Genomic DNA, 57,671 nt, shown 5'->3' with positions numbered 1-57,671 from the left:
GAGGTGGTGTCCATGCCTGCGACGATCAGCAAGATCATTGCCGGCACCATCTCCTCGTGCGTGAGGCGTCGGCCGCCGACCTCGCCGCGCAGCAGGGCATCTACGACATCGCCGCGGTGCGGCTGTGTCGTCCGCCAGCGCAGGTGCTTCAAGGACCACTCGGTCAGGTCGGCGAAGGCTCGGTTCTGCTCCTCCTGGGTGGCGCCCTGCGACACGACGAGGTGAGCGAGACCTCTGGTGTACGGGACTTCCTCGGGGGCGACGCCGAGGAGCAGCTCGAACAGCGCGGCCGGGACGAACTTCCAGGCAAAATCTTCAGCGAGGTCACAGGCCCCGGCCGCGATGAACTCGTCGATGAGGTCGGAGGCGATTCGGCGCATGGCGGGTTCGTGACCAGCGACGGCTGCTGGGGACATCAGCGGGTTGAGCATCTTGCGCCAGTCGCGGTGACAGGGCGGGTCGACCTCGATGGGGGCGAGCAGCGGGGCGTCGGGGTTGTGCGGCAAGGAGACGCCCTGGGCCGAGGAGAAGGTCTCCCAGTCCTTATTGGCCGCCAGGACCTCGGCATGCCGGGTGATGATCCAGAAGCCGCCGTGCGCAGTGCTGTAGAGGACCGGGCCCCGCTCCCGCAGGCCGTCCATCACCGCCCAGAACTCCTCCGGTGCCCCGGCCAGGCGCGTGCTCCACGGGTCGAAGTCGACCCGTATTCGACTGTCGGATGCCATCGTCGTGTCGTCTTTGGACAACTTGCTCACTTCCCCGCCGCGACGCTGAAGGTTTCCCAGGTCAGTGCCGCGTAGGCCGCCGAGGGTTGACGGTCCACCACCTCGTAGCGAGGCCAGCGGGCGAGGAAGGCGTTGACCGCGTTGCGTACCTCCATGCGGGCGAGCTGGGAACCCAGGCACAGGTGAGGCCCCTGGCCGAACGTCAGGTGCTGGTTCGGGGACCTGCCCACGTCGTACTGGTCGGGCCGTTCGAACCGTGCGGGGTCCCGGTTGGCGGCGATGACCAGGATCCACACGATGTCGCCGTCGGACAGCCGCTGTCCGCCGAGTTCGACCTCGCCGAGGACCTTCCTGAAGTTCACGCGTGCTGTGGGGTCGTAGCGCAGGGTCTCATCGACGCCGCTGCCCGTCAGGCCGGGGTCGGCGATGAGGCGATCGCGCTGGTCCGTGTGGCGTGCGAGGTGGGAGAGCATCGTCGTCGTGGTGGAGGTGGTCGTGTCCGATCCCGCGACGAGCAACGTAACGCAGGTGGCGGCGAGTTCCTTGTCGGAGAGGGACCCGCCGGCGTTTTCCTCGACCAGGCGGCCGATGAGGTCCTCCGTCGCTCCGCTGCGCCGCCTCTGGGCGATCTCGGCCTGCAGGTACTCGAGCATCTCCCGGCCGCTGACGACTGCCGCGTCGATGTGTTCCTGCGGAACGAGGCGAGGGTCGGCCAAGATACAGCGCATCATCGACTCCGCCCACCGGTAGAACAGTTTACGGTCGGAACTGGGGATGCCGAGCAGTTCAGCGATCACCGTTGTGGGCAGTGCGCTGGTGAACTGGCCGAGCACATCGACGGGTTCGCCCGATTCCATGCCGTCCACGAACTCCGGCGCTGAGAGGAGTTCCTCGATGATCTGATGGATGCGCGGCTCCAGTCGCTGGACCGAGCGGTAGGTGAACACCTTCTGCACCATGGAGCGCAGCCGGGTGTGGTCCGGCGGGTCCGTGTGGACCATGGTGTCGGTGCCCTCGAACCAGGGGCCGAAGTCGGTGGAGGCGAAGACGGTGTTGGAGAAGTGCTTGTAGTCCATCAGGACCTCGCGGCAGTGCTCATAGGAGCTGACGAGCCACGCACCGCCCATCGGTTCGCTGCGTACGACGGGGCCGGCCGCCCGTACTTCCTCCAGGAGCGGCCATGGGTCGATGACGGACTCGGGGGTGACGATGTTGATGTCCACGCGTTGCCTTTCGTTGCGGAGCGCGCAGTCGCGGGGTCGCAATAGGGGGATCACAAGGCCGGGCGGCAGTGTTCCGGGCAGGTGCCGGCCCTAGTGGCGGGGCTGCCGGGCCTGTCGGTGACGCGGTGGAGGGCTGGGGCACCTCCTGCTCGAGCCAAGTCGCAGCGTGCGGGGAGCGCGTGCAGGCATGGCAAGGGTGCGCCGTGCGGCGTCCGCCGGGCCAGGGACTTGGTGGGCGGGGCTAGGGAGCGACGAGGTGTTCCAGGTGCCGCTGATTGGCCCGAAGCGCGAAGCGGAAGGTCTCCTCCGCAACTTCGTGTTCCTGGCCCGGCAGGCCGCGCACGGTCTCCCAGTGCGCGGCGACGTCCTCGGCTGTGGGGGCTGTCGATCCCGCCCAGCCATCGCTGTGTGCAGTCCAGTAGCGGTGGAACCAGCCTCCGGCTGCGCCGTAAATCTCCGCCGTGACGGGACAGCTGGGATGAGCGAGTGCCACGGCCATCGGCGCGACGCGGTCAGCGGTGAGCAGTCCCATCTCGGCACCGGGAACCACGTCCGCGTCGGGGCGGCCCGGCAGCGCCGCGCCGGTCGCCTTGAAGGCTTCGGATTGGCGGGTGTCCAGGGCGCCGGGGGCCAGCAAATTGGCCCTGATGCCGTACTTCTGCCCCTCCCAGGCGACCGCCTTGGTGAGCCCGACGAGCCCCGCCTTGGAGGCTGAGTAGTTGGCGCCGCCATAGGACCCGCACAGCCCGGCCGCCGAGGTGACAGCGACGATAGTGCCCTCGCCGCGCTCGGCCATCGCCCGGAAGGCCGGCTGCATGACGCAGAAGGCGCCCTTGAGATTCACGGCGAGAACATCGTCGAAGTCGGTAGGACTCATCCTCGTGAAGAGGGCGTCGCGCAGGATCGCCGCATTCGCCACGAGCGCATCGATGCGCCCCCAGGTGTCCAGGGCGGTGCGGATGATGGCCGCGCCGCCCTCGGGGGTGGCCACGGTGTCGGTGCTCGCGATGGCCTTTCCGCCCAGCTCGCGGATCTCTGCCACCACGGCCCGGGCCAGCTCGGCGCATGGCGTTCTGCCCCCGGTCGGCGGCCCGCCCAAGTCGTTGACGACGACGCGGGCGCCGCGCCGGGCCAATTCCAGCGCGATGGCACGACCGATGCCACCGCCGGCGCCGGTGACCACCGCGACGCGCTCATCGAACCGCAGCTTCTGCGGCATACGCCCTCCTCCTTCGTCGCGGAGACGCCGCTCAGCCGTTCCGGAACGGGCCCCCCAGTTCGGCGTGAAACTATGCAGTCGCAGAGATCCTTCACCACCCCTAACCAACCCCTACTGACGTCCTGAAAACCCACATCCGCGCAGGTGGTCGACGTGCTGGGCGCGGAACTCAATTACCTCCTCTTGACCAGTGCTTGGGATTCCGGTTAGGGGGCGGAGGGGATCGATTCCTGTGTGGTGCCAAAGGTGTCACCGTTGAGCTGTACGCGTCCGATGTTGTGTAGGGGGAGACATGACGCTGATCGAACGTGCGCACCAGCGCGCACTTTTACAGGACTTATTCTCAAAAGCCCTGCATCGCCGCGGGGGCACCGCCGTTCTGCACGGCCCGCTGGGCTGCGGCAGAACGGAGCTCTTACGCGCCATCACCGAACACGCCGTGGAGACAGGAGCGCTGGTATTACGCGCCGACTGCATCCAGGCGGAGCGCCACGTTCCTCTCGGAGTGTTGCGACAGCTGTTCACCGCCTCCCCAGGGACACCGGACGTCCTGCGACAAGCCTTCTTCGACCTGTGGAACGGAGCGGCGCCCCGGTCCGCTCCGGCCGCCCTGAAGTCGGGCCACCCGCCGTTACCGTCCTGGGCCGCCGGGGAACTGCTTTCCCTGGTGCACGCAACTGCTGCAAAGACCCCGCTCGTCATCGCGGTGGACGACGTGCAGCATGCCGACGAGCCGTCGATCCACTTCTTGTCGCGGCTGGTGCAAAGCATTCGGACGGCGCGTGTACTTGTCGTCCTCACGGAGTGCCCTGCACTCCCGGCGCACGCACAATCTCCCGCATCTGATGCGCTGACGTCCCCGTACGTCCGCCGCATCCCGGTGCCCGCGCTGTCCCCCCTCGGTGTGCATCACCTCTTGTCAGCTCACCTCACAGCACGCGAGGCGGACTGCTACGCCGCATCGTGCCACCGCGTCAGCGGGGGAAACCCCCTTGTGGTGCAGGCGCTGCTCGCCGAGCACCTGGACCACGGCACCGTGCGCACCGGCAAGGAACACGCCCCGTTCCAGGCGAGCGAAGCCACGGCACGGACAGTTCTGTCCATGCTGCGGCGGGGCAGCCCCGAACTGCTGACCGTGGCCCGTGCCCTGGCCCTGCTCGGAGAGTGGGGCGGAGCATCCAGCATCAGCCGTGTGCTCGAGCTCGGCAAGGACAGGGTGACTGCAGCCCTGGAAGCGCTGGACGAAATGGGCGTGACCCACGAGGACGGCTTCCGGCACGCCTTGGTCGCAACCGGCCTCCTGGAAGACCCCGACTTCCACGAACACAAGGTATTGTCCCTCGCCACCGCGCGGGTGCTGTACGAATGCGGCGTCCCGGACCTGACCGTGGCCCGCCATCTGATCAACGCCGGAGACGCGGAGCCATGGGCGCGCGCACCGCTGATACAGGCAGCGCAGGAGATGCTCGCCGCAGGCACCCCCGGCTTGGCCGTCTCCGCACTTGAACTGGCTGTTCAGGTTTCGGAAAGCCACCGCGGCAAGGCGGAGATCACGGCCTTCCTCTCGCATGTGGCAAGTCGCGACAATCCAGGTCAACTCCTGAGATTCATCGACCCCTTACTCGGCTACGTGCGTGAGGGAGCGCTGACCGGTCGCTGCGCACTGAGTCTCGTGCGCCACCTGATCCGGTACGGCCGCGAGGGCGACGCCCTGGAGGTGATCCGCACGGCGGGCTCGGCCGCGGAGCATCTGGATGCCGAAACCGCCGCGGCGCTCGACCACACGCGGTGTTTTCTGCGCGTCAATCACCCGTCGGTGACCTGGCCGCTGCCGGTCCACCCGCATGTCGTACGCCACAGGCCGTGGACCGGCGCAGCCGCGGGCGCCGGTACGACCAACGGCACCGAGCTTCTGGAACGAGTGCTCACCAACGGCCCACAGGACGACCTCACCCCGCAGGCCTTGCAGGTACTGGAGACCACGAGGGCGGACGACGCATCCTTGGAGTCCGCCCTGGCGGTTCTGGAGGCCCTGACCTACACGGAACACTACGACCTGGCCAACGAGTGGGGTTCGCGACTGCACGACGTCGCAACGACCCACCGGCTCTCCCGGTGGAGTGCGCTCCTGACTGCCCTGCGGAGCGAGATCGCACTGCACCAGGGCGCGCCCGTGGCGGCGCAGGAACTGGGGGAGGAATCGCTCGGCTCGCTGGCGCCCAGTCTCTGGGGCATGGAGGTGGCGATGCCGCTGTCCGGGCTCGTCCTCGCCTACACCGAGACCGGTCAGCACCAGTCGGCGCAACAACTCCTCGACAAGCCGGTGCCACGTGAGGTGTTCAAGACCCGGTTCGGCCTGTTGCATCGGTATGCTCGCAGCCGCCACCTGCTGGCCACCGGCCGCTACCACGCCGCGTTGGAGGAATTGTCGGCGTGCGGAGCCATGGCCAAAGCGTGGAAATTCGACACCCCGACATTCCTGCCGTGGCGCAGTGACGCCGCCGTGGCCCTGCAGAAGCTCGGAGACGAGGAAGAAGCCCGTCGGCTGGTGCTCGCACAGCTGGAGCGCCCTGGCGGCGACTCACCGACGGCACGCGGCACGGCCCTCAGAGTCCTCGCCGGCATCAGCCGGCCCAGCGAGCGTCTCACTCTGCTCAGGGAATCCGCGATGCTCCTCAGCGGCAAGGGCAGCCGACTGGAGCTGGCACGCACACTCGTCGACCTCACGCACAACTACCGCAACCACGGAGACCATGCCAAGGCGGAGATGGTCGCCCAACAGGCCCGCTTTTGGGCGGACGCGTGCGGTGCCACGGCGCTTGTGAGCACCGTCCGAGGCCACTCGGCCGAACCCATCGGCCCATGTGTGCTTCCCGACTGCCCCACGACCGAGGCCGAGAGCCGGGCCGTGCTGAGCGAGGCCGAGCAGCGCGTCGCGGAACTCGCTGCGCTCGGCAGCTCGAACCGTGAGATCGCCCGTAAACTTCATGTAACCGTGAGTACCGTGGAGCAGCATTTGACGCGCGCCTACCGCAAGCTGCAGATCAAACGGCGCTCCGAACTCCCCTCCAGACTCATCTCCACCCCTGTGGACGGCACCACCGGTTCGCGGCCAGGTTCGCCGATGCAGACGGGAAGACCCATGTAGGGAGGCGGGGTGCCCTGGGTGCCGTCGGCTGAGCGGGGGAACCGCCAGGAAACGGCCCCGACGGCACTCTGTACGCCGCTGAAGCTGTACGGAACACCGTGGCAGAACTCGGCAGCGACCCCAGGGGTTCAGGGCGGATCGCCAGGTCGGAGGGCCTTGTCGGTCCGTCGTGGTTCCTAAGGCCAGACGGACCTATAGCCTGGGGAAATGCTGACCGAAGTCACCGCGACCCGCTACGTCACGCCGTTGCGTGAGGGCGGGTCGCTCCCCGGCATCGTCGAGGCCGACGATCTCGGTACGTACGTCATGAAATTCATCGGCGCGGGGCAGGGCCGGAAGACCCTCGTCGCCGAGGTCATCTCCGGGCAGCTGGGCCGCCGGCTGGGGCTGCGGGTGCCGGAGCTGGTGCGGATCCAGCTCGACCCGGTGATCGGGATGGGCGAGCCGGACGAGGAGGTGCAGGAACTCCTCAAGGCCAGCGGGGGACTCAACCTGGGCATGGACTATCTGCCCGGTTCGCTCGGCTTCGACCCGCTGGCCTTCGAGGTGGGCGCGGCGGAGGCCGGACGGGTGGTGTGGTTCGACGCGCTCGTCGGGAACGTGGACCGGTCCTGGCGCAACCCCAACCTGCTGGTGTGGCACGGGAAGCTGTGGCTCATCGACCACGGCGCCACCATGATCTGGCACCACAGCTGGCGCGGTCTGGACGCGGCCGCCACCAAGCCGTACGACGCCTCCGACCACGTACTCGCCCCCTTCGCGCCCGATGTGGCGGCGGCCGCGGCCGCGCTCGCGCCGCGGATCACCGAGGAGCTGCTGACCGAGGTCGCCGCCGACGTCCCGGACGCCTGGCTGGACGGTGAGCCCGGCTTCGACAGCCCGGACGCGGTGCGCCGCGCCTATGTGGGCGTGCTGCTGGAACGGGCCGGGGCGATCGGTGAAAGGATCACGCTCGGGGAGCGCTCCGGCGACGGGCCGTCGAAGGCCCCCGACTGGCTGCGCGTATGGGTCGACGGAAAGGCAGCGAAGTGAGCGGGCTGCACCATGGCCGGGATGTGTTCGAGTACGCGCTGGTGCGGGTCGTTCCCCGGGTGGAGCGCGGTGAGCTGATCAACGCGGGCGTCGTCGTCTACTGCCGCGCGACGTCCTTCGTGGCGGCCCGCACCCATCTGGACGAGACCCGGCTGCTCGCGCTCGACCCGTCGGCGGACGTGGCGGGCGTACGGGCCGCGCTGCACGCGGTGGAGGGCGTCTGCCGCGGCGGAGAGCAGGCCGGTCAGGCGGCCGGTGACGAGCCGGGGCGGCGGTTTCGCTGGCTGGTCGCGCCGCGTTCCACGGTCGTCCAGCCGGGCCCGGTGCACACCGGGCTGACCACGGACGCGGAGGCGGAGGTCGAGCGGCTGCTCGACCTGCTGGTGCGCTGACGGGCGAGGGTGAGCAAGGGCATCACGGCGGGTCGTTGACAGTGGGCGGCGGGCCTCATAGCGTCTCGTCTGCTGAAGAGACTAAGCGGTTGCTCATCCCCGGGTGCCGGGACGGTGAGCTGCTACCGAGGCGAGGAGAACCCGCATGTCCACCAACGAGCAGCGTGTCGCCATCGTGACGGGCGCGGCCCGCGGTATCGGCGCGGCGACCGCCGTGCGGCTGGCCGAGGAGGGCCGCGCCGTCGCCGTGCTCGACCTCGACGAGGCGTCCTGCGCGGACACCGTGGAGAAGATCACCGCGGCGGGTGGCAAGGCCATCGCCGTGGGCTGCGACGTGTCCGACGCCGGGCAGGTGGAGGCCGCGGTCGGGCGTGTCGCCGAGGAGCTGGGCGCGCCGACGATCCTGGTGAACAACGCCGGTGTGCTCCGCGACAACCTGCTCTTCAAGATGAGCGAGTCCGACTGGGACACCGTGATGAACGTGCATCTGCGGGGCGCGTTCCTGATGTCGCGCGCCTGTCAGAAGCACATGGTGGACGCCGGGTTCGGACGGATCGTCAACCTCTCCAGCAGCTCCGCGCTCGGCAACCGCGGCCAGGTCAACTACTCGGCGGCCAAGGCCGGCATGCAGGGCTTCACCAAGACCCTCGCCATCGAGCTGGGCAAGTTCGGGGTCACCGCCAACGCCGTGGCGCCCGGATTCATCGCCACCGACATGACCGCCGCGACCGCCGAGCGCGTCGGCATGGGCTTCGACGACTTCCAGAAGGCCGCCGCGAGCCAGATCCCGGTGCAGCGGGTCGGGCAGCCGGCCGACATCGCGAACGCCGTCGCCTTCTTCACCGGGGACGCGGCCGGGTTCGTCTCCGGCCAGGTGATGTACGTGGCCGGCGGCCCGCTCAACTGATACAGGAGCTGGACGAACCCCATGACCAAAGAGATCGCAGCGGACAGCGGCAAGGCCGCGCTCGTCACCGGCGCCAGCCGTGGCATCGGCTACGGCATCGCCGAGGCGATGGTGGCGCGCGGCGACCGGGTGTGCATCACCGGCCGCAACGAGGAAGCCCTGAAGGAGGCCGTCGAGCGGCTGGGCGCGGACCGGGTGATCGGCGTCCCCGGCAAGGCCCATGACGAGGCGCACCAGGCGGCCGCCGTCCAGCGCGCGATGGAGGCGTTCGGGCGGGTCGACTACCTCGTCAACAACGCCGGTACGAACCCCGTCTACTCGCCGATCGCCGATCTCGACCTCGCGGTGATACGCAAGGTCTTCGAGACCAACGTCGTCTCGGCGCTCGGCTTCGCGCAGCAGACGTGGAAGGCGTGGCAGAAGGAGAACGGCGGCGCGATCGTCAACATAGCCTCGGTCGCCGGGCTGTCCCCCTCGCCGTTCATCGCCGCGTACGGCGTCTCCAAGGCCGCGATGATCAACCTCACGGCGCAGCTCGCCCACGAGTTCGCGCCGGGCGTGCGGGTCAACGCGATCGCCCCCGCCGTGGTGAAGACCAAGTTCGCCACCCGCCTGTACGAGGGGCGGGAGGCGGAGGCCGCCGCGGCGTACCCGCTCGGGCGGCTGGGGGTGCCGGAGGACATCGGGGGCGCGGCCGCGTTCCTCACCTCCGAGCAGGCCGCGTGGATCACCGGCCAGACGCTCGTCGTCGACGGCGGTGTCTTCCTCAACGCGGGCGTCGGCTGACCGCCCCCGACCCGCTACGACGTGCGGGCGCGGCACCGCTTCCGGTGCCGGGCCCGCACGTCGTTCTCCCCACGCCGCGTGCGGCGTTGTCGGTGGCCGCCGGTAGGTTCGTGACCGTGAACGGAACACGACCGGAGGTTGTTGACGTGCCCTACGTGCTGCCCGAGTCCTGGCGCGGCGTCCTCGGCGAGGAGCTGGAGAAGCCCTATTTCAAGGAGCTCACCGAGTTCGTCGAGGAGGAGCGGGCCAAGGGGCCGGTCTTCCCGCCGCGCGACGAGGTCTTCGCCGCCCTGGAGGCCACGCCGTACGACCAGGTGAAGGTGCTGATCCTCGGCCAGGACCCGTACCACGGCGAGGGCCAGGGGCACGGGCTGTGCTTCTCGGTGCGGCCGGGCGTCAAGACCCCGCCGTCGCTGCGGAACATCTACAAGGAGATGAAGGAGGAGCTGGGCCACCCCGTTCCGGACAACGGCTATCTGATGCCGTGGGCCCGGCAGGGCGTCCTGCTGCTCAACGCGGTGCTGACGGTCCGCGGCGGCGAGGCCAACTCCCACAAGAGCAAGGGGTGGGAGAAGTTCACCGACGCGGTGATCCGCGCGGTGGCCGCCCGCCCCGACCCGGCCGTCTTCGTCCTGTGGGGGAATTACGCCCAGAAGAAGCTGCCGCTGATCGACCAGGAGCGGCACGCGGTGGTGAAGGGCGCGCACCCCTCCCCGCTGTCGGCGAAGAAGTTCTTCGGATCGCGCCCCTTCACCCAGATCGACGAGGCGGTGAAGGCCCAGGGCCACACGCCGATCGACTGGCGGATCCCGGACCTCGGCCCGGTTCAGCCCAGCTCGTAGTCGAAGGCGTAACGGACGGCCTGGATGCCGGGCGGGGCGGTGAAGGAGCCCGCACCGGTGAGCCCGGCCAGCTCGCCGGAGCCCGAGCCGGGCACCACCTCGAAGGCGCACCGCACGGTGCCGTCCTCACCGAAGGTGCCGTGCTGGGCGAGGACGAAGCTGCCCCGGCGGCCGTCCAGCTCCCCGTCCACCAGCTCGTGGCCCGAGAAGCCACCGGTCTTGTCGGGGAGGTAGACGATGGCGTACTGACAGGCGGTGGCGGACGCCGTGATCGCGCCCGAGTAGCCGTTGGTCACGGTGGCGTGGGCGAGCTTCGCCCCGCCCGCGGCCTCCCCGACCGGCTTCTCCTGCCAGTCGGCGAAGGTGAAGGTACCGGTGGCGTGCGTGGTCATGGCGGGTCCTTTCGATCAGGCCGTGCTGGTGGGAAGGACTCTGCCCGCCGTACCTGACACCTTCTGTCAGGTACGGGCGCACAATGGACCGCATGCGTGCCGACCGCCTGCTCTCCCTGCTCCTTCTGCTGCAGAACCGGGGCCGGATGACCGCGCCGGAGATCGCCGCGGAGCTGGAGGTGTCGGTCCGTACCGTCTACCGCGACATCGACGCGCTGAGCGCGTCCGGCGTGCCGGTGTACGCCGACCGGGGCCCGGCCGGCGGCTACCGCCTGCTGGACGGCTACCGCACCCGGCTGACCGGGCTCACCGGCGACGAGGCCGACTCGCTCTTCCTCGCCGGGATGCCGGGTCCGGCCGCCGAACTGGGCCTCGGCGCCGACCTCACCACCGCCCAGCTCAAGCTGCGGGCCGCGCTGCCGCCCGAGCTGGACGAGCGCTCGCGCCGCATCCAGGAGCGCTTCCACCTCGACGCGCCCGGCTGGTTCCGGGACGCCGAGCCGGTGCCGTACCTCGCGGCGGCGGCCGAGGCCGTGTGGCGGCGACGGGTGCTGCGGGTGCACTACCGGCGCTGGCGCGGCGAGGTGCACCGGGACCTGCACGCGCTCGGCCTCGTCCTCAAGGGCGGCATCTGGTACCTGGTGGCGCGGGTGGAGGAGTCGATCCGCAGCTACCGCGTGGCGCGGATCCTGGCCGCCGAGGTGCTCGCGGACGTCTTCGAGCGCCCCGCCGGGTTCGACCTCGCCGCCTACTGGCAGGAGTCGGCCCGCGCCATGGAGGCCGCGCGCTTCCGGGGCGAGGCCGAACTGCTGCTGACCGAGCGGGGCCTGCGGCTGCTGCCGATGAAGTTCGGCGCGATCGGCGCGGCGGCCGCCGCCGGCGCGGGCCCGCCCGACGACCGGGGGAGGGTGCGGGTGGTGCTGCCCGTGGAGTCGCTGCCCGTCGCCGTCGACGACATGCTGCGGCTGGGCACCGACGCCGAGGTGCTGAACCCTCCCGAGCTGCGGACGGCCGTCGCCCGCGCCGTCACCGAACTGGCCGAGCGGTACGGGCCGCCGGACTGACCCGATGGGCCCGCCTGCCGGGCGCCGTACGGCTTCCCGGCTAGCGTCGGCGGCGGGCGGGGGCGACAACCGGCGGTGCGCAGGCGGGAGGACCGGATGGGAGAGGTACGGCGGGAGGCGCCGGAGGACGACGCCGTGCTGACCCGGATCGGGCAGGCGGTCATGCTGCACCGGGGCGGCGACCGCGAGGAGGCGCGCAACCGGTTGGCCGCGCTGTGGCGGGAGATCGCGGGCGACGGCGACGCGTTCCACCGCTGCGCCCTCGCCCACTATCTCGCCGACACCCAGGACGATCCGGCCGATGAGCTGCTGTGGGACCTGCTGGCCCTGGCCGCGGCCGACGGGCCCGGCGCCCGCACCGCCGCGCCCCGGCTGCGTGCCCTCTACCCGGCGCTCCACCTCAACCTGGCCGTGGACTACGCCAAGCTCGGCCAGGAGGCGGCGGCACGCAGCCAGCTGGCGCTGGCCCGGGGATGCGCGGGCACGCTCGGCGACGATCCGTACGGGGACCGGGTGCGGGCCGGGATCGCCCGGCTGGGGCAGCGGCTCGCCCCCTGAGGCCCTGAGGCCCTGAGGCCCGAAGCCCCGGAGCCCCGGAGCCCCGGAGCCCCGGAGCCCCGGAGCTCCCGTCTAGTCGCCCGTGACCCCGTCGATGCGCTCGCGGATGAGGTCCGCGTGGCCGTTGTGGCGGGCGTACTCCTCGATCATGTGGAGGTAGATCCAGCGCAGGTTGTACTCCTCGTGGTTGCGGTCGCGGCGGGTGACGACCTCGTCCAGGGAGTGGCCGACCGCGGCCGCACGGGCCTTCGCGACCTCGTCCCGCCAGATCGCGAAGGCGGCCTCGCCGGTGTCCGCTTCGGTGACCCGGAAATCGCCGTCCCGGTCCTCGTCGCTGTACCAGATGGGCGGCGCGTCCTGACCGTCCAGCACCCGCCGGAACCAGCTGCGCTCGACCTCGGCCATGTGCCGTACGAGCCCCAGCAGGGTGAGCCCGGACGGCGGCGCGGTGGCCTCGCGCAGCTGCTTGTCGTCCAGTCCCCCGCATTTGAGGGCCAGGGTCTCGCGGTGGAATTCCAGCCACCCCTCCAGGCTGGTGCGTTCATCGGCGGTGCGGGGCGCTTCGCGGCGTTCGGCAGTCGTCATGGCGAGCATCATGCGGTCCCGGCGCGCCGCCGCGCCACGGGTTATCGGCCCAGCATCCCGCGCAGCAGCTCCTCGAGCCCGGCGCGCAGCGCCTCGGGTTCGGGGGCCGCGGCGTGGTCGGCCCCGGCCGCGCGGCTGAACATCTGCCCCTCGCACCAGGCGACCAGGGACTGGGCGTGCCGCCGCGGTGCGCCGGATCCCACGGCGGTCATCAGGGCCTCCAGCGGCTCGCGGAAGCCGCGTCCCGTCGTGTCGTAGAACTCCCGCAGTTCGGGGCGGCGGGTCGCCTCCAGGGCCAGTTCGTACCGCGCGATCAGCAGATCGCGCGCTTGCGTGAGCGAGCGGTGCAGCGCCAGGGCGAGCGCGTCGGCCAGCCGGGGGACCGGATCGGCGGCGGGGTCGCCGGGCCCGCCGGGGCCGTCGCCCGGGTAGGGCATCTCGTCCGGCCGCAGCACCCGCGCCTCCCGCTCGGCCAGCCGCCGGACGGCCGCCTTGAGCAGGGCGGCGCGGGTACGGGCGTGGTTCGACGTCGAACCCGGCGGGAGCCCGGCCGCCTCGTCCACCGCGCGGTGCGTCAGCCCCCGCATGCCGCGCTCGGCGAGCAGGGCGAGGGCGGTGTCGGCGATCAGCTCGGCGCGGGAGCCGCCCGGTGCGGGGGCGCGGGAGGGGGTGTGATCAGCGGTCATACGGCCAACCTACCGTCCGCACTACAGCTGTAGTAGCCTCGGCGACACTACACCTGTAGTGACCGGGGAGGAATCATGGAACAGTCCCGTGCCGTCGTCATCGGCGCCGGAGTCGGCGGGCTCACCGCCGCCGCGGCCCTGCACCGCAGCGGCTGGTCCGTCACCGTCTTCGAGCGCGCCGCCGCCCTCGCCCCGTTGGGAGCCGGGATCGCGCTGGCCCCCAACGCGCAGCGCGCCCTGGACACCATCGGCCTCGGCGACGAGGTCCGCGCGCTGGCCGCCTGGCAGGGCGGCGGCGGGCTGCGCACCCCCGGCGGGCGCCGGCTGGCCCGGATGGACGGCGCGGCGGTGGCGAAACGGTTCGGCGGCCCGGTGGTCCTGCTCCACCGCGCCACCCTCGTCGAGCTGCTCCTCTCCCGGCTGCCCGAGGGCTGCGTACGCACCGGCGCCTCCGCCGAGCTGACCGACCCCGGCGACGCCCGCCGCCTCGCCCGGGTCGCCACGGCGGACGGGGAGCGCGAGGCCGACCTCGTCGTCGGCGCCGACGGGGTCCACTCGGCCGTGCGCCGCGCGCTCTTCCCCGGCCACCCCGGGCCCCGCTACGCCGGATTCACCACCTGGCGCGTCGTCGTCCCCGCCCTCGAGCGCCCCTTCGAACCGCATGAGACCTGGGGCCGGGGGCGGCTCTGGGGCAGCCAGCCGATGCGGGACGGCCGGGTCTACGCGTACGCGGCGGCCTTCACCCCGCCCGGCGGCCAGGCCCCCGACGGCGAGAAGGCCGAACTGCTCCGGCTCTTCGGCCACTGGCACCGGCCGGTCCCCGACATCCTCGCGGCCGCCGAACCCGGCGCCGTCCTGCGCCATGACGTGCGGGCCATGACCGCACCGCTGCCCGCCTACCACCGGGGCCGGACCGCCCTCCTCGGCGACGCGGCCCATGCCATGGCCCCCACCCTGGGGCAGGGCGGCAACCAGGCCATCGAGGACGCCGTCGTCCTCGCCCACCACCTGTCCCCGTACGCCGCCGACCCGGCCGCCGACCCGTGCGGTGCGCTCGCCGCGTACACCCGCGACCGGCTGCCGCGCACGATGGACGTCGTACGCCGTGCCGCGCGCGCCGCCCGCGCGATCTCCCTGGCCGGCGCCCCCGCGGTGGCCCTCCGGAACGCCGCCGTCGCCACCGCCACCCGCCTCGCCCCCGGCCTGCTGCTGCGCGGCTTCGACGGCATCGCCGACTGGGCTCCGCCCGGGACCCCGGCCCGGGCATCCCGGCAGCCGTCCTGAGTAGGGTGGACGCGGGCCGCCGGAGACCCGCCGGGACGTGGAACACCAGGAGGCATCGTGAGGGTCGGCTGCATCGGTCTCGGCGACATCGCGCGGAAGGCCTATCTGCCCGTGCTCATGGCGCGGCCCGGCGTGGAGCCGCATCTGCACACCCGCACCCCCGCCACCCTCCAGCGCGTCGCCGACACCTACCGGGTGCCGGAGTCCCAGCGCCACCCCGGCCTGGACTCGCTGCTCGCGGCGGACCTGGACGCCGCGTTCGTGCACGCCCCGACCGCCGAGCACGCCGGGCTCGTCACCCGGCTCCTGGAGGCCGGGGTGCCCACCTACGTCGACAAGCCGCTCGCCTACGAACTCGGGCAGAGCGAGCGGCTGGTGCGGCTGGCCGAGGACCGCGGCGTCAGCCTGATGGTCGGCTTCAACCGGCGCTACGCCCCCGGGTACACCCAGTGCCTGGACCATCCGCGCGATCTGATCCTGATGCAGAAGAACCGCGTCGGCCTCCCCGAGGACCCGCGCACCCTCGTCCTGGACGACTTCATCCACGTCGTCGACACCCTGCGCTTCCTCGCCCCCGGCCCGGTCGACCAGATCGACGTGACCAGCAGGATCCGCGACGGACTGCTGCACCACGTCGTGCTCCGGCTGTCCGGCGACGGGTTCACCGCGCTCGGCGTGATGAACCGGATGAGCGGTTCTACCGAGGAGATCCTGGAGGTCTCCGGCCAGGACACCAAGCGGCAGGTCTCCAACCTCGCCGAGATCGTGGACCACAAGGGCCAGCCGAGCGTGCGCCGCCGCGGCGACTGGGTGCCGGTCGCCCGGCAGCGCGGCATCGAGCAGATCACCGACGCCTTCCTCGACGCCGTGCGCACCGGCCGGCGGCTCGGCGCCGAGGACGCGCTGCGCACCCACGAACTGTGCGAACGGGTGATCAGGGACGCGGAGGGGTTCGGGAACCGGAGCGGCGCCTGAGGGCCCCCGCGGCTTCCACCGCGCCGTACACGGCGAGCGCCGCCAGCGCCCCGTACACCGTCAGCGGCCCGGTCCGCACATACGGGCTGGTGCCCTTCGCCAGCGGCACCTCGTACATCGTCGCCGCGCTCGTGTCCGTACCCATGCGCGTGCCCACCGGCTCGCCGCGCGGGCCGAAGACCGCGCTCTCCCCGGTCAGCGTCGCGTGGACCGTCGGCCGCCAGGTCTCCGCGGCGCGCAGCGCGGCCAGCGTGGCGTGCTGTTCGGGCGCCCAGCTGCGCTGGAACGTCGAGGTCGCCGACTGCACGACCAGCACCTGCGCCCCGCGCCGGGCCAGATTGCGGCTCATGTCCGGGAACGCCGACTCGAAGCAGACCTCCGGCCCGATCCGCAGGCCCCGCGGCAGCCGCATCACCACCTGCTCCGTGCCGCGGTGGCGGTCCTCACCGGCCGCCTTGCCCACCGAGGTGGCCCAGCCCAGCAGCGGCCGGGCCGGGATGTACTCGCCGAACGGCACCAGCCGCATCTTGTCGTAGCGCTGCCCGGTCGGACCGTGCGGCCCGATCAGCACCGAACTCTTGTAGATCCCCGGCAGATCGCTGCGCCGCGCGTCCACGTTGACCAGCAGATCCGCCCCCACCGAACGGGACAGCGCGCCCAGCCGCTTCGCCAGCCGCGGCCGGTCGCCGAGATCCGTGCCGACGCTGCTCTCGCCCCACACCACCAGGTCCGGATGGCGCCCGGCCAGCCGCCGGGTCAGCTCGACGCCGCGCTCCAGCCGCGGCCCAGGCCCCTTGATCACCCCGGGCTGCACCACCGCGATCCGCGCGGTCCCGGTCTCCTGCGGCACCGGCGCCCACGCCCACACCGCGGCCCCCGCCGCACCGCACGCGGTCAGCCCGGCCACCGCGACGATACGGGCCCGGGGCAGGGCGATCAGCGCGGTGACCGCGACGTTCACCAGGACCAGCAGGAAGCCGACCAGCCACACCCCGCCCACCGACGCCATCCGCAGCGCGGCGGGCACCTGCCACTGGCTCGCCCCCAGCAGCGCCCAGGGCCCGCCGAGGTACTGCCAGGACCGCACCAGCTCGGCCAGCAGCCACGCGGACGGCAGCAGCACCAGCGCGGCGCCCACCCGGCCGGGGCCCGGACGGCCGTGCAGCAGCCGCTGCGTCAGCGCGCCGAACGGCACCCACAACAGCCCCAGCAGCAGCGCCAGCAGCACGATGAACACATGCAGGCTCGGCATCAGCCAGTGGTGGGCCGCGAGCAGGAACCCGCTCCCGCCCAGCCAGCCGTCGTACGCCGCCCGCCGCACCGTGGGCGCCGAGCGCGCCAGCAGCAGCCAGGGCACCAGGGCCACGTACGCGAACCACCACGCCGACGGCGCGGGAAACGCCAGCGCGGGCAGCGCGCCCGCCACCACCGCGGCGCCGCCGCGCACCCACCGGGAGGCGAACCGCTGCCTCCAGACCCCTGCACGCACGCCGGATGCCCCCCTCCCGTTGGCAGGACTCCAGTGTGCGGGAGGAAGCCGATCATGGATAGGGCGGGGCCGGGCCGGAGCGTGCCTCATGCCGGATCCGGAAGGTCTTGTTCGGCCCAGATGAGCTTGCCGCCCTCGGTGTACCGGGTGCCCCAGCGGCGGGTCATCTGCGCGACGAGGAACAGTCCGCGGCCGCCCTCGTCGGTGGTACGGGCATGGCGCAGCCGCGGGGAGGTGTTGCTGGCGTCCGCGACCTCGCAGATCAGCACCTCGTGCCGGATCAGCCGCAGCCTGATGGGGCCGGTGCCGTGCCGGATGGCGTTGGTGACCAGCTCACTGACGATCAGCTCAGTGGTCATCGCCAGCTCCGGCAGGCCCCATTCGGCGAGCTGATGGACGGCGAGGGAGCGCGCGTTCGCGACCACGGCCGGATCGGAGGGCAGGTCCCAGGAGACGACATGGCCCGCGCCCAGGGTGTTCGTACGGGCCAGCAGCAGCGCCACGTCGTCCGACTGCGGACGGGTCAGCAGGGTGTCGATGACCGTCGAGCACAGCTCCTCCAGCGGCAGCCCGGGCTGGGCCAGGGCGTTGCTCAGCCGGCCGAGCCCGACGTCGATGTCCTGGTCGCAGGTCTCGATGAGGCCGTCCGTGAACAGCGCGATGAGACTGCCCGCGGGCAGCTCCAGCTCCGCCGACTCGAACGGCAGCGAACCGAGCCCCAGCGGGGGACCGGCGGGCAGCGGCGGGTAGGAGACCACGCCGCCGGGATCCACCACCGCGGGCGTGAGATGGCCGGCCCGGGCCATCGTGCAGCGCCGGGTGACCGGGTCGTACACCGCGTACAGACACGTGGCGCCCAGCACCGCCGTGCCCACCCCCTCCTGCGTGGACTCCTCCTCGGTGAGCCGGATGACCAGGTCGTCCAGGTGGGCCAGCAGTTCCTCGGGCGGCAGGTCCATGTCGGCGAGGGTGTGCACCGCGGTGCGCAGCCGCCCCATGGTGGCCGCCGCGGTGATGCCGTGCCCGACCACGTCGCCGACCACCAGCGCCACCCGGGCCCCGGACAGCGGGATGACGTCGAACCAGTCGCCGCCGACCCCGTTGCGCGCGTCGGTGGGCAGATAGCGCGAGGCCACGTCGAGGGCCTGGCCGCCGGACAGGGCGTGCGGCAGCAGGCTGCGCTGCAGGGCGAGGGCCGCGGTGTGCTCGCGGCTGTAGCGGCGGGCGTTGTCCACGCACAGCGCGGCGCGCGTCACCAGCTCCTCGGCGAGCACCAGGTCGTCGCCCTCGAAGGGCACCGGATGCCGGGTCCGGACGAACGAGGCCACGCCCAGGATGGCTCCGCGCGCGCAGATCGGGACCACCATCAGCGAGCGCATCCCGAACTCGCGGACCTTCCGCGTCCGGGCCGGGTCGTCGCCGGTCCACGCGCCCAGTGAGGCGTCCAGCTCCGGGTCCAGGACGGCCTCCCCCTCCAGGAAGCTGCGGGCGAACGGCGACCCCGGGGAGACGGCGACCGGGTCCCCGGGGGCCGCGATCGACTCCGGGCAGCCCTCGTGGATGGAAGCCTGGCCCGCCCGCCGGAACGGGGGCAGGCTCCGGGTCCGCTGCGCCGGGGGCTCCTCGCCGCGCAGGACGGAGTCCAGCAGGTCGACGGTGACGAAGTCGGCGAGCCGGGGCACCGCGAACTCGGCCAGCTCCTGCGCGGTGCGCATCACGTCCAGGGTGCTGCCGATGTGCTCGCTGGCGCCGCTGAGCAGGGCCAGCCGCTCCCGGGCCCGCCAGCGGTCGGTGACGTCGATGCCCATGTAGCAGACGCCGACCGGGTGGCCGTCCGCGTTGTCGAGGCGGAAGAAGGAGGTGGAGTACGCGTGCTCCTGGTGCGGCTCGGCCAGGGTCCAGCCCCGGTACTCGTAGTCGATCACCGGGACGCCGGTCTCCAGGACCTCGCGCATCTTCCCCTCCAGCGCCGCCGTGTCCAGCCCCGGCAGCGAATCCGCCATCCGGCGGCCCAGCCGCTGGTCGCGCGGGACGCCGCCGTAGCGCTCCAGGGTGTCGTTCATCCACACGTACCGCAGGTCCGGGCTGAGCACCGCCATGCCGATGGGGGAGCGGGTCAGGAACGCCTGGAGCAGCGATCCGCTGACCGCCCAGGTCGGGATCGTCGCCACGTCGATCGCCGAGATCAGCCAGCAGGTGCCGTCGCCGAGCCCGGTGACCGGGGAGACCCGCAGGCCCACCGCGAGCCGGTGACCGGCCTGGTGCCGGACCTCCAGCAGCCCGCCCCAGCCGCCGTGCTCACCACACTGTTCGGCGATGGACACCGCCTTCGCGGCGTCCTCCGGCGCCGCCAGCAGCATCGTGCCGGGCCGCTTCAGCACCTCCGGCGCCGGATAGCCGAGCAGCCGTTCCGCCGCCGTGGTCCAGCCGACGACGGTCCCCGTGGCATCGATCAGGGCCGTCGCCGCATCGGCCATGTCGAAGGGGACATGTGCTTCGGTCGGCGCGATTCCCTCGGGGATGGCCATCGCACCCGTCCCATCTGCGGAGACATTTCCCTTAATACTATGACTCCTGGGCCTCCCCGGTCGTCAGTCGTGCCACGACCAGTGCGAGCAGGATGATCCCGCCGTAGATCGCCTGGATCCAGAAGGACGACACCTGGGCGAGGGTGAGCAGGTTCTCCAGCATGCCCAGCAGCAGGGTGCCCAGCAGCGAGCCCAGCAGGGAGCCACGGCCGCCGCGCAGACTGATGCCGCCGATCACCGCGGCCGCGAACACCGTGAAGATCAGACCGCTGCCCTGGTTGGCGCCCACCGCCCCCACCCGCCCCGCGATGACCAGCCCCGCCACCCCCGCCAGCGCGCCGCCGATCACCAGCACCGCCCAGCCCACCCGCGCGGTGCGGATGCCCGCCGCCCGGGCGGCCGGGGCGCTGCCGCCGATCGCGTACACCGCGCGGCCCAGCCTGTGGTAGCGCAAGCCGAACCCGGCCAGCGCGAAGCACAGCGCGGTCACCCACACCGAGACCGGCACCCCCAGCCACTCCCGCGAGCCGAGCACGAAGAACGCGTCGGGCGCGTTGAACAGCGTCCTGCCGGAGACCAGGCCGATCAGCACGCCGCGCAGCACGATGTTCATCGCCAGCGTCACGATGAACCCGTTGAGCCCGAGCCCCACGATCAGCGCCCCGTTGACCGCGCCTACACCCGCGCCCGCCAGCGGGATGACGAGCAGGCCCACCCAGGTCGGCAGCTCGGTGCCGAAGCCCGCCGAGGCGGCCGGGATGACGACCAGGAAGCCCAGGGCCGGGGCCAGGCCCGCGATCGACTCCAGGGAGAGGTCCATCCTGCCGCTGATGAGGATCATCGCCTCCGCGAGCACCAGCAGCCCGAGCGCCGAGGACGCCCCCAGGATGTTCACCAGGTTGTCCCGGTCGAGGAAGTCGGGGTTGCCGACCGCGCCGATGACCAGCAGCAGGACCACCGCGGGCAGCAGCGCCAGATCGCGGATCCGGACCGGGAGGAGGCGCCGGGCGCGACCCGCCCGCGGGGTGGCGAGGTCATGCATGGCCGGCATCGTTTCGGGGGGTGAGGTCATTCATGGCCGAGGGCGACCCCTTCGATCGAGGCGACGAGTTCCCGGTCGGTCCAGCCCGCCCGGTGCGTGACGGTGACGAAGCCGCCCACCATCACCAGCACCCGGTCGCAGGCCCGCAGGTCCTCCAGCCGGTCGGAGACGATCAGCACCGCGCGGCCCTCGGCCCGGGCCCGCAGCGCGGTCTCCAGCAGATCGCGCTGGGACCGCACGTCCACCCCCGCCGTCGGGTCGATCAGCACCAGCACCCGGGGGTCGGTGGCCAGCGCCCGGGCCATGACGACCTTCTGCTGATTGCCGCCGGACAGCGCGGTCACCGGCTGGGCCGGGCCGCGGGTGGTGATGCCGAGCCGCTCGATGGCCCGGCGGGCCACCGCGTCCCGGGCGGACGGCCGGATCAGCCCCCGGGGCCCGAGCCGGTCCCCGATGGGCAGCGTGATGTTGTCGGCCACCGACAGCTGCGGGATCAGCCCCTGCGTACGCCGGTCGCGCGGCACGCAGCCGACCCCGGCGGCCAGCGCCGCGGTGACGCTGCCCGTACGCAGCGGACGGCCGAAGATCTCGATCCGGCCGGCGGTCGGCCGGTGCAGCCCGGCCAGCGCCTCGCCGAGCTGATGGCTGCCCGAACCCGCGAGCCCGGCCAGCCCCACCACCTCACCGGCCCTGAGGGTGAGGCCGACGTCGTGGAAGTACGCGCCGCTGAGCCCCTCGGCCCGCACCGCCACCTCGCCCCCGGAGCCCGGCGGGGGCGGGGCGCCGGGGCGGGCGGGGGCGGCCGCTTCACCGGTCATCTCCTCGATCAGGGCCCGGGTGGGCAGCTCCCCGACGGGCGCGGTGACGATCCGGCGGGCGTCCCGGAAGACGGTGACGGCCTGGCAGACCTCGTACACCTCGCGCAGATGGTGCGAGATGTGCAGAAACGTGACCCCGGCGGCCTGGAGCCGCCGCATGTGCGCGAACAGCCGCGCCGTCGCCCGGCTGTCCAGCTGCGCCGTGGGCTCGTCCAGGATGACGAAACGGGTGCCCCGCGAGAGCGCCCGCGCGATCTCCACCATCTTGGCGTCCTCGACGCTCAGATCCCCGGCCCGCGCCCCCTCGTGCACCGGGATGCCCCAGGCGTCCAGCAGCGCCCGGGCCCGGCGGCGGGTCTGCCGCCAGCTGATCACCGAGGTGCGGGGGAGGACCGGCTGATGGCCCAGGAACAGGTTCTCCGCCACCGTCAGATCATCGATGATCATGGACTGCTGGTAGACGCAGGCCACCCGGCGGCGCCAGGCCGCCCGGTCCGCGACGGCGGGGGCGGGCTCCCCCTCGAACCACACCGTGCCCGCGTCCGGCCGCTCCAGCCCGGTGACCACGGCCACCAGCGTGGACTTGCCCGCGCCGTTGCGCCCCACCAGGGCGTGGGTCTCACCCGCCCGCACGGCGATCCCGGCCTCCCGCAGGGCCACCGTCGGCCCGTACCGCTTGGTGATCCCGCGCGCTTCGCACAGCGGTGGCCGCCCGCTGGTCATCCGCGATTGCCCCACAGCGCGGGGTCGTTCACATTGGCCCGGGTCACCAGCGGGGCCGGAAGCTGATCCTCCAGGATCCCTTTCCGCACCTCGACGATTCGGCTGCCGTGATCGGTCCGCCCCTTCCGGAACGGCTTCCCGGCCATCGCCCGCTTGATGTACACCATCGCGTACCGGGCGTACAGATCCGTCGGCTGGGACACGGTCGCGTCGATCCACCCCTTGCGGATCGCGTCCAGCTCCTGCGGGATGCCGTCGTTGGAGACGATCGCGATATGGCCCCGGTGGCCTGCCGGGTGCAGCGCCCCGTGGCGCTGCAGCGTACGCAGCGTGGGCGCCAGGTACACGCCCCCGGCCTGCAGATAGATGCCCTTGATGTCCGGGTGCGCGCTGTACAGCGCCTCCAGCCCGGTCGCCGCCTTGTCCGCCTGCCACCCGGCGGCGATGTCGAGGATCCGGACGCGCGGGTAGCGGCGCCGCATGCACGCGTCGAACGCGGCGGTGCGGTCGCGCCCGTTGACCGATGCCAGATCGCCCTCGATCTGCACCACCTTGCCGCTCCGCACGACCCGCCCCAGGCTGCGGCACGCCTTCTCGCCGTACGCCCGGTTGTCGGCCCGCACCACGATCGCCACCTTGCCCCGCTCGGGCGCCACGTCGACCGCCACCACCGGGACGTGCCGGCGCTGTGCCGCGTTCAGTCCGGTGACGATGGCGGCGGAGTCGATGGGGGAGACGACCAGCCCGTCGATGTTCTGGGCGAGCAGATTGCGGATGTCGCTGACCTGCTGGCTCGCGTCGTTGTTGGAGTTCACCGTCGGCAGCACCCGGACGCCTGCCTTGGCCGCCTGCCGCGGGATGTCATGGTCGTACGCCTCCCAGAACGGCGACGTCAGGAACGGCACCACCACCCCGACCCGCCTCCCGCCGCCGGACCCCTCGGAGCAGCCCGCGGCCGCCGGGCCGCAGACCAGCACGAGGATCGCGGCGGCGGTGGCGAGGCGGTGGCGCGTCGTGCGCATCGTGCTCCCGGCTCAAGGTCACGGAACGGCTGTCGCGACCATAAGGCCCCCCGCCCGCCGTCCCCCCGGGCCACGCCGCCGGTGTCCCCGGCAGGGATCACCCCGATACGCCCGGCGGCGGGGAACCGTGGCGCTACCGCCACGCGGCGCCGTCGGGGTAGGCGTAGGTCCGCAGGGCCTCCGGGCGCAGGGTCGCGCTGAAGCCGGGGGTGGTGGGGGCGTGGTAGCGGCCGTCGGTGACGATCGCCGGGTCGAGGAAGTGCTCGTGCAAATGGGCGGAGTATTCGACGGCCCGGTCCCGCCGGGTGCCCGAGACCGCCACGTAGTCGAACATGGCCAGGTGCCGGACCAGTTCGCACAGCCCGGCGCCGCCCGCGTGCGGCCACACCGGAACCCCGAACTCGGCGGCCAGCAGCAGGATCGCGAGGTTTTCGTTGACCCCGCCGACCCGGCAGGCGTCCAGCTGCAGCACATCGAGCGCCCCCGCTTGCAGCAGCTGCTTGAAGACGACCCGGTTCGCCGTGTGCTCGCCCGCCGCGACCTTCACGGGTGCGACGGCGCGACGGATCGCGGCCAGCCCGATGATCTCGTCCGGGCTGGTCGGCTCCTCGATCCAGTACGGGTCGAACCGGGCCAGCGCCCGGGTGCGCTCGACCGCCTCGCCGACCTCCCAGCGCTGGTTGGCGTCGAGCGCCAGCCGGATGTCCGGGCCGATGGTCTCGCGGGCGATCCGGCAGCGCCGGATGTCCGCGGCGGGGTCGGCGCCGACCTTGAGCTTGATCTGGGTGAAGCCGTCGGCGACGGCCGCCCGCGCGGTCCGGGCGAGCCGGTCGTCGTCGTAGCCGAGCCAGCCGCAGGAGGTGATGTACGCCGGGTAGCCCTCGGCCCGCAGGCGGGCCTCGCGCCCGGCCCTGCCGGGGGCGGCGCGGCGCAGGATGTGCAGGGCGGCGTCGGGGGTGAGGGCGTCGGTGAGGTAGCGGAAGTCGGCCAGCGCGACCAGCTCCTCCGGGGCCAGGTCGGCCAGCAGCTTCCACAGGGGTTTCCCGGCGCGCTTGGCGGTGAGGTCCCACAGGGCGTTCATCACCGCCGCGACGGCCATGTGGGTGACGCCCTTCTCGGGGCCCAGCCAGCGCAGCTGGCCGTCGTCGGCGAGGGCACGGTAGAGGCCGGCCAGGCCACCGGGCAGGCCGGGCAGTTCGGCGCCGACCAGCCGGGGGCGCAGCGCGTCGATCGCCGCGACCTCGACCTCGGTGCCGCGGCCGATGGTGGCGCAGAAGCCGTGGCCCTCCAGGCCGTCCCCGGCGTCGGTGCGGACGACGACGTACGCGGCCGAGTAGTCCGGGTCGGGGTGGGTGGCGTCCGAGCCATGGAGCCAGCGCGAGGTGGGGAAGCGGATGTCATGGGTGTCGAGTGCCGTGATCCGGGTCCTCGTCGTCCTCGGCACAGCGCGTCGTACGGTCGTCATCGGCGTCACACCCCGTCCCTTCGCCCTTCAGTCGCAGTCTCCGGCCTGGGCGGCGAAAAGTCCATATCCGCATAAAACGGGCAGCAGCTGGCCGGAATCCTGCGCCAGGCGGCCGGATCATTCGCCGCATCAGAAGTCTTGACAACGCTTTGGCGTACGGCTCAGGATCCTCGAGTGAACTTGTCAGACAGCCAGACAGGCCCTGCTCGTCGGGTGAGTGCCATGGAAGCGGTGCTCAGCCACCTCCGGGATGCCATCGAGCGCGGCGACTACGCGGTGGGGGACAAACTCCCCTCCGAGGCCGAGCTGTGCCGTCGCCTGGAGGTGAGCAGGCCGGTGCTCCGCGAGGCGCTGCGGGCCCTGCAGACCATGGGGCTCACCGCCTCGCGCACCGGCAAGGGCACCTTCGTCATCTCCAGCGGTCCGGTGGAGGACCCCACCTTCGGGGACTACGCCGCGAGCGACCTGCTGGAGGTGCGGCGGCACATCGAGATCCCCGTCGCGGGGTACGCGGCACTGCGCCGTTCCGCCGAGGATCTGGACCACCTCACCCATCTGCTGGACCGGATGGAGCGGGAGACCGACACCACCGCCTGGGTGGCGATGGACACCACGTTCCACCTCGCCGTCGCCCAGGCGGCGCAGAACCCGGTCTTCCGCAGGGTGATCGAGGAGATCCGTGACGCCCTGGCACGGCAGTCGGCATTTCTCAATGAACTCGGCGGCCGCCGGGAGCAGTCCAACCGAGAACACCGGGCGATCGTCGAGGCGCTCGCCGACGGGTCCGAACCCGACGCGGTGGCGGCGATGACCCACCACCTCGAACGGGTCGAGACCACCCTGACCTCCATCGTGCGCCCCGCTTCGGCGGACGGCGTGTGATACGTACCCACGGAAGGCGGACAGCAGGCGTGAGCGAGCAGTCCCTCCGGCAGGAAGAACGCCACGACCAAGGGCCCGATCAGCCCCAGCATGTCGACGCCGGTGACGCCGGCTACAGCAAGTCCCTCAAGGCCCGGCATGTCAACATGATCGCCATCGGCGGTGCCATCGGCACCGGGCTCTTTCTCGGCGCGGGAGGGCGCCTGAAGGACGCCGGGCCCTCGCTGGCCCTGGCGTACGCGATCTGCGGCCTCTTCGCCTTCCTGGTGGTGCGGGCCCTCGGCGAACTGGTGCTGCACCGGCCCTCCTCGGGTTCGTTCGTCTCCTACGCCCGGGAGTTCCTCGGCGAGAAGGGCGCCTACGTCGCCGGCTGGATGTACTTCCTCAACTGGTCCACCACCGGCATCGCCGACATCACCGCCGTCGCGACCTACACCCACTACTGGGGCATGTTCACCGACATCCCGCAGTGGGTGATCGCGCTGATCGCGCTCGCCGTCGTGCTGACGGTGAACCTGATCTCCGTGAAGATCTTCGGTGAACTGGAGTTCTGGTTCGCCATCATCAAGGTCGGCGCGCTCGTCCTGTTCATGGCGATCGGCATCTACCTTCTGGTCAGCCGCCACCCGGTGGACGGTCACACCACCGGCCCCAGCCTGATCACCGACCACGGCGGCGTGTTCCCGCACGGTGCGCTGCCCATGCTGCTGATCATCCAGGGCGTCGTCTTCGCCTACGCCTCCGTCGAACTCGTCGGCGTCACCGCGGGCGAGACCCTGGAGCCCGAGAAGGTCATGCCGAAGGCGATCAACTCCATCATGTGGCGCGTCGCCGTCTTCTACGTCGGCTCCGTGGTGCTGCTGTCCATGCTGATGCCCTCCGGCGCCTACTCCGGCGACCAGAGCCCGTTCGTCACCGTGCTCTCCAAGCTCGGCGTGCCCGCGGCCGGCGGCGTGATGAACCTCGTCGTCCTCACCGCCGCGATGTCCAGCCTCAACTCCGGGCTCTACTCCACCGGCCGGATCCTGCGCTCGATGGCCATGGCCGGCTCCGCGCCCAAGTTCACCGGGGCGATGAGCCGCACCCAGGTGCCCTACGGAGGCATCCTCCTCACCTGCGGCATGTGTGTCCTGGGCGTCGGCCTCAACTACGTCGTGCCCAGCAAGGCGTTCGAGATCGTGCTCAACTTCGCGGCGCTCGGCATCCTCTCCACCTGGGCGATCATCATGATCTGTCATCTGCTCTTCTGGCGCCGCGCCCAGGCCGGCCACCTCACCCGGCCCGGCTACCGCCTTCCCGGCTCGCCGTACACCGAAATCGTCACCCTCGGCTTCCTCGCCTCCGTCCTGGTCCTGATGTGGGCCGACGGTGGTCCCAGCCGGCTCACCGTCATGGCGCTTCCGCTGATCGTGCTGGCGCTGGTCATCGGCTGGTTCGGTGTCAGGCGCCGGGTGGACGCCACTCGTGCCGAGGCGGCGCCGGCCGAGCGGTAGACCGGCCCGGCCGGCCCGGACCCCATCCGAACCAGGCGGATGAACCACCCTGTGAACCACCCCGACGACCGGAGCACCACCACCATGAACACCACCACCGGGCAGCACACCGACGACGCTCGCCACACCCCGGCCGAGCCCCCCGTCATCCGCGAACCCCGCCATGTGCCGCTCGCCCATGTCGTACGCGCCGGTGTGATCGAGGGCGTGCACCATGGGTCGGCGGTCGTCCTGGCCCCGGACGACCGGGTCGAGTTCCAGGCCGGCGACATCGACGCCGCGTTCTACCCGCGGTCCGCCCTCAAGCCCGTGCAGGCCGTCGCGCTGCTGCGTGCCGGGCTGCCGCTGGACGGCGAGCTGCTCTCGCTCACCGCCGCAAGCCACTCCGGCCAGGACGACCACCTGGCCGGGGCCCGGCGCATCCTTGAGATGGCGGACCTCACCGAGGACGACCTGCGCAACACCCCCGACCTGCCGTACGGTTCCGCGATGCGCGAGCGGTGGCTGCGGGCCGACCGCCGGCCCTCCCGGCTGGCGCAGAACTGCTCCGGCAAGCACGCCGCGATGCTGTACACCGCGAAGCTGCGCGGCTGGTCCCTGGAGGACTACCTCGATCCGGCCCATCCGCTCCAGCGGGTGATCGCCGAGACCGTGGAGGACCTGACCGGACAGCGCGTCGCGCGGGTCACCGTCGACGGCTGCGGCGCGCCGCTGTTCTCCGTCTCCCCGCTCGGCCTCGCCCGCGCCGCCGCCGCGATCGCCTCCGCCGCCCCGGACACCCCCGAGGGCCGGGTCGCGGACGCCATGCGCACCCACCCCGAGATGGCGTCCGGCGACGACCGGGACGTCGCCCGGCTGATGCGCACGGTGCCCGGGCTGCTCGCCAAGGACGGCTTCGAAGGCGTGCAGATGGCCGGGCTGTCCGACGGCCGGGCCCTCGTCGTCAAGATCGCCGACGGCGCCGACCGCGCCCGGATGCCGGTCACCGCGGCCGCCCTCGCCCACTGCGGCATCGACCCCGGCGTCCTCACCGAATTCGCCACCACCCCGGTCCACGGCGGCGGCACCACGGTCGGCTGCCTGCACGCCACCGACGCCCTCGCCCTGCCCGCCGCCTGATCCGCCCGCCCACCGTGACCCAAGGAACCTCGCACAGCCATGACCGCTGACTCCGGCACCCGCCGCGAACACGACCTGCTCGGCGACCGCGACGTACCCGCCGACGCGTACTGGGGCATCCACACCCTGCGCGCGTCCGAGAACTTTCCCATCACCGGCACCTCCATCGCCGCCTACCCGCACCTCATCAACGCCCTGGCCGCCGTCAAGGAGGCGGCGGCCCGCGCGAACGAGGACCTGGGCCTGCTCTCCTCGCTCAAGGCCGACGCCATCGCCGCGGCGTGTCAGGAGATACGCCGCGGCCAGCTGCACGACCAGTTCACCGTGGACGTGATCCAGGGCGGCGCCGGCACCTCGACGAACATGAACGCCAACGAGGTCATCGCCAACCGCGCGCTGGAGATCCTCGGCCACGCCAAGGGCGACTACGGCATCCTCCACCCCAACGAGGACGTCAACCTCAGCCAGTCCACCAACGACGTCTACCCGACCGCCGTCAACGTCTCCACGATCATCGCCGTCCGTGAGCTGCACGCGGCCATGGAGACGCTGCGCCTGGCGTTCGCCGCCAAGGCCGAGGAGTTCGGCGACATCCTGAAGATGGGCCGCACCCAGCTCCAGGACGCGGTGCCGATGACGCTGGGCCAGGAGTTCTCCGCGTACGCGGTGATGCTGGAGGAGGACCAGAGCCGGCTGCTGGAGGCCTCCGGCCTGGTGCACGAGATCAATCTCGGCGCGACCGCGATCGGCACCGGCCTCAACGCCCCCAAGGGCTACGCCGAGGCCGCCCGCGGCCACCTGGAGAAGATCACCGGACTGCCCCTGGTCACCGCCGCCAACCTGGTCGAGGCCACCCAGGACTGCGGCGCGTTCGTCCACCTGTCGGGCGTCCTCAAGCGCATCGCCGTCAAGCTCTCCAAGAGCTGCAACGACCTGCGGCTGCTCTCCTCCGGCCCGCGCGCCGGGCTCAACGAGATCAACCTGCCGCCGGTGCAGGCCGGTTCGAGCATCATGCCCGGCAAGGTCAACCCGGTCATCCCCGAGGTCGTCAACCAGGTGGCCTTCGAGGTGATCGGCAACGACGTGGCCATCACCATGGCCGCCGAGGCCGGACAGCTCCAGCTGAACGCCTTCGAACCGATCATCCTGCACTCCCTCTCGGAGAGCGTGACCCATCTGCGCGCCGCCTGCCTGGTGCTGGCCGACCGGTGCGTCGCGGGCATCACCGCCAACGCGGAGAACCTGCGCGCCACCGTGGAGAACTCCATCGGCCTGGTCACCGCCCTCAATCCGTACATCGGCTACAGCGCGGCCACCAGCATCGCCAAGGAGGCCCTGGCCACCGGCCGCGGCGTCGCCGAACTCGTCCTGGAGAAGGGGCTGCTGCCCGCCGAACGCCTCGCCGAGGTGCTGAGCCCGGAGGAGGTCGCGGGCCGCGGCTGACGGGGGCTCACCCGCGCAGGCGGGCGACCGCGGGGGCCACGCTGAACGGCAGGAGACCCTGACCGCTCTCCGGCCTCCGCACCTCGACGCGGATCCGGTCCGCGAACCGGTAGGGGCGGTGCGCGAGCACCGCCCCGAGCCGTCCGCGCAGCCGGGACATCGCCGCCCGCACGGTGACCGTCCGCGTCGGGTCGCCGAACAGGTCGTGGGCGAGCTGCGCCGCCGTGCGCCCCTCGGGGTGCGCGGCGAGCACCAGCAGCAGTTCGGCGTGGCGGGCGCTGAGCCCGTGCGTCCAGGTGCCGGAGGGGCCCGAGAAGGTCAGCGACCAGTGGTGCGGATGCGTGACGTCCAGCACCAGGTGGCCGGATCCGGCGGGCGCCGCCGGGGCGCCGTCCTCGCCGTCGAGCACCCGCAGCAGATGGCCGCCGGGCAGCGGCTCCACCGCGCAGGTGCCGAGCGACGGCAGCCAGACCGGCCCGTACGGTGCCTCCCGCACCGCCTTCGGCAGCGGCAGCCGGTGGTCCCGCGGGCTGATCCCGGTCACGGCGGCGACCCAGCCGTGCCGGTCCACCACGGCGGCCTTGCCCGGGATGCGGGCGAGGACGGGCGCGGCGAGGGCGCGCAGCGCGTCCAGTTCGCGGCTGTGGGCCAGCCGCAGTTCGCCCTCGGCCCACCGGGCGGTGGCCGTGACCAGGGAGAGCACGGTGGGATGGGCGGTGGGGGCGGGCCCGCTGATGTCGATGACGCCGAGCAGCTGCCCGTCCCGGGGGTCGTGCAGCGGCGCGGCGGCGCAGCTCCAGGTGTGGAAGGCGCTGACGAAGTGTTCCGCGGAGTGCACCCGCACGGGCGCCCGGACGGCGAGCGCGGTGCCGATGCCGCTGGTCCCGGCGGTTTCCTCGGCCCAGTGCGCGCCTTCGGTGAGGGCGATGCCCTCCGCGTGCCGCCGGACGCCGCGGTGGCCGTCGATCCAGAGCACCCGGCCGTCGGCATCCGCGATGATCATGATGTGGCAGGCCGCCTCCGCCGCCTCCAGCAGCCCGCTGTGCAGGGTGGGCAGCACATCGGCCAGCCGGGTTGCCCGCCGGCGCCGCTCCAGTTCGTCCAGGCTGAGCAGCCCCCGCTCGTGGCCGCGGTCCGGGTCCAGACCGAGCCGCAGCATCCGGTCCCAGGACTGGCCGATGACCGGGCGCGCGGGCAGCGGGAGCCTGCCGCGGCTCAGCGCGGCCTCCCGCATCACCGCCATCAGCCGGGCCGACTCGGCGGGGCTCAGCGAGGCCAGTGAGTCGCCGGAACGCGTGGCTTCGGTTCGCATGCAGTGCGGCCTTTCGTCCCGCCACGGGGCCCGCCACGCCGACAGGCGGCGGCGTCCGCCTGACGCCGCATGCCATGGTGCGGCCTCACGTCCGTGCCGAACAGGGCTTCCGGCCGCCGATTGTAGTGAAGCCGGACGTCCCCCACGCCACCCGAGGCGTGGGGGACCGGATCAGCCGTCGGCCGGGGACAGGGACTGCTCCGCCCAGATCGTCTTGCCGGTGCCGGTCTGCCGGGTGCCCCAGCTCTGCGTCAGCTGAGCCACCAGCAGCAGCCCGCGGCCGCCCTCGTCGAAGGTGCGGGCCCGGCGCAGATGCGGGGCGGTGCCACTGCCGTCGGACACCTCGCAGATCAGCGTGCGGTCGTGGATCAGCCGCAGCTGGATGGGGGCCTTGGCGTGCCGGATGGCGTTCGTGATCAGCTCGCTGACCACCAGCTCGGTGGTGAACACGGCCTCGTCCAGACCCCACGCCTCCAGCTGCGCGGAGGCGTCCCGGCGGGCCCGCGCCACCACGGAGGGGTCGGCCGGCAGGTCCCAGGTGGCCACGTGGCCGGCGTCCAGGGCGCGGGTGCGGGCGAGCAGCAGCGCCGCGTCGTCCGCCGGGCGGCCGGGCAGCATCTTGCTGAGCACGATGTCGCAGGTGGCTTCCAGCGACTCGGTGGGCTGGGCCAGCGCGGAGCGCAGTGTGTCCAGCGCCCGGTCGACGTCCTGGTCGCGGGACTCGATCAGACCGTCGGTGTACAGCGCGAGCAGACTGCCCTCCGCCAGCTCCACCTCCACCGTCTCGAACGGCAGACTGCCCAGCCCCAGGGGCGGGCCGCCGGGCAGGTCGAGCAGGTCCACCGAGCCGTCGGGGGCCACCACCGCGGGCGGCGGATGCCCCGCCCGGGCGATCGAACAGACCCGGGAGACCGGGTCGTACACCGCGTACAGGCAGGTGGCGCCGATGTCCCCGCTGGTGGCCCCCGCGCCCGCCGGGCCCTGGGCGCTCTCCGCCTCCGCCGACAGATGGTTGACCATGTCGTCCAGGTGGGTCAGCAGCTCATCGGGGGCCAGGTCGACATCGGCGAGGGTACGGACCGCCGTGCGCAGCCGTCCCATCGTCGCCGACGCCTGCACCCCGTGGCCGACCACATCGCCCACCACCAGCGCGACCCGAGCCCCGGACAGCGGGATCACATCGAACCAGTCGCCGCCCACCCCGGCCTGCGGGCCCGCGGGCAGATAGCGGGAGGCGACCTCCACGGCCGCGCTCCGCGGCAGGATCCGCGGCAGCAGGCTGCGCTGCAGGGCCAGCGCGGTGTTCCGCTCCCGGGTGTAGCGGCGGGCGTTGTCGATGCAGACCGCCGCCCGGGCCGTCATCTCCTCGGCGAGCAGCAGGTCGTCCTCCTCGAACGGCTCGGGCCGCTGGTGCCGGGAAAACGTCGCCACGCCGAGGGTCGTGCCGCGGGCGCGCAGCGGGATGGCCATCGTGGAGTGGAAGCCGAACTGATGGATCGACGCGGCCCGGTCCGGGGCCTCCGCCGCCCACCGGGACACCGCCGGGTCCGTCACCCGGTTCAGCAGCCCCCGCTCCAGCTTCAGGCATTCGGCGGCGGGGGAGAAGTCGGGGTACGCGGCCACCTTGCCCACCTCCACCACCGCCTCCGGGGTGCCGGCGAAGACCGACCGGGCGGCGACCCGCCGCAGCATGACATGGCCGCTGAGGGGGCCGGGGCGCGGTTCGCTGCCGCCGTGCACCGAGGGCAGCAGATCGAGGGTGACGAAGTCGGCCAGCTCCGGGACCGCCACATCGGCCAGCTCCTGCGCGGTCCGGTCGATGTCCAGGGTGGAACCGATCCGGATGCTCGCCTCGTTGAGCAGCAGCAGCCGCTTGCGGGTGGTGTGCTGCGGGGTCCGGTCGTGCGCGGACAGCATCACGGCCGCCACCCGGCCCTCGCTGTCCCGCAGCGGGGCCAGCGAGGTCGACCAGGCGACCGGACGGTCGTGCCCGGGCATCCGCAGGAACAGCTCGATGTGCTGCTCCTCGCCGGTCTCCAGCACCCGGAGCATCCGCTCCTCGGTCTCCTCCGCCTCGGGCCCGGGGGTGATCTCCGGCACCCGCAGCCCGCGGATCTCCTCCTGGGCGAGGCCCAGCACCCGCTCCATGTCCTGGTTCGCCCACCGCAGCCGCAGCCCGGTGTCGTACACCGCCATCGTGCACGGCCCCTGGGCGAAGCAGTGCTTCAGCAACTCCTCGTCCGCCAGCGGCCGTTCCGGCCGGGGCAGCGGGGAGACGACGAGCCATTCGGCGGCCCCGCCGGGCGCGGTGACGCGGTGTGCCAGCAGCCCGGCCGTCACCCGGGAGCCGTCGCGGCTCAGCAGCGCCACCCGGCCCCGGAACCGGTCGGGCGGGTTCAATGTGCGCAGGGTTTCGGCCACCGACCGTGGATGGGCCTCGTCGGCGAGCAGAGCGGCCGCCGGCCTGCCCACGATCTCCTCGGACCGGTATCCGAGCAGCCCTTCGGCCCCCTCGTTCCACTGGGTGACGATGCCGTGCTCGTCGACAGTGGCCCTGGCTGTGGACGCCTCGTCGATGAGGTCGTCCGACCGGACGGGCTGCTCGTGCGGCGGCGTGTCCGGTCGCGTCATGTGGTCATCTCACCTTGCCCTCGGACTTCCGCCACGGGCAGATGACGGCCTCCACCGCCGCGGCCCTGGCGGGGAGTGAACCCATTTGGTCGCGCGTTCAAGTATGCCATCGGTGGCCGAATATCGGCATACGCGGAACGGGATCGACGATAACGCTCCGCAGCGGTTCGCCACCCTACCGCCCGCCCCCTCCGATGGGCCGACCGGCTGACCCCGGCCGGCCGGGGTGCGGCCCAGGACCGGCCGAGGGGGAGTGAGCGGGGCGAAGAGAGGAACTGGAGGGGAGGGAGAGATACGGACGAAAGGCGAGACACCGCATGAGCAGGGCAGCGAGCAACGGAGCCGACGACACGGCCCACCACGGCGACGGAACGGGGCCGCACCCGGGCGCCACCTCCCGCGGCCACCCCCACAGCTCGCACTGGGGCGCCTTCGAGGCCGCCCTGCGCCCGGACGGCGGCCTCGACGTCACCCCCGACCCCCGCGACCCCCACCCCGCCGCGCTGCTGCGCAACGTGCCCGCCGCGCTGGGCCCCCGCGACCGGGTGCTCACCCCCTACGTACGCCGCGGCTGGCTGGAACACGGACCCGGACCCGACCCGGCCCGCGGCACCGACGGCCATGTGCCCGTCCCCTGGGACGAGGCGATCCCGCTGCTGGCCCGCGAATTCGACCGGGTCCGCACCACCCACGGGAACCGGGCCATCTTCGGCGGGTCGTACGGCTGGGGCAGCGCGGGCCGCTTCCACCACGCGCAGAGCCAGATCCACCGGTTCCTCAACTGCCTCGGCGGTTACACCCGCTCCGTCAACTCCTACAGCCTCGGCGCCGCCCACCCCCTGCTGCGCCATGTGGTGGGCGACGACGCTCCGATCAGCAACCCCACCCCGCTGTCCGTGCTGGCCGAACACACCGGCCTCTTCCTCTGCTTCGGCGGGATGCCGGCCAAGAACACGCAGGTCAACGCGGGCGGCATCAGCCGCCACCGGGCCGCGGGGCTGCTGCGCGCGGCCCGCGGCCGGGGCGCCCGCTTCATCCTGGTGAGCCCCCTGCGCGACGACCTCGCCGCCGAACTGGACGCCGAGTGGCTGGCCCCCGTCCCCGGCACCGACACCGCGCTGATGCTGGCGCTGTGCCATGTGCTGATCGAGGAGGGCCGGTACGACGCGGACTTCTGCCGCCGCCACTGCGAGGGCTTCGACACCTTCGCCGCCTACGTCCTCGGCCGGGACGGCTCCGCCGCCAAGACCCCGCACTGGGCCGAGGAGATCTGCGGCATCCCCGCCGCCCGGATCGCCGCCCTCGCACGCGAGCTGACCGAACACCGCACCATGATCTCCCTCAGCTGGTCGCTCCAGCGCGCCCACCGCGGCGAGCAACCGCTGTGGGCGGGCATCGCGCTGGCCTGCCTGCTCGGCCAGATCGGGCTGCCCGGCGGCGGCTTCGGCCACGGCTACGGCGCCACCGGCGGCACCGGCGCCGGGACGCTCCCGTACAAGCTGCCCACCCTGGACCAGGGCACCAACCCGGTCCCCGACTTCATCCCCGTCGCCCGGATCGCCGATCTGCTGCTGCGCCCGGGCGAGGAGTTCGAGTACGACGGCGGGCGCCACACCTATCCCGACATCCGGCTCGTCCACTGGGCCGGCGGCAACCCCTTCCACCACCACCAGGACCTCGGCCGCCTGCGCCGGGCCTTCGCCCGCCCCGACACGGTCGTGGTCCACGAGCCGCACTGGACGGCCACCGCCCGCCACGCCGACTTCGTGCTGCCCGCCACCACCACCCTGGAGCGCGACGACATCGGCGGCGCCAAACAGGACACCGCGCTCATCGCCATGCACCGCGTCGCCGACCCGGTGGGCGAGGCCCGCGACGACTACCGGATCCTCAGCGACCTGGCCACCGAACTGGGCATCGGCCACGCCTTCACCCAGGGCCGCGACGCGCGCGGCTGGCTGGAACACCTCTACGAGAGCTGGCGCCGGGGCCTGCCGCCGGAGTACGCGCCCGAGGAGGACTTCAAGACCTTCTGGAGCGCGGGCCGCGTCCCGCTGCGCGCCCTGCGCGAAGAGCGCACCCTGTACGCGGCGTTCCGCGCCGACCCCGAGGGCGCGGCGCTGCCCACGCCGAGCGGCCGCATCGAGCTGTACTCGGCCACCATCGCCTCCTACGGCTACGACGACTGCCCCGGCCACCCCGCGTGGCTGCCGCCGGAGCCGCCCGCCCCGGACGACCCGGGCGCGTACCCCCTGTACCTGATCGCCAACAACCCGCCCACCCGGCTGCACAGCCAGCTCGACCAGGGCGAACTCAGCGCCTCCTCCAAGGTCCGCGGCCGCGAACCGGTCCGGATGCACCCCGGCGACGCCGCCGCGCGCGGCGTACGCGACGGCGACGTGGTGCGGATCCGCAGCACCGTGGGCAGCTGCCTGGCGGGCGCCGTGCTCAGCGACGCGGTGCGGTCCGGGGTGGTCCAGCTCTCCACCGGCGCCTGGTTCGACCCCTCGGCCCCCGAGGTGGCCACCTGCGTCCACGGCAACCCCAACGCGCTGACCCGCGACATCGGCACCTCCCGGCTCGCCCAGGGCTGCACCGGCCAGCTCGGCCGGGTCGAGGTCGAACGCCACGACGGACCGCTGCCCGCGGTCCGTGCCCACGACCTGTCACATTGAGCGGGCATGGACGAAGCACTCCCGGGGTATCGGAGCGGTCTTGTTGCCATCTTGCGGACAAAAGGCAGATCGGGGTCGTCCCGGCGCTAAGCTGTCCGCTCATCGGGCGGAACGCGGGAGGGCACGTTGGAGCACGGGGGGCCCGGCCGGGCCGCGTTGATCGCCCGGTTGGCGAAGCTGTACCCGCAGGACAGATCGGTGCGGCGGCTCATGGAGACGGCCGGCATCCCCACCGACCTGGTGGACTTCGGCGGCGGCGCGCGCGACGTCTGGCACGCCACGCTGCGCGAGGCGGACAACCGGGGCAAGCGGGCGGCCCTGCTCACCCACGCCGTCGGCGAGTTCCCCGAGGACGACGAGCTGCGCCGGGCCCTGTCCCGGGCGCTCGACGCCCCGGCCGCGCCCGCCGACCCCGTACCGGCCGGCACGGTGTCCGTCGCGGGCGCCGAGAGGCTGATGGGCGCCCAGAGCACCCTGCTGCCGCTGGCGTTCCTGGAGAGCGGGCTGCGGGCGGCGCGCGCCGTCGGGCTGGTGCGGAACGATGTGGAGGCCCTGGGCACCGGCTTCCTGGTGGCGGGCGACTTCGTCGTCACCGCGGGCCATGTCCTCCCCGACGCGGCGGCCGCCGCCGGAGCCCGCCTCGTCCTCGGCTACCAGGAGGGACCGGGCGGCGAGATCGACGGCGGCACCTCGTACGCACTCGCCCCGGACCTCGCCTTCGCCACCTCCGAGCGCCATGACCTCACCGTCGTACGCGCCCGGGAGCCGCTGACCGAGGAGTGGGGCGCGCTCACCCTCGCCCCGCCCGGGGCGCCGAAGCTCCAGCGGGTCAACATCGTCCAGCACCCCGGCGGCGCCCCCAAGAAGATCGCGCTGTACCACAACGTGGTCACCCACGCCGACGACCACCGGCTGCTCTACCTCACCGACACCCTCCCCGGCTCCTCCGGCTCCCCGGCCTTCGACGACCGGTGGCGGGTGGCCGCCGTGCACCGCGCGGGCGGCAACCTCCCCGCCCCGGACGGCACCGGGCACGTGTACGGCAACGAGGGCGTCCCGGTGCGCCGGCTGGCCGCGCTGCTCGCCGCCGTCACCTCCTGAAGGGCACGGTGAGCGTGGCACCTCCCACCGGGCCCGAACGAGAGGTCCTGGCCGAGCGGGCGCGCGTCCAGTGGTGCCCCGGCTTCGTGGCGGAGCTGGCCCGCCGCATGGAGACCGCCGACCGCGCCGAGCTGCTGCTCGCCCGCGCCGGGATCGAGGTCGAGTGGCCGGCGGACCGCGGCGGCCCGCTGGGGCCGCTGCTGTACCGCGCGTTCCAGCACCGGGTGCACCGGCCCGAGGTCATGCGGCGGCTGTTCGACGCCCTGGAGGGGGAGTACGGCGAGCAGCCGTGGGTGACCGGTCTGCGGCACGGCTACGACGCCCTCCCCGACGGCGCCCCCGCCCCGCTGCCCGCCGTCGCCCCCGGGATGCTCGACGCCGGCGAGCGCCGGGACCTGGACGCGCTGCTGGACGACCCGCGCTGCCCCACCGACCCGGACCAGCTGTGCGAGGTGCTGTGGGCCGCGGCCTCCTCCCTCGGCGTCCTGGTGGCCAAGGACGGCCTGCTCGCCGCCGAACGGGCCCGGAGCGTGACCGCACTCGTCGACGACCTCGACGCCCGCAACAGCCCCGACACCCGGGTGCCGCCGCTGCTCGTCTTCCTGGAACACCTCGCCGCCCGCGCCGAGGACCCCGTACGCGACGAACTGCGGGCCTGGATCGACGCCGTGGCCCACCGCCGCCCCGGCCGGATGCCCGCCGCCGGGCTCACCGCGGAGCGCGGCGCCGCCACCTTAGCGGCCGGGGCCCCCGCGCCCCCGTGCACCAGCTGTCTGGTCCGGGCCGAGCGCTGCGACCCCGGCGGCGACCGCTACCGGCTCGCCGCCTGGCTCTACCGAGGCGGCCGCTGCCTGGGCGTCAAGCTCCAGGACGACACCCCGCACCCGGCGGAGGCGATACCCGCCGCGGCCGAGGAGCTGATCGCCCGGCTGCAGCCCTTCGTCCAGCACCTCGACCCCGAGTCCCTGCTGTTCGAGTTCCTGCTGCCGTGGGAGGCGCTCGGCTGGCCGGTCGACGAGTGGAACCTGCGGGGCGGCGGCGAGCTGGCCGTGCCCCGCCCCATCGGCCGCTACGGGCCGGTCGTCGTCCGCTCCCTGGACCGGCTGCGGGACGGCTGGTCCACCGCCCAGTGGCTGGCCCGCTGGGAGCTGCTGGGCGATCCGCCCGCTGGCCAGGGCCCGCCGCCCGGCCCGCACTGGCTGCACGGCGACGGCAGCCCGCCCGAGGAGACGGAACCGGCCGGCCCGGCGGACGACGTTCCCGATCCGGAGCGCGAACCCCTGATCGCGGACGCCTCCGCCCTCCAGGCGCTCGCCGGGCGGCTGGCCTCCCGCAAGAACATCAGCTGCCTGTTCCTCACCTACCCCTACCCCCGCCTCACCGCCGTCCCGGACGCCCTGCTGTGCGCCATCCAGGAGGGCGTGCCCGCCGCCGTGTGGTGGCGGCCCGGCCGGAACGGCGCCGCCCCGCCCGGACGGGCCCGGCGGGTGGCCGAACTCGTCGTCGCGGACCGTGGCCTGGCCGGGCTGCCCGGCACCGTCCTGGGCTTGCGCAGGCAGGCGGCGCAGTGCCCGGAGGAGACCCACGACGGCAACGGGATCGCGGTGCTGTGGGACGACCCCGGCTGGCACCCCGAACGACTCAGACGACTCGGGGGCCCGCGGGCCCGCCAAGGAGGCATGTGATGAACGCGGACGACCGGCAGCCGCCCGCCACCGACCAGGAACGGCCCCGGCCGCCCGCCTGGTGGATCTACTACGGGGACGGTGTCCGCCGCACCGACTGGGCCCTGCCCGACCCGCCGCCCTGGCGCCGCTTCAACGGGGCCCGCCCCGAAACCGCCGACGACCCGGGCCCGGAGGCCGGGACCTGCTGCGACGCCCACGCCGCGGAGGTCCCCGGCCGCACCGGCGTGGCCACCACCTACCGGGCCGAGCCCGAAGAGGCCCGGATGGTCAACGCCGCCATCCATCTGCGCCGCCCGCTCCTGGTCACCGGCAAACCCGGCACCGGAAAGTCCACCCTCGCCCATGGCATCGCCCATGAACTGGGCCTCGGCCGTGTCCTCCACTGGTCCGTCACCAGCCGCACCACCCTCGCCGACGGGCTGTACGCGTACGACGCCATCGGCCGCCTCCAGGACGAGGGACACACCGTGACCCGCGCCCCCGTCCCGCCGCCGGAGGGGGCGGCCCCCGTCGACATCGGCAGATACGTGCGGCTCGGCCCCCTCGGCACCGCCCTGCTCCCCTCCGACCGGCCCCGCGTCCTGCTCATCGACGAACTCGACAAGGGCGACGTCGACCTGCCCAACGACCTGCTCTCGGTGCTGGAGGACGGCCAGTTCACCATCCCCGAACTCCAGCGGTACCCCGTCTGCGACGTCCGCGTGATGACCGACGACGGACTGCGCCGCGAGCCGGTCCGGCACGGGCGGGTGCGCTGCGCCGAGTTCCCCGTCGTCGTCCTCACCAGCAACGGCGAGCGCGAGTTCCCGCCCGCCTTCGTCCGCCGCTGCGTCCGGCTGGACATCCGGCCGCCCTCCCGGCAGAAGCTGGAGCGCATCGTCGAGGCCCACCTCGGCCCGGAGGTGCTGCACGCCTCCGGGCCACGGCTGGAGAGCTTCGCCAAGGACCTGGCGGAGGGCCGCAAGCTCCTGGCCACCGACCAGCTGCTCAACACCCTCCGGCTGGAACACACCGCCGAGCACGGCGGCGACCCCGAATGGCCCACGGTCCTGCGCGAACTCCTGCGCCCGCTGAACGACATGACATGACCGACCTCACCGAGGTCCTCGCCCTGGCGAGGCGATGCAGCGGCGACGAGGACTTGACGGTGCGCGAGGTCGCCGAACTCCTGTGGCTGGCCGGCCGGATCGCCCCCGGCCGGCCGCCCGCCGCCGCGCCCCCGGATCCGCCACCCGGCGACCGCCCCGCGCCACCGCCCGGACCGCCGGCCCCGCAACCACCCGCCGATCCGCCGCCCCCCGCCGCCGCGCCGCGGCCGCACCGGCCGCCCCCGGCCCCGCCCACCCCGCTCCACAGCCCGGGCACCACCCCGGCGGACGGCGCCGAACGCGGCGGAAGCGCCCCCGGCGGGCGCGGCACGCCCGCCACGAAGGCCAAGGCCCTCCCGGTGCGCCGCCCGCCCGCGCTGCCCCGGCGGCTGGAGCTGGCCCGCGCGCTGCGCCCGCTCAAGCGGCGCGTCCGGGCCCCCGGGCGGCGCATCCTCGACGAGCCGCTGACCGCCGACCGCTCCGCCCGCGCCCGCCGCCCGGTCCCCGCCCTGCGCCACGCCGGCGAGCGCTGGCTGGAGCTGGCGCTGGTGGTGGACGACAGCGTGTCGATGTCCGTGTGGCGCCGCACGGTGGAGGACTTCCGCGAACTCGTCGAGGGACACGGCGCCTTCCGGGACGTACGGCTGTGGCGGTTCGACGCCGACGAGCCCGCCCTCGTCCTGCGCTACGGCACCGCCGGCGAGGACCGCGCCGACCAGGCCGCGGAGGGCCGTAACCCCGCCGAGCTGCACGACCCCTCCGGCCGTCGGCTGATCCTCGTCCTCACCGACGGGGTCGGCGCCCTGTGGGGCACCCCCGCCATGACCGTGACGGTGCGGGAATGGGCGCGCCGGTCGCCGCTGGCCGTCGTCCAGATGCTGCCACCCGAGCTGTGGCACCGCACCTGGCTGCCCCCGGTGCGCGCCGCGCTGCGCGCCACCGGCCCCGCCCGGCTGACCGTACGCCCCGTCGGCCCTCTCCCTACCGCCGCGAGCGCCCCCGACCTGGCGCCGCTGGTCGCCCTGGACCCCGAATGGCTGCGCCCCTGGGCCCAGGCGCTGTCCGGCAGCCGCACCACCTGGCGGCCCGGCTCGGCCGTCGACCTCGGCCGGGAGCCCTGGCACGGCCGCCCGGAGGCCGCCGCCGACGCCGCCGGGCCGCTCCCGGACCACACCACCGCCCCCGAACGGGTCGAGGAGTTCCGCACCTGGGCCACGCCGGACGCGCTGAACCTGGCGTTCCTGCTGTCCGCCGCCCCGCTCACGCTGCCGCTGATGCGCTGGCTCCAGCGGCACCTGCTGCCCGCCACCGGACCCGCCCACCTCGCCGAGGTGTTCCTCTCCGACCTGCTGGTGCGCACCACCCCCCGCCGCCGCGGGGAGGACCCGGACCAGGTGGTGTACGCGTTCCGCGACGGCGTGCGCGACGAACTGGCCGCAGGGCTCACCCGCACCCGCGCCTACCAGGTGCTCACCACCCTCATCCGGGCCCCCGAGGCGCTGGCCGCGCCCTTCGGCGGCTCCCTCGACTTCCGGGTGCTGGCCGCCGACCCCACGGGCCCGCTCGAACTGCCCGGCGGCCGCGCGTTCGCCACCGTGGCCGCGTCGGTGCTGGGCGGCCTGGGCGGCGAACTCGCCCCGTACGCCGAGCGCGTCCACGCGGCGCTGCGCGGCCGCCACCCGGCCGGGAGCGGCGGGGGAGCGGGGGAGGGGACCGTCTGCGTGGAGTGCGCCCGGGTGGGCGGCCGCGACGTGGTCGTGACGACATCCGGCGGCGAGCTGTGGCTGTGGGACCTGGCCACCGGCCAGGGGCGGCTCGCCACCCACCGGGGCGCCGTGGGCATCACCGCCCTCGCCTGCGCCACCACCGCCTCCGGCCGCGCCCTCGCCGTGACGCTCCACACCGACGGCACGCTCGCCGCCACCGACCTCGTCTCCGCCATGGACCAGGCTCCGGGCGGGCGGCCGGACGTCTGGCGGCGCGAGTTCGGTGCGGGCGGCGCCGAGGCCCGGCCGCCCGTACTGGCCTGCCACGATGTCATGGGCCAGCGGGTCGTGGCGGTCCTCGGCCCGGACGGGATCGACCTGTACGACCTCGACAGCGGCGTCGCCTTCCTGCCCACCCTCCCGGTGGCCGAGCGCGTGTGCGCGCTGGCGCTGCTGACCGACGGCGGCCGCTCCCATCTGTTCACCGGCGACACCGAAGGCGTGGTCCGCGGCCGTGTCCTGGACTCCGCCGAGGTGGTCGTCGGCGGCGCGGCGCCCGCCGGGACGGCCCGGCCCCCGGGGCGGCGCTTCCTGCTCAGCTTCGGCTTCGGCGCCGAGGCGGACCGCTCGCTGGAGCCCGCCTGCCGCCGGCTCGTCCGGTCCTTCGAGGAGTTCGGCTGCCGGACCCGGCTCGCCGTGGACCCCTCGGCGCGGGAGTTCCGGCGCGCGGTGGAGGAGACCGCGGCCGGACTCACCGACGCGGACGCCCTGATCGTCCATGTGGCGGGCCGGCCGGCGGACGGCGAGCGGCTGTTCGCGTCGCTGCCCACCGGCGAGACGCGGGGGCGGCGCCTGATGATCGTGGACGACTGCCCGGCCGTGCGGAACGCCGCCGTCCCCGTCTTCGGATTCGACGCCGTCCTGATGTCCGGGCCGCCCGAGCGGGCCCCCGCCTGGGACCTCACCCTCGCGCTCGCCGAGGCGCTGCGCCACGTCGCGACCGGGCGTGACCACGCCCACGACCAGCCGTTCATCCCCTTCGGGGAGGTGCTGGCACTCGCCCATGAGATGACCGGCGGCCGCACCGCGAACAGCGTCGTGCTGTCGCTGCGGGACAGCGACGAGTTCCTGCCCAACCCCCGCTACAACCCGGCCCTGATCCCCCTCCTGGAGCAGGATCCGGCGGTACCACCCGAGACACCGGCCTTCCGGCAACTGGCGCGGTGGATCGACACCCCGTCAGCGGGCGGGCTCGCCCTGGTCACCGGGGAGCCCTGGAGCGGCAAGACGAACCTGCTGGCCGCGCTGGCCACCCGGATGCGGCGGCAGCCCGGCCGCCCCACCCCCCTGGCCGTCTCCGCGCGCGGACGCGACGAGACGGAACTGGCGCGGGTCCTCGCGCAGGACATCACCATGCCCGGCGACCCGGTCCCGGGCACGCCCGACGAACTGGTCGCACGGCTCCGGCGCCTGACGACCCCGCCCGTCATCGTGGTCGACGCCCTGGACGAGGCGCGGTACCCCGAGGTCGTGGTGGCCGGGCTGCTGCGTCCGCTGCTCGATTCCGGCACCTGCCGGCTGGTGGTCGGCACCCGCGCGGGCCGTCCCCTGGCCACGCTGACGCACGGCGTCCCCCACTACACCCACATCACCCTCACCGCCTCGCCCGACCTTCAGCACCGCACCCTGCGCGAGATGTGCGACCGTGAGCTGTCCACCGCCCCCGCCTACCGCGCCGCCTCCGCCGCCCCCGTGCGCGAGGCGTTCAGCGAGGCCGCGGCCACGGCGCTGGTCGAACGGAGCCCGATCGCCGAACAGGTCCTCATCGCCCGCGCCTACACCGGCTTCATCGCCTCCCGCGGCGACCCCCTGGAGGACCCGGGGGAGGCGCGCCGGGTGGGCTCCGGTGTGCCCCGCACCCGCGTCGACGTCGTGGCCCTGCTGCTCGCCGACGCCCGTAACCCCTGGACCCTGCCGGTCCTCACCGCGCTGGCGGCGGTGGGGGACAAGGCGCTGACGGACACCGAGATCCAGGGGGCCTGCGGACCGCCCTCGCTCTACGAGGTACGGGAGGCGCTGGCCCCCGTGCGCGGACTGCTCGAATCCGTCACCGACACCCGGGGCCGGACGCTGTACCGCCTGGCCGACTCCTCCGTCGCGGCGCAGATACGAAAGGAGCGGGGCATCGCCCCCGCGGGCGAACCGCCGCCCCGGCGGCTGTGGTCGGAACCGGTCACCCTGGGGGTCTGCCGGGGGCCGGTGAGGGCGATGGCCGCCGAGGACGGGCCGTCCGGACCGGCGCTGTACTTCATGGGGTCGGGCACCCGCGTGGTCATGCGGGCTCCCGTCGCCCCGGGAACGGCGACCGAGGCGGCGCCCGCCATGCTGGGGCCGCACGAGCCCCTTCCCCGGCTGCCGTTCGTCGACTGGCGCGGCCACCGGGCGCTGGTCCGCGGCTCCCGGCACCACTGCATCATCTGGCCGCTGACCGAGGCGATGGCCCCCGGGGACCGCACGCCCGGCGGGCTGGGCCCCATCGAGGCGTTCACCGCCACCATGAGTGCCGACGGGCGCCCGCTCGCGGTCGCGGTGGACGACGGCGGCGCCCCCCGGGCCTGGCACCTGGACGACCTCACCGCCGCCGGTGAGCGGTTCACCGCCGTCCCCCGGGTGCTGGGCGTCCACGGCTTCGGCCACGGCCAGCACACCGCCGCGGAGCTGGCCCGCCAGTGGCTCCTGGCCCTGCGCGACGGTGTGGAGCGGGTCGGCCGCACCGGGCCCCCACCACCGTTCGACGTGCGCGTCGCCCACTACGGCGGCGCCCTGCGCACCCCCGGCGAGCAGCGCCCGACGGGGGAGCAGGGCGAGCAGGCCGACGGGGGCAACGGTGGCAACGGCCGCGGCCGGCTGCGCCGCCTCGCGGACGCCCTCGCGCGGGCCGTGCGCCTGCCGAACACCCTGCTGCCCGGCATCGGGCGGGAGCTGCACACCTACCTGAACGACCCCGCGCGGCGGACCCGGGCCCGGCACATCGTCGCCGAGGCCATCGCCGAGCGGCGGCCGGACGTGGTGATCGCCCACTCCCTGGGCGCCCTGGTCGCCTACGAGGCGCTCTGGGACCGTCCGGACCTCCCGGTGGGCCTGCTGGTGACCCTGGGCGCGCCGCTCGGCCTGGACGCGGTCTTCGACCGGCTGGAACCCGCCCCCGCCGACGGCCGGGGCCGACGCCCCCCGGGCGTACGGCGGTGGGTGAACCTCGCGGGCACCGACGATCCGCTGGCGGTCCCGCGCGACCTCACCGAGCGGTTCGGGGGCGTCTCGGTCAACATCCAGTGCGAGGGGCTGGGGCTGGGCACCATCCTCACCCAGGGCTACGGCTACCTCCACAGCGTCGAGCTGGCCACCGTCCTGTCCCGGCACCTGGAGGCCGGTGACCGCGACCGGGAGAAATAATGTGCCAGGCGGCGAGGTCGCTCCTCAGCCCGCCGCGTCGACGGCCAGGCCCGCGTCGTCCGGCGCCGGTTTCGGCTCGTACGCACGCGGCAGATCGCGGCGCCGCCGCATCGGTCCCAGTGCCAGGATCAGCCAGCAGGACGCCACCAGCCCGCTCATGATCCACACGGTGGGCCGGAGTCCGAGCGTGTCGCCGAGGAGCCCGCCGAGCAGCGAACCGAGCGGGATGGTGCTGTGGTTGAGCATCATCGTCGTCGCGACCACCCGGCCCAGCAGCTCGGGCGGGCAGTAGCGCTGCCGGAAGCTGCCCAGCACCACGCTGCACACCGCGACGCCCGTCCCCACCATGAACCAGCCGACCGCGAAGAGCAGCAGCCCGGCGCCGGGCGCGGCCAGCGGCATCAGCAGGGCGAACGGGCTGGTGACCGCCTGGAGGACGAGCATGCCGCGGGCGGATCCCAAGCGGCGGCCGATGGCGGTGGCGAGCAGGGCACCGAGGATGCCGCCGAGGCTGCCGGACATGATCAGGACACCGACCGTCGCCTCGGACACCCCCACCGTGCGCACCAGGAACACGATCTGCACGGCCTGATATCCCATCAGCGCCATGTTGAGCACGGCCCCGTAGGTGACCATCGGCCGCAGATACGGGTCATGGCGGACGAAGCGCAGCCCCTCGCCGATCCGGCGGCGCAGCGTGGCCGTCGCGTCGGGGGTCGGCGGGGCCGGCTCCCGGACCCGGATCATCCGCAGGCACACCGCCGAGACCATGAAGGTCAGGGCGTCGATCAGCAGCCCGGCGACCGCGCCGAAGGCCTGGGCGATCAGCCCGGCGGTGCCGCTGCCGACCACGCGCGTACCGGCCTCGCTGCTCTGGAGCCTGGCGTTTCCCTCCAGCAGATCGCGCTCGTCCAGCACCGCGGGAAGGTACGCGTGGTACGCGGTCTTGAAGAACACCGCCGACACCCCGCACATCACCGCCACCGCGAGCAGCTGGGCCAGCGTCAGCACATCGCACCAGGCCGCCACCGGGACGCTCACATACAGCGCCGCCGACACCAGATCGCAGGCGATCAGCAGCGGCCGCCGCCGGACCCGGTCCACCCAGGCCCCGGCCGGGAGCCCGATCACCAGCCACGGCAGCCACACCGCGGCGGTGAGCAGGCCGACGGCGAACGGGCCGGCCCGCAGCTCCACCACCGCGACCAGGGGCAGCGCCACCGTGGTGATGCTGGCGCCCAGCCCGCTGGTGGTCTCGCCCAGCCAGAACAGCCGGAAGTCCCGCTGCCTCAGCACCCCGAGGCGCCGTCCGGCCCCCGGGGAATCGCTCGTGGTCTCCATGCCCTCTTGATACGGGTCCGGGCAGGGCCCGTCACCTCATTTGATCGAGGCGGTACGGGCCCAACTGCCGTGCCCTGCCCACCGGAAGAGCCCGAACCCGGCGGTGGCCACCAGGAGATACGCGGGCACCAGCAGCACCGCTTCCGGTGTCGTCGCCTCCACGGGCCAGCCCGTGTGGCGCCCGTCGCCGTCCAGGGCGATCCGGTTGACGGTCAGGAACGTCAGATGGGTACCGATGGCGGCCCACAGGGGTGCCTGCCGCACCGCTGTCCTCGCCGCGACCAGCGTCAGCCCGAAGACGGCCAGCAGGATCAGGTAGTCCACCGGGTGTTGCCCGCCCGGTGCCCAGCCGACCGGCCCCGGCTCGCCGCCGAGGAGCCGTGACGTCGCGGCCTCCGCCACCGTGGAGGCGCCCGGCACCAGCAGGAACACGCCCGTTGTGCCGAGTGCCGCCACCGCGCCGCCGAACCGCCGCCGCAGCGAGGACCAGGCGTAGCCGCGCAGCGTCGTCTCCTCCGGCAGCGCTTCGAGCAGCAGCGCCACCACCGCGTTGGAGAGGAGGAAGCGGGCGAGGCCGAGGGGGTCGGCCGCGGACCAGCGCAGCATGCCCGCAGCCGTTCCCGCCCCCAGCACCAGGGCGGCCGCCCCGGCCGTCACCCCCGCCCCGGTCAGGAACGCACCGGCGCTCGTCCGCGCCCCGCCGAACCCCAGCGACGTCAGGGGCCGCCCCGCCCGCCGCGTCAGCAGCCACACCACGGGTACGGCCACACCGCTCACCAGCGCGGCCGGTGCCAGCCGCCCCGCGAAACCGCCCACCTGGGCCGTCGCGGCCACCCCGGTTCCCACTCCCAGGGCCACGGCCATCACCAGCCCGCCGAGGAGGGCTTGGCCGAGGGCGCGGGCGGCCGTGGGGGCGGGCGGGGCGGGGTGAAGCGGGGGCATTCGGGGATCCTCGAGCGCTGCGTCGGGCGGTGAACGATGTCCCCGCCATCCTCATGTCCCACGGCGCCCCGGGCCTCGTGATCGATGATGAAAGGCCGGTACATCCTTCGATGTATGAACCGGCTGCGCACCCACCCCTTTCGTGGGGCGCGGATCCCCCGGGCGGGCGGCCGCGCCTTGTTACGTCTGTATGAAACCGAGGGGGTCGATGCGTGACGTCTGTCGATGGCCGGGGTCCGGTGGGACACCTAGATTCCACTGAACCGCAACCCGCCCCACACCCGCCTTCACCGGGCTTCGGTCCTGCTCGGGGCCCCTTTTCGTGTCACCGATCGGGGACACGGCTCACCACCGGTGACGCCTTCCGCGCCCCCACAGGGGTGCGTCCGCGTGCGCCGGCTCCCGCCGTCATGAAAGACGAGGAACGATCATGAGCGCCCAGAAGCCGATCACCACGGACGCCCGCGCCCCCGGGGGCGCCGAGTCGCCACCGGGCGAGGCCCCGCCCGGTGCCACCGGATCCGGTTCCGGTGCGGGCGAGGGTCTGCAAGCCGGGCTGAAGAACCGCCATCTGTCGATGATCGCCATCGGCGGGGTCATCGGGGCCGGGCTGTTCGTCGGCTCCGGTGCGGGGATCGCCGCGGCGGGTCCCGCCATTCTGCTCTCGTACGCGCTGGTGGGCGCGCTGGTCGTGCTGGTGATGCGGATGCTCGGCGAGATGGCCGCGGCCGATCCGGTCTCCGGTTCGTTCTCGTCGTACGCGGACCGGGCGCTCGGCCGCTGGGCGGGGTTCACGATCGGCTGGCTGTACTGGTTCTTCTGGGTCGTGGTGCTGGCGGTGGAGGCCACCGCGGGGGCGGCCATCCTCACCGGATGGGTGCCCGCGGTGCCGCAGTGGGCGTGGGCGCTCATCGTGATGGTGGTGCTGACCGCGACCAACCTGTTCTCGGTGGGCTCCTACGGGGAGTTCGAGTTCTGGTTCGCGGGCATCAAGGTGGTCGCGATCGCCGTGTTCATCGTGGTCGGCGGGCTGGCGGTGTTCGGTCTGCTGCCGGGCGGCTCCGGCGGCGCGGTCGGCACCGCGAATCTGACCGGGCACGGCGGCTTCCTGCCGAACGGTCCCGGTGCGGTGCTCACCGGGGTGCTGATGGTCGTGTTCTCCTTCATGGGCAGTGAGATCGTCACCCTCGCGGCGGCGGAGTCCGCCAATCCGCGCAAGGCGGTCGCCCGCGCCACCAACAGCGTGATCTGGCGGATCGCGGTCTTCTACCTCGGTTCGATCGCCATCGTGGTGACCCTGCTGCCGTGGAATTCCCCTGAGGTGAAGGCGAGCCCGTACGTGGCCGTGCTGGACCACATCGGTATTGCGCACGCCGGTCAGCTGATGGACGTGATCGTGCTGACCGCCGTGCTCTCCTGTCTCAACTCCGGTCTGTACACGGCCTCCCGGATGGCGTTCTCGCTCGGCGGGCGCGGGGACGCGCCGAAGAGCTTCAGCCGCACCACCGGGCGCGGTGTACCGGCCACGGCCATCCTCGCCTCGGTCGTCTTCGGATTCGTCGCGGTGTTCTTCAACTACGCCTACCCCGACACCGTGTTCCAGTTCCTGCTGAACTCCTCGGGCGCGGTGGCGCTCTTCGTCTGGCTGGTGATCTGCTTCTCCCAGCTGCGGATGCGCCGGGTCCTGGAGCGTGAGTCCCCGGAGCGGCTGACGGTGAAGATGTGGGCGTACCCGTATCTGACCTGGGTCACCATCGGCATGATCGTTTTCGTGGTGGGCTACATGTTCACCGATCCGGACGGCCGTCAGCAGATGGTTCTGTCGCTGTTCGCCGCGGCCGTCGTGCTCGGTGTCGCCCTGGTGCGCGAGGTGCGGCGCAAGCGGACCGAAAAGGATCTGGCGCGGCGGTAAAAGACCATGTGCGCACAGGATGGGCGGAGTGGCTCATTCCGCCCATGATGCGGCCATGGAAGTAAAACTGACGCGTCGTCACTTTCTGGGGCTGGCGGCCCTGCAGACGGCCGCCGCCCTCGGAGCCACCCGAATCGGCCTCACTCCGGCGGCCGCCGCCGAGGGCGCCGACTACGCCCCCGCCCTCGTCATCGGATCCGGCTACGGCGCGGCGGTCGCCGCGCTGCGGCTGGGCGAGGCGGGCATCCGCACCCTCGTCATCGAGATGGGCCGGCTGTGGGAGGCGCCCGGCCCCGACGGGACGGTGTTCTGCTCGATGACCGCCCCCGACCAGCGCTCCATGTGGTTCAAGCGCAGGACCGAGGCGCCACTGTCCACGTTCCTGTGGCTGGGCGTCATCAACAAGGACATCACCCCCTACCCCGGTGTCCTGGACCGGATCCGGCACCCGAACATGTCCGTCTACGTCGGCCGCGGGGTCGGCGGCGGATCGCTGGTCAACGGCGGTATCGCGGTCACCCCGCCCCGCGCGTACTTCCAGGAGATCCTGCCGGGCGTCGACGCGGACGCCATGTACGGCACGTACTTCCCGCGCGCGAACCGCATGCTCGGCACCTCCCCCGTCCCCACCGACTGGTTCGAGACCACGGAGTGGTACCAGTACACCCGGGTCGCCCGGGCCCAGGCGGCCGCGGCGGGGCTGCGGACCGTCTTCGTGCCCAGCGTCTACGACTTCGACTACATGCGGCGCGAGGCCGCCGGGACCGCCACCAGGTCCGCGCTCGCCCAGGAGGTCATCTACGGCAACAACCACGGCAAACGCAGCCTCGACAAGACCTATCTCGCGGCCGCCCTCGGCACCGGGAACGTCACCATCGACACGCTCAGCCGCGCCCGGGCGGTGCGGCGGGCCGCCGACGGCACCTACGTCGTCACCGTCGACCGCCTCGACACCACGGGCGCGGTCACCGCGACGGACGAGATCGGCTGCCGCTCCCTCTTCCTCGGCGCGGGCAGCCTCGGGACGACCGAACTCCTGCTGCGCGCCCGCGAGACCGGCGCGCTGCCGGGGCTGAACGCGGAGGTCGGCCGGGGCTGGGGCGGCAACGGCAACGTCATGCTGGGCCGCGCCAACCACATCTGGAACCCCACCGGGTCCCATCAGTCCACGATCCCGGTGATGGCCGTCGACGACTGGTCCAACGCCGCCAACCCGGTGTTCGCCGAGATCGCCCCGCTGCCGGCCGGCATCGAGACCTGGGCCAGCCTCTACCTGGCGATCACCAAGAACCCCGAGCGCGGCACCTTCACCTACGACGCCGCCAAGGACGCCGCCGTCCTGAACTGGACCGCCGGCCAGAGCGCCCCGGGCATCGCCGCCGCGAAGTCCCTCTTCGACCGGGTCAACGCGGCCAACGCCACCATCTACCGCTACGACCTCTTCGGCGACACCCGCGCCTTCGCCGCCGACTTCTGCTACCACCCGCTGGGCGGCTGCGTGCTGGGCCGCGCCACGGACGCGTACGGCCGGGTCGCCGGCTACCAGCGGCTCTATGTGACCGACGGATCCCTCATCCCGGGCTCCCTCGGCGTCAACCCCTTCGTGACGATCACGGCCCTGGCGGAACGCACCATGGCCCGTGTCATCGCCGAGGACAACGTGGGCCGCTAGCGGCGACACCACGCGAACGCCGGGACGCCCCGTACCGCGCCCCGGCGCATCACCTCATCCGCCCGGCGTCAGGTGCTCAGCAGGGAGTCGTCCTGGACGCGAGCGCCGGGGAGCCGGTGGCGGGCCGCGATCAGGGCGGTGTCCACATCCCGGGTCCCGGTGGCGACGCACAGGGTGTAGGCGACGTCGTCCATGCGCTGCCGCACCTGCGGGCTGCCCACGTCGGCGTGCAGAGCGTGCAGGGTCTCGTACTGCTCGATGAGATTGCGCAACACTGCGGGGTGGGCCATCAGCATGGGGGCTCTCCTCGGGTGATGAGACTGCCGGGGATCGGCTGGTCGGGCATTCGTGTACCCGGCACACGAGTCCCCATGCACACATCGCCACCCCGCCGCGGGCTCAGGTCCCCGCGGGCGTGGCGGGCCTCCCGGCGGTGGCGGGCGCGGCCGCCACCGAGGCCGGACGCTGCCCGGGGAGGAAGGCGGCGAGGACGAAGGCGAGGAGCGCTGCCCCGGCGCCGACGGCCATGACCACCCGGAAGCCGTTCTGGGCGGGGAGGGCGACGGAGCCGAGCGTGGTGGTCATCTCGGCCAGGACGACGCCCGCCACCGCGCTGGAGACCGAGGTGCCGATGGACCGCATCAGGGTGTTGAGGCTGTTGGCCGCGGCCGTCTCCGACACCGGCACGGCCGCCATGACGAGCGCCGGCATGGCGCCGTAGGCGAGCCCGATCCCGGCGCCGATGATGCTGGAGACGAGAACGAGGTGCCAGATGGCGGACATCAGCGCGATGTTGAGCCCGTAGCCCGCGGCGACCACGACGGCGCCGAGCATCAGCGTCACCTTGGGGCCCTTGGCCTTCGAGACGCGTGCCGACAGCGGAGCCATGGCCATCATCACCAGCCCGGACGGCGCCAGGACCAGGCCGACGGTCAGCATCGTCTCCCCGAGGCCGTAACCGGTGGCCTCCGGCAGCTGGAGCAGCTGCGGCAGCAGCAGGGACATCGCGAACATGGAGAAGCCGAACGCCGCGGAGGCGAGGTTGGTGAGCAGCACCTGACGCCGCGCGGTGGTGCGCAGGTCCACCAGCGGCCGCGCGGAGCGCAGCTCCCACCGGCCCCACAGCGCCAGCGTGACCGCCGAGGCGAGGAACAGCCCGAGGGTGAGGCCGCTGGTCCAGCCCCAGGTGGCGCCCTTGGAGATCGCCAGCAGCAGGCACACCAGCGCGATCGACAGACCGGCCGCCCCCGCCACGTCGAAGCGCCCGCCGCTGCGCACCGCGGACTCCGGTACGAGCTTCGCCACGAGCGCGGTGGCGATCGCCCCGAGACCGGCCGCGGTCCAGAACAGCACGTGCCAGTCGGCGCGTTCGGCCAGCAGCGCGGCGGCGGGCAGCCCAAGTGCGCCGCCGACCCCGAGCGATGCGCTCATCAGCGCGGTCGCCGCGCCCAGCCGCTCCGCGGGCAGTTCGTCGCGCATGATGCTGATGCCGAGCGGTATGACCCCGGCCGCCAGGCCCTGCAGGGCCCGCCCGACGACCATGGGGGCCAGGGAGTCGCTGAGGGCGCCGACGGCCGACCCGGCCACCAGCATGGACAGGCTGACCAGGAGCATGCGCCGCTTGCCGTACATGTCGCCCAGCCGGCCCATCACCGGCGTCGCGACGGCGCCCGCCAGCAGGGTGGCGGTGATGGCCCAGGTGGCGTCCGCCGCCGAGGCGTGCAGCAGGGCCGGCAGCTCGGGGACCAGCGGGATCACCAGGGTCTGCATCAGGGAGACCACGATCCCGGCGAAGGCCAGCACCGCCACGACGGTGTTCGGGCGCGGGGCGTTCACCGGTGGCGGGCCGGAGGCCCCGGCGGCGGGTCTGGGAAGGGCGTCGGGCATGGCGGGGCCTTTCGTCTGTGCGTGTGAGGGGTGCTTCGGCGAGCGGCGTGATGAGCGCGTCGGCCAGATTTAAATCAGATGCTTGACTTAATGTAGCGGATCGGGTTGCCTGATCACCGGACGACGCCTGGATCGGGGAGAATGCGGCGGCCGCCGATGACGCCGCGTCACTCAGCAGAGGGAGAAGCCGGCATGACACTCGCGGAGTTTCCGATGGCCAGGGCGGCGGGCTGCCCGTTCGACCCGCCGCCCGCCCTGCGGGCCACGACGGAGGAGGGGCCGCTGGCGAGGGTCGGGCTGTGGGACGGCAGCACACCGTGGCTGGTGACCCGGCACGCCGAGCAGCGGGCCCTGATGGGCGACCCGAGGGTCAGCGCCGACATCACCCGGCCCGGCTACCCGAGCCAGGCCCCGATCCCCAAGGGCTCCGTCCCCATCAGCTTCATCCTGATGGACGACCCCGAACACGCCCGTCTGCGGCGGATGGTGACGGCCCCGTTCGCCATCAAGCGGGTGGCCGCGATGCGCCCGGCCGTGCAGAAGATCGTGGACGACCTCATCGACGAGATGCTGGCCGGACCGGCGCCGGTCGACCTGGTGCAGGCGTTCGCCCTGCCGGTGCCCTCGCTGGTGATCTGCGAGCTGCTCGGCGTGCCGTACGCGGACCACGACTTCTTCCAGGACAACAGCAAGGTACTGATCAACCGTGAGGTGGAGCCCGAACGGCGGACGGCCGCCCATGGAGCGCTGCTCGGCTACCTGGACGGCCTGATGGGCGAGAAGATCTCCCACCCCGTGGACGATCTGCTGTCCGGGCTGGCCAGGCGGGTCACCGCGGGCGAGCTGACCCGTGAGGAGGCGGCCCAGATGGGGGTGCTGCTCCTGCTCGCGGGCCACGAGACCACCGCGAACATGATCGCGCTGGGCACCCTGGCCCTGCTGGAGAACCCCGGCCAGCTCGCCCTGCTGCGCGAGAGCGACGATCCGAAGCTGGTCGCCTCGGCGGTGGAGGAGCTGCTGCGCTACCTCAACATCACCCACAGCGGGCGGCGCCGGGTGGCGCTGGCGGACATCGAGGTCGGCGGCCAGGTCATCCGGGCCGGTGAGGGGATCATCCTGGCCAACGACATCGCCAACCGCGACCCCGAGGTCTTCCCGGACCCCGACCGGCTGGACATCCGGCGTGACGCCCGCCGCCACGTGGCCTTCGGATTCGGGGTGCACCAGTGCCTGGGCCAGCCGCTGGCCCGGATGGAGCTGCAGGTCGTCTACAGCACGCTCTACCGCCGTATCCCCACCCTCCGGCTGGCCACCGAGCTGGAGAAGGTCCCCTTCAAGCACGACGGTTCGGTCTACGGCGTCTACGAACTGCCCGTGGCCTGGTGACTCGTCCCGGCCCGGGACATGCCGGAGCCTCCCGGCGGCGCGGCTTCGACCGCGTGGATCACGCCGCCGGGAGGAGCTGTGGGGCGCCGGGCGATACCGCCCGGAGGGTCACCCGATGGCGGTGCGGACCGCCGTGGGGGCGTGCTCGGGGCTGGTGGCCGGCTCCTCGAACTCGTTGACGTTGTCCAGTTCGGTGCCCATGGCCACGTTGGTGACGCGCTCCAGGATGATCTCGACGACGACCGGGACCCGGAATTCGGCCATCAGCTTCTTGGCCTCCTCCAGCGCGGGCGCGATGCGGTCGGGTTCGAAGACCCGGACGGCCTTGCATCCGAGCCCTTCGGCCACCTTGACGTGGTCGACGCCGTAGCCGCCGACCTCGGGGGCGTTGACGTTGTCGAAGGAGAGCTGGACGCAGTAGTCCATGTCGAAACCGCACTGGGCCTGCCGGATCAGCCCCAGGTAGGCGTTGTTGACCACGACATGGAGGTAGGGGATCTGGAACTGGGCCCCGACGGCGAGTTCTTCGATCATGAACTGGAAGTCGTAGTCGCCGGAGAGGGCGACCACGGAGGCGTCCGGGTCGGCGGTGGCCACGCCCAGCGCGGCGGGCACGGTCCAGCCCAGCGGCCCGGCCTGACCGGCGTTGATCCAGTGCCGGGGGCGGTAGACGTGCAGCATCTGCGCGGCCTGGATCTGGGAGAGGCCGATCGTGGAGACGTAGCGGGTGTCCGGCCCGAACGCCCGGTTCATCTCCTCGTAGACCCGCTGCGGCTTGACCGGCACCTGATCGAAGTGGGTCTTGCGCAGCATCGAGCCCTTGCGCCGGCGGCAGCTGTCGGCCCATTCGGCGCGGTCCGCGAGACGGCCGGCCGCCTTCAGTTCCCCGGCGGCCTCGACGAACAGCTCCAGGGCGGCCCGGGCGTCGGAGACGATGCCGTAGTCGGGCGCGAACACCCGCCCGATCTGGGTGGGCTCGATGTCGACGTGGACGAACGTCCGGCCCCGGGTGTAGGTGTCGACGCCGCCGGTGTGGCGGTTGGCCCAGCGGTTGCCGACGCCGAGGACGAAGTCCGACTCCAGCAGCGTCGCGTTGCCGTAGCGGTGCGAGGTCTGCAGACCGACCATGCCCGCCATCAGCGGGTGGTCGTCCGGGATGGAGCCCCAGCCCATCAGCGTGGGCACCACCGGCACCCCGGTCAGCTCGGCGAACTCCACCAGCAGATCGGACGCGTCGGCGTTGAAGATGCCGCCGCCCGCGACCAGCAGCGGCCGCTCGGCCGCCTGGAGCAGGCCCATCGCCTTGTCGATCTGCGCCCGGGTCGCCGCGGGCTTGTGGACCGGCAGCGGCTCATAGGTGTCCGGGTCGAACTCGATCTCGGCCATCTGAACGTCGATGGGCAGATCGATCAGGACCGGCCCGGGGCGGCCGGACCGCATCAGGTGGAACGCCTGCTGGAACGCGCCCGGCACCTGGGCGGGCTCCAGCACGGTCATGGCCATCTTGGTCAGCGGCGCCGCGATCGAGGCGATGTCGACCGCCTGGAAGTCCTCCTTGTGCAGCTTGGCCACCGCCGCCTGGCCGGTGATGCACAGGATCGGAATGGAATCGGCGCTCGCCGAGTACAGACCGGTGATCATGTCGGTACCCGCGGGGCCGCTGGTGCCCACACAGACCCCGATGTTCCCCGCCTCCGCCCGCGTGTAGCCCTCGGCCATGTGCGAGGCGCCCTCGACATGCCGGGCCAGGACGTGGGTGAGGCCGCCGTTGCTGCGCATCGCGGCATAGAAGGGGTTGATCGCCGCGCCGGGGAGACCGAAGACGTGAGTGGTGCCCTCACGCTTCAGGATCTCCACCGCCGCCTGAGCCGCTGTCATACGCGCCATGGGGTGTCTCCTGTGGTTCCGGGGGGATCAGTGGATGTCGCGGCCGGCCAGGCGCTCGACGCCGCGCAGCAGTGCGGAGTGGTCCAGGTCGCCGTCGCCGCAGGCACGGGCGGACGCGACCAGCTGGGCGACGACGGAGCCGACGGGCAGCGGTGCGCCGACCGCCCGGGCGGCGTCGGTGACGATGCCCATGTCCTTGTGGTGCAGGTCGATGCGGAAACCGGGCTGGAACGAACGGCTCAGCACCGCGTCCCGCTTGCGGGCCAGCACGGTCGAACCGGCCAGGCCGCCGCCCAGCACCTCCAGCGCGGCCTCGAGGTCCACCCCGGCGTTCTCCAGGAACACCACCGCCTCGGCCAGGGCCTCGAGGTGGACGGCCACCATCAGCTGGTTCGCCGCCTTGACCGTCTGGCCGGCGCCGTGCGGGCCGACGTGCACGATGGTGGTGCCCAGCGCCTCGAACACCGGCCCCGCGTCGGCGAAGTCGTCCGGCTCGCCGCCGACCATGATGGACAGGACACCCTCGATGGCGCCCGCCTCGCCTCCGGAGACCGGGGCGTCCAGCGTGCGGACACCCTTGGGCCGGGCGGCCGCCTCGACCTCCAGGGAGGTCTGCGGGGTGATGCTGCTCATGTCGATCAGCAGGGTGCCCGGCGCGGCGTGTTCCAGGACGCCGCCCTCGCCGAGGACGACCTCCTTCACCTGGGGATCGGCCGGGACCATGGTGATGACGACCTCGGCGTCGGCCACCGCCTGCGCGATGCTGTCCGCGCCGCGGCCACCGGCGGCGACGAGCGTGTCGACGGCCGCCCGGCTGCGGTTGTAGCCGGTGACGGTGTGCCCGGCCTCGACCAGGTTGGCGGCCATCGGGCCGCCCATGATGCCCAGGCCGATGAAAGCGATCTTGCGTGGAGTGGCGGTCATCATTCCTCCTTGTTTTGCGGCTCGGTTCGCCTCTTTTTGCGGCTCACTCGCCGGTGGGTTACCGGCAGGGTCAGGCGTGGGCGGTGCTGCCGCGCCGCTCGCGCGGGAGCCAGTCGAAGCTGTCGGCGCCCGGGCCCTGGGCCTTGTACTCCAGGCCCACCCAGCCGTCGTAGCCCGCCGCCTCGATCCGGGTGAGCAGCCCGTCGAGGTTCAGCCCGCCGCTG

General features: G+C 73.0%; 43 protein-coding genes (2 of these 43 only partly in view). 22 read left to right on the top strand and 21 right to left on the bottom strand.

Annotated features, from left to right (window positions below):
• The 3 genes from ABZ562_RS20700 to ABZ562_RS20690 form a co-directional block, all read right to left on the bottom strand.
• On the bottom strand, positions 1 to 725 hold the 5' portion of the coding sequence (locus ABZ562_RS20700; RefSeq protein ID WP_361481493.1) for a cytochrome P450. It extends 502 nt beyond the left edge of the window; the window shows 725 of its 1,227 coding nt (coding positions 1-725); it begins with the start codon at positions 723 to 725; the stop codon falls past the left edge of the window.
• 26 nt (positions 726 to 751) lie between these two features.
• Positions 752 to 1,948, bottom strand: a complete 1,197-nt coding sequence (locus ABZ562_RS20695) for a cytochrome P450 (protein WP_361481490.1) — start codon at positions 1,946 to 1,948, stop codon at positions 752 to 754.
• 241 nt (positions 1,949 to 2,189) lie between these two features.
• Positions 2,190 to 3,167: an SDR family NAD(P)-dependent oxidoreductase gene (locus ABZ562_RS20690; protein ID WP_361481487.1), complete on the bottom strand. Its 978-nt coding sequence runs from the start codon at positions 3,165 to 3,167 to the stop codon at positions 2,190 to 2,192.
• A 292-nt stretch (positions 3,168 to 3,459) separates the two neighbouring features.
• On the opposite strand from ABZ562_RS20690, the gene ABZ562_RS20685 reads away from it, so the two are divergent.
• The 6 genes from ABZ562_RS20685 (at position 3,460) to ung (ending at position 10,274) form a co-directional block, all read left to right on the top strand.
• Positions 3,460 to 6,315 carry an AAA family ATPase gene (locus ABZ562_RS20685; RefSeq protein WP_361481484.1) on the top strand — a complete coding sequence of 952 codons (2,856 nt, stop codon included), beginning with the start codon at positions 3,460 to 3,462 and terminating at the stop codon, positions 6,313 to 6,315.
• Between the two features lie 207 nt (positions 6,316 to 6,522).
• Entirely contained in the window at positions 6,523 to 7,347 is an 825-nt protein-coding gene (locus tag ABZ562_RS20680; protein WP_361481481.1) for a HipA family kinase, read from the top strand.
• The gene (locus tag ABZ562_RS20675) at positions 7,344 to 7,739 is read left to right on the top strand and encodes a DUF3037 domain-containing protein (RefSeq protein WP_055551217.1); all 396 of its coding nucleotides are present in this window, start codon (positions 7,344 to 7,346) and stop codon (positions 7,737 to 7,739) included. Before ABZ562_RS20680 ends, ABZ562_RS20675 begins: the two co-directional genes overlap by 4 nt.
• Before the next feature lie 145 nt (positions 7,740 to 7,884).
• A complete protein-coding gene (gene fabG / locus ABZ562_RS20670; RefSeq protein ID WP_361481476.1) occupies positions 7,885 to 8,646 on the top strand; it encodes a 3-oxoacyl-ACP reductase FabG in 762 nt (253 codons plus the stop codon).
• Between the two features lie 21 nt (positions 8,647 to 8,667).
• Positions 8,668 to 9,432 (top strand): SDR family oxidoreductase, encoded by a 765-nt coding sequence (locus tag ABZ562_RS20665; protein WP_361481473.1) that lies wholly within the window; start codon positions 8,668 to 8,670, stop codon positions 9,430 to 9,432.
• 146 nt (positions 9,433 to 9,578) lie between these two features.
• Positions 9,579 to 10,274 carry a uracil-DNA glycosylase gene (gene ung / locus ABZ562_RS20660; RefSeq protein WP_361481641.1) on the top strand — a complete coding sequence of 232 codons (696 nt, stop codon included), beginning with the start codon at positions 9,579 to 9,581 and terminating at the stop codon, positions 10,272 to 10,274.
• Here the strand turns inward: ung and ABZ562_RS20655 are convergent.
• Positions 10,259 to 10,666 carry a DUF3224 domain-containing protein gene (locus ABZ562_RS20655; protein WP_361481470.1) on the bottom strand — a complete coding sequence of 136 codons (408 nt, stop codon included), beginning with the start codon at positions 10,664 to 10,666 and terminating at the stop codon, positions 10,259 to 10,261. The genes ung and ABZ562_RS20655 overlap by 16 nt on opposite strands.
• Before the next feature lie 83 nt (positions 10,667 to 10,749).
• On the opposite strand from ABZ562_RS20655, the gene ABZ562_RS20650 reads away from it, so the two are divergent.
• Both ABZ562_RS20650 and ABZ562_RS20645 read left to right on the top strand, forming a co-directional pair.
• Complete coding sequence (locus ABZ562_RS20650; protein WP_361481467.1) at positions 10,750 to 11,730, top strand: WYL domain-containing protein; 981 nt, start codon at positions 10,750 to 10,752, stop codon at positions 11,728 to 11,730.
• A gap of 96 nt (positions 11,731 to 11,826) precedes the next feature.
• On the top strand, positions 11,827 to 12,288 hold the full coding sequence (locus ABZ562_RS20645; RefSeq protein ID WP_361481464.1) for a hypothetical protein: 462 nt from the start codon (positions 11,827 to 11,829) through the stop codon (positions 12,286 to 12,288).
• Positions 12,289 to 12,360: 72 nt separating this feature from the next.
• On the opposite strand, the gene ABZ562_RS20640 is transcribed toward ABZ562_RS20645, so the two are convergent.
• A complete protein-coding gene (locus ABZ562_RS20640; protein WP_361481461.1) occupies positions 12,361 to 12,873 on the bottom strand; it encodes a DinB family protein in 513 nt (170 codons plus the stop codon).
• A 41-nt stretch (positions 12,874 to 12,914) separates the two neighbouring features.
• On the bottom strand, positions 12,915 to 13,559 hold the full coding sequence (locus ABZ562_RS20635) for a TetR family transcriptional regulator (protein ID WP_361481458.1): 645 nt from the start codon (positions 13,557 to 13,559) through the stop codon (positions 12,915 to 12,917).
• Between the two features lie 75 nt (positions 13,560 to 13,634).
• Between ABZ562_RS20635 and ABZ562_RS20630 the strand changes: the two genes are divergently transcribed.
• Both ABZ562_RS20630 and ABZ562_RS20625 read left to right on the top strand, forming a co-directional pair.
• Positions 13,635 to 14,843: an FAD-dependent monooxygenase gene (locus ABZ562_RS20630; RefSeq protein WP_361481456.1), complete on the top strand. Its 1,209-nt coding sequence runs from the start codon at positions 13,635 to 13,637 to the stop codon at positions 14,841 to 14,843.
• 57 nt (positions 14,844 to 14,900) lie between these two features.
• Positions 14,901 to 15,818, top strand: a complete 918-nt coding sequence (locus tag ABZ562_RS20625) for a Gfo/Idh/MocA family oxidoreductase (protein WP_361481453.1) — start codon at positions 14,901 to 14,903, stop codon at positions 15,816 to 15,818.
• Here the strand turns inward: ABZ562_RS20625 and lnt are convergent.
• From lnt to ABZ562_RS20595, 6 genes are all read right to left on the bottom strand, one after another.
• Positions 15,778 to 17,397 carry an apolipoprotein N-acyltransferase gene (gene lnt / locus ABZ562_RS20620; protein ID WP_361481450.1) on the bottom strand — a complete coding sequence of 540 codons (1,620 nt, stop codon included), beginning with the start codon at positions 17,395 to 17,397 and terminating at the stop codon, positions 15,778 to 15,780. The two genes, ABZ562_RS20625 and lnt, sit on opposite strands and share 41 nt — an antisense overlap.
• Positions 17,394 to 19,835: a SpoIIE family protein phosphatase gene (locus ABZ562_RS20615; RefSeq protein ID WP_361481447.1), complete on the bottom strand. Its 2,442-nt coding sequence runs from the start codon at positions 19,833 to 19,835 to the stop codon at positions 17,394 to 17,396. The genes lnt and ABZ562_RS20615 overlap by 4 nt, the downstream gene beginning before the upstream one ends.
• Positions 19,836 to 19,872: 37 nt before the next feature.
• Positions 19,873 to 20,877: an ABC transporter permease gene (locus tag ABZ562_RS20610; RefSeq protein WP_361481444.1), complete on the bottom strand. Its 1,005-nt coding sequence runs from the start codon at positions 20,875 to 20,877 to the stop codon at positions 19,873 to 19,875.
• 26 nt (positions 20,878 to 20,903) lie between these two features.
• Complete coding sequence (locus ABZ562_RS20605; RefSeq protein WP_361481441.1) at positions 20,904 to 22,418, bottom strand: sugar ABC transporter ATP-binding protein; 1,515 nt, start codon at positions 22,416 to 22,418, stop codon at positions 20,904 to 20,906.
• Entirely contained in the window at positions 22,415 to 23,440 is a 1,026-nt protein-coding gene (locus tag ABZ562_RS20600; RefSeq protein ID WP_361481438.1) for a sugar ABC transporter substrate-binding protein, read from the bottom strand. Before ABZ562_RS20600 ends, ABZ562_RS20605 begins: the two co-directional genes overlap by 4 nt.
• Positions 23,441 to 23,573: 133 nt before the next feature.
• Positions 23,574 to 24,905 carry an enolase C-terminal domain-like protein gene (locus ABZ562_RS20595; protein WP_361481435.1) on the bottom strand — a complete coding sequence of 444 codons (1,332 nt, stop codon included), beginning with the start codon at positions 24,903 to 24,905 and terminating at the stop codon, positions 23,574 to 23,576.
• Positions 24,906 to 25,079: 174 nt separating this feature from the next.
• On the opposite strand from ABZ562_RS20595, the gene ABZ562_RS20590 reads away from it, so the two are divergent.
• The 4 genes from ABZ562_RS20590 (at position 25,080) to aspA (ending at position 29,842) form a co-directional block, all read left to right on the top strand.
• Positions 25,080 to 25,787: a FadR/GntR family transcriptional regulator gene (locus ABZ562_RS20590; RefSeq protein WP_361481432.1), complete on the top strand. Its 708-nt coding sequence runs from the start codon at positions 25,080 to 25,082 to the stop codon at positions 25,785 to 25,787.
• A gap of 29 nt (positions 25,788 to 25,816) precedes the next feature.
• Entirely contained in the window at positions 25,817 to 27,280 is a 1,464-nt protein-coding gene (locus tag ABZ562_RS20585; RefSeq protein WP_361481429.1) for an amino acid permease, read from the top strand.
• An 84-nt stretch (positions 27,281 to 27,364) separates the two neighbouring features.
• Positions 27,365 to 28,399 (top strand): asparaginase, encoded by a 1,035-nt coding sequence (locus ABZ562_RS20580; protein WP_361481638.1) that lies wholly within the window; start codon positions 27,365 to 27,367, stop codon positions 28,397 to 28,399.
• A 39-nt stretch (positions 28,400 to 28,438) separates the two neighbouring features.
• Complete coding sequence (gene aspA, locus ABZ562_RS20575) at positions 28,439 to 29,842, top strand: aspartate ammonia-lyase (RefSeq protein ID WP_361481426.1); 1,404 nt, start codon at positions 28,439 to 28,441, stop codon at positions 29,840 to 29,842.
• A 7-nt stretch (positions 29,843 to 29,849) separates the two neighbouring features.
• Here aspA and ABZ562_RS20570 read toward each other — a convergent pair whose 3' ends face one another.
• Both ABZ562_RS20570 and ABZ562_RS20565 read right to left on the bottom strand, forming a co-directional pair.
• Entirely contained in the window at positions 29,850 to 31,154 is a 1,305-nt protein-coding gene (locus ABZ562_RS20570; RefSeq protein ID WP_361481424.1) for a GAF domain-containing protein, read from the bottom strand.
• Positions 31,155 to 31,325: 171 nt separating this feature from the next.
• Positions 31,326 to 33,785, bottom strand: a complete 2,460-nt coding sequence (locus tag ABZ562_RS20565) for a SpoIIE family protein phosphatase (protein ID WP_361481422.1) — start codon at positions 33,783 to 33,785, stop codon at positions 31,326 to 31,328.
• Positions 33,786 to 34,102: 317 nt separating this feature from the next.
• Here ABZ562_RS20565 and ABZ562_RS20560 point away from each other — a divergent pair, with 317 nt between their 5' ends.
• From ABZ562_RS20560 to ABZ562_RS20540, 5 genes are all read left to right on the top strand, one after another.
• Complete coding sequence (locus ABZ562_RS20560; RefSeq protein WP_361481420.1) at positions 34,103 to 36,460, top strand: molybdopterin-dependent oxidoreductase; 2,358 nt, start codon at positions 34,103 to 34,105, stop codon at positions 36,458 to 36,460.
• A gap of 126 nt (positions 36,461 to 36,586) precedes the next feature.
• Positions 36,587 to 37,561, top strand: a complete 975-nt coding sequence (locus ABZ562_RS20555) for a trypsin-like peptidase domain-containing protein (protein ID WP_361481418.1) — start codon at positions 36,587 to 36,589, stop codon at positions 37,559 to 37,561.
• 14 nt (positions 37,562 to 37,575) lie between these two features.
• Positions 37,576 to 39,246 (top strand): hypothetical protein, encoded by a 1,671-nt coding sequence (locus tag ABZ562_RS20550; RefSeq protein ID WP_361481416.1) that lies wholly within the window; start codon positions 37,576 to 37,578, stop codon positions 39,244 to 39,246.
• Entirely contained in the window at positions 39,246 to 40,337 is a 1,092-nt protein-coding gene (locus ABZ562_RS20545; protein WP_361481414.1) for a MoxR family ATPase, read from the top strand. Before ABZ562_RS20550 ends, ABZ562_RS20545 begins: the two co-directional genes overlap by 1 nt.
• Positions 40,334 to 45,496: an SAV_2336 N-terminal domain-related protein gene (locus tag ABZ562_RS20540; RefSeq protein ID WP_361481412.1), complete on the top strand. Its 5,163-nt coding sequence runs from the start codon at positions 40,334 to 40,336 to the stop codon at positions 45,494 to 45,496. Before ABZ562_RS20545 ends, ABZ562_RS20540 begins: the two co-directional genes overlap by 4 nt.
• Positions 45,497 to 45,520: 24 nt before the next feature.
• On the opposite strand, the gene ABZ562_RS20535 is transcribed toward ABZ562_RS20540, so the two are convergent.
• Entirely contained in the window at positions 45,521 to 46,837 is a 1,317-nt protein-coding gene (locus ABZ562_RS20535; RefSeq protein ID WP_361481410.1) for an MFS transporter, read from the bottom strand.
• Positions 46,838 to 46,873: 36 nt separating this feature from the next.
• Positions 46,874 to 47,779 (bottom strand): CPBP family glutamic-type intramembrane protease, encoded by a 906-nt coding sequence (locus ABZ562_RS20530; protein WP_361481408.1) that lies wholly within the window; start codon positions 47,777 to 47,779, stop codon positions 46,874 to 46,876.
• Between the two features lie 430 nt (positions 47,780 to 48,209).
• Here ABZ562_RS20530 and ABZ562_RS20525 point away from each other — a divergent pair, with 430 nt between their 5' ends.
• Positions 48,210 to 49,691 (top strand): amino acid permease, encoded by a 1,482-nt coding sequence (locus ABZ562_RS20525; protein WP_361481405.1) that lies wholly within the window; start codon positions 48,210 to 48,212, stop codon positions 49,689 to 49,691.
• A 55-nt stretch (positions 49,692 to 49,746) separates the two neighbouring features.
• Positions 49,747 to 51,363, top strand: coding sequence for a GMC oxidoreductase (locus tag ABZ562_RS20520; RefSeq protein ID WP_361481402.1), 1,617 nt, complete (start codon positions 49,747 to 49,749; stop codon positions 51,361 to 51,363).
• A gap of 68 nt (positions 51,364 to 51,431) precedes the next feature.
• Here the strand turns inward: ABZ562_RS20520 and ABZ562_RS20515 are convergent, their stop codons facing one another.
• A complete protein-coding gene (locus ABZ562_RS20515; RefSeq protein WP_361481399.1) occupies positions 51,432 to 51,659 on the bottom strand; it encodes a DUF5133 domain-containing protein in 228 nt (75 codons plus the stop codon).
• 103 nt (positions 51,660 to 51,762) lie between these two features.
• Positions 51,763 to 53,250 carry an MFS transporter gene (locus ABZ562_RS20510; RefSeq protein ID WP_361481396.1) on the bottom strand — a complete coding sequence of 496 codons (1,488 nt, stop codon included), beginning with the start codon at positions 53,248 to 53,250 and terminating at the stop codon, positions 51,763 to 51,765.
• Positions 53,251 to 53,442: 192 nt separating this feature from the next.
• Here ABZ562_RS20510 and ABZ562_RS20505 point away from each other — a divergent pair, with 192 nt between their 5' ends.
• Positions 53,443 to 54,636 carry a cytochrome P450 gene (locus tag ABZ562_RS20505; RefSeq protein ID WP_361481394.1) on the top strand — a complete coding sequence of 398 codons (1,194 nt, stop codon included), beginning with the start codon at positions 53,443 to 53,445 and terminating at the stop codon, positions 54,634 to 54,636.
• Between the two features lie 108 nt (positions 54,637 to 54,744).
• Here the strand turns inward: ABZ562_RS20505 and gcl are convergent, their stop codons facing one another.
• The 3 genes from gcl to ABZ562_RS20490 all read right to left on the bottom strand — a co-directional run.
• Positions 54,745 to 56,523 (bottom strand): glyoxylate carboligase, encoded by a 1,779-nt coding sequence (gene gcl, locus ABZ562_RS20500; RefSeq protein ID WP_361481391.1) that lies wholly within the window; start codon positions 56,521 to 56,523, stop codon positions 54,745 to 54,747.
• A 27-nt stretch (positions 56,524 to 56,550) separates the two neighbouring features.
• The gene (locus ABZ562_RS20495) at positions 56,551 to 57,447 is read right to left on the bottom strand and encodes a 2-hydroxy-3-oxopropionate reductase (RefSeq protein ID WP_361481388.1); all 897 of its coding nucleotides are present in this window, start codon (positions 57,445 to 57,447) and stop codon (positions 56,551 to 56,553) included.
• 70 nt (positions 57,448 to 57,517) lie between these two features.
• Positions 57,518 to 57,671: the end of a TIM barrel protein gene (locus tag ABZ562_RS20490; RefSeq protein ID WP_361481385.1), read on the bottom strand. The gene runs 680 nt beyond the window's last position; the window shows 154 of its 834 coding nt (coding positions 681-834); the start codon falls outside the window, past its right edge; its stop codon occupies positions 57,518 to 57,520.

Source organism: Streptomyces sp. NPDC019937, assembly GCF_040631655.1.
Classification (GTDB): domain Bacteria; phylum Actinomycetota; class Actinomycetes; order Streptomycetales; family Streptomycetaceae; genus Streptomyces.
Note: the sequence above shows the minus strand (reverse complement) of the source record. Positions and strands in the feature narration are given on the sequence as shown.

Excerpts from the sequence above, each read along its gene's own strand:
- ABZ562_RS20690 (WP_361481487.1), bottom strand. The coding sequence starts at position 3,167 with ATGCCGCAGAAGCTGCGGTTCGATGAGCGCGTCGCGGTGGTCACCGGC.
- ABZ562_RS20685 (WP_361481484.1), top strand. The coding sequence starts at position 3,460 with ATGACGCTGATCGAACGTGCGCACCAGCGCGCACTTTTACAGGACTTA.
- ABZ562_RS20680 (WP_361481481.1), top strand. The coding sequence starts at position 6,523 with ATGCTGACCGAAGTCACCGCGACCCGCTACGTCACGCCGTTGCGTGAG.
- fabG (WP_361481476.1), top strand. The coding sequence starts at position 7,885 with ATGTCCACCAACGAGCAGCGTGTCGCCATCGTGACGGGCGCGGCCCGC.
- ABZ562_RS20665 (WP_361481473.1), top strand. The coding sequence starts at position 8,668 with ATGACCAAAGAGATCGCAGCGGACAGCGGCAAGGCCGCGCTCGTCACC.
- ABZ562_RS20655 (WP_361481470.1), bottom strand. The coding sequence starts at position 10,666 with ATGACCACGCACGCCACCGGTACCTTCACCTTCGCCGACTGGCAGGAG.
- ABZ562_RS20650 (WP_361481467.1), top strand. The coding sequence starts at position 10,750 with ATGGACCGCATGCGTGCCGACCGCCTGCTCTCCCTGCTCCTTCTGCTG.
- ABZ562_RS20645 (WP_361481464.1), top strand. The coding sequence starts at position 11,827 with ATGGGAGAGGTACGGCGGGAGGCGCCGGAGGACGACGCCGTGCTGACC.
- ABZ562_RS20640 (WP_361481461.1), bottom strand. The coding sequence starts at position 12,873 with ATGACGACTGCCGAACGCCGCGAAGCGCCCCGCACCGCCGATGAACGC.
- ABZ562_RS20635 (WP_361481458.1), bottom strand. The coding sequence starts at position 13,559 with ATGACCGCTGATCACACCCCCTCCCGCGCCCCCGCACCGGGCGGCTCC.
- ABZ562_RS20630 (WP_361481456.1), top strand. The coding sequence starts at position 13,635 with ATGGAACAGTCCCGTGCCGTCGTCATCGGCGCCGGAGTCGGCGGGCTC.
- lnt (WP_361481450.1), bottom strand. The coding sequence starts at position 17,397 with ATGAGGCACGCTCCGGCCCGGCCCCGCCCTATCCATGATCGGCTTCCT.
- ABZ562_RS20615 (WP_361481447.1), bottom strand. The coding sequence starts at position 19,835 with ATGGCCATCCCCGAGGGAATCGCGCCGACCGAAGCACATGTCCCCTTC.
- ABZ562_RS20610 (WP_361481444.1), bottom strand. The coding sequence starts at position 20,877 with ATGCATGACCTCGCCACCCCGCGGGCGGGTCGCGCCCGGCGCCTCCTC.
- ABZ562_RS20605 (WP_361481441.1), bottom strand. The coding sequence starts at position 22,418 with ATGACCAGCGGGCGGCCACCGCTGTGCGAAGCGCGCGGGATCACCAAG.
- ABZ562_RS20600 (WP_361481438.1), bottom strand. The coding sequence starts at position 23,440 with ATGCGCACGACGCGCCACCGCCTCGCCACCGCCGCCGCGATCCTCGTG.
- ABZ562_RS20595 (WP_361481435.1), bottom strand. The coding sequence starts at position 24,905 with ATGACGACCGTACGACGCGCTGTGCCGAGGACGACGAGGACCCGGATC.
- ABZ562_RS20580 (WP_361481638.1), top strand. The coding sequence starts at position 27,365 with ATGAACACCACCACCGGGCAGCACACCGACGACGCTCGCCACACCCCG.
- aspA (WP_361481426.1), top strand. The coding sequence starts at position 28,439 with ATGACCGCTGACTCCGGCACCCGCCGCGAACACGACCTGCTCGGCGAC.
- ABZ562_RS20570 (WP_361481424.1), bottom strand. The coding sequence starts at position 31,154 with ATGCGAACCGAAGCCACGCGTTCCGGCGACTCACTGGCCTCGCTGAGC.
- ABZ562_RS20565 (WP_361481422.1), bottom strand. The coding sequence starts at position 33,785 with ATGACGCGACCGGACACGCCGCCGCACGAGCAGCCCGTCCGGTCGGAC.
- ABZ562_RS20560 (WP_361481420.1), top strand. The coding sequence starts at position 34,103 with ATGAGCAGGGCAGCGAGCAACGGAGCCGACGACACGGCCCACCACGGC.
- ABZ562_RS20545 (WP_361481414.1), top strand. The coding sequence starts at position 39,246 with ATGAACGCGGACGACCGGCAGCCGCCCGCCACCGACCAGGAACGGCCC.
- ABZ562_RS20540 (WP_361481412.1), top strand. The coding sequence starts at position 40,334 with ATGACCGACCTCACCGAGGTCCTCGCCCTGGCGAGGCGATGCAGCGGC.
- ABZ562_RS20535 (WP_361481410.1), bottom strand. The coding sequence starts at position 46,837 with ATGGAGACCACGAGCGATTCCCCGGGGGCCGGACGGCGCCTCGGGGTG.
- ABZ562_RS20530 (WP_361481408.1), bottom strand. The coding sequence starts at position 47,779 with ATGCCCCCGCTTCACCCCGCCCCGCCCGCCCCCACGGCCGCCCGCGCC.
- ABZ562_RS20525 (WP_361481405.1), top strand. The coding sequence starts at position 48,210 with ATGAGCGCCCAGAAGCCGATCACCACGGACGCCCGCGCCCCCGGGGGC.
- ABZ562_RS20520 (WP_361481402.1), top strand. The coding sequence starts at position 49,747 with ATGGAAGTAAAACTGACGCGTCGTCACTTTCTGGGGCTGGCGGCCCTG.
- ABZ562_RS20515 (WP_361481399.1), bottom strand. The coding sequence starts at position 51,659 with ATGCTGATGGCCCACCCCGCAGTGTTGCGCAATCTCATCGAGCAGTAC.
- ABZ562_RS20510 (WP_361481396.1), bottom strand. The coding sequence starts at position 53,250 with ATGCCCGACGCCCTTCCCAGACCCGCCGCCGGGGCCTCCGGCCCGCCA.
- ABZ562_RS20505 (WP_361481394.1), top strand. The coding sequence starts at position 53,443 with ATGACACTCGCGGAGTTTCCGATGGCCAGGGCGGCGGGCTGCCCGTTC.
- gcl (WP_361481391.1), bottom strand. The coding sequence starts at position 56,523 with ATGGCGCGTATGACAGCGGCTCAGGCGGCGGTGGAGATCCTGAAGCGT.
- ABZ562_RS20495 (WP_361481388.1), bottom strand. The coding sequence starts at position 57,447 with ATGACCGCCACTCCACGCAAGATCGCTTTCATCGGCCTGGGCATCATG.